This is a genomic window from Rhizobium leucaenae USDA 9039 (genome assembly GCF_000426285.1).
GTDB lineage: Bacteria > Pseudomonadota > Alphaproteobacteria > Rhizobiales > Rhizobiaceae > Rhizobium > Rhizobium leucaenae.
In genome coordinates this window covers 55,537-112,443 of sequence record NZ_AUFB01000012.1, presented here as the reverse complement: position 1 = coordinate 112,443, position 56,907 = coordinate 55,537, and the positions used below count along the sequence as shown (strand labels likewise).

General features: G+C 60.2%; 53 protein-coding genes and 2 pseudogenes (1 of these 55 only partly in view). 19 read left to right on the top strand and 36 right to left on the bottom strand.

What is annotated here, in order from left to right; genetic code table 11:
* The 11 genes from rarD to radA form a co-directional block, all read right to left on the bottom strand.
* A protein-coding gene (rarD, locus tag K290_RS0118925) for an EamA family transporter RarD (protein ID WP_028753399.1) crosses the window boundary here: on the bottom strand, positions 1-505 show its 5' portion. It extends 407 nt beyond the left edge of the window; 505 of the gene's 912 nt are visible here — the first part of the coding sequence; the start codon lies at positions 503-505; the stop codon falls past the left edge of the window.
* Between the two features lie 111 nt (positions 506-616).
* Complete coding sequence (gene cimA, locus K290_RS0118920) at positions 617-2,233, bottom strand: citramalate synthase (protein WP_028753398.1); 1,617 nt, start codon at positions 2,231-2,233, stop codon at positions 617-619.
* 197 nt (positions 2,234-2,430) lie between these two features.
* Complete coding sequence (gene pip / locus K290_RS0118915; RefSeq protein ID WP_028753397.1) at positions 2,431-3,390, bottom strand: prolyl aminopeptidase; 960 nt, start codon at positions 3,388-3,390, stop codon at positions 2,431-2,433.
* On the bottom strand, positions 3,387-3,863 hold the full coding sequence (locus K290_RS0118910; protein ID WP_028753396.1) for a GFA family protein: 477 nt from the start codon (positions 3,861-3,863) through the stop codon (positions 3,387-3,389). Before K290_RS0118910 ends, pip begins: the two co-directional genes overlap by 4 nt.
* A complete protein-coding gene (locus tag K290_RS0118905) occupies positions 3,856-4,341 on the bottom strand; it encodes a GFA family protein (protein ID WP_028753395.1) in 486 nt (161 codons plus the stop codon). Before K290_RS0118905 ends, K290_RS0118910 begins: the two co-directional genes overlap by 8 nt.
* A gap of 60 nt (positions 4,342-4,401) precedes the next feature.
* Positions 4,402-4,776 (bottom strand): endonuclease domain-containing protein, encoded by a 375-nt coding sequence (locus K290_RS34510; protein ID WP_037135748.1) that lies wholly within the window; start codon positions 4,774-4,776, stop codon positions 4,402-4,404.
* 251 nt (positions 4,777-5,027) lie between these two features.
* Positions 5,028-6,419, bottom strand: coding sequence for a cysteine--tRNA ligase (cysS, locus tag K290_RS0118895; protein WP_028753394.1), 1,392 nt, complete (start codon positions 6,417-6,419; stop codon positions 5,028-5,030).
* Positions 6,420-6,733: 314 nt separating this feature from the next.
* Complete coding sequence (locus K290_RS0118890; protein ID WP_028753393.1) at positions 6,734-7,474, bottom strand: SDR family NAD(P)-dependent oxidoreductase; 741 nt, start codon at positions 7,472-7,474, stop codon at positions 6,734-6,736.
* Between the two features lie 51 nt (positions 7,475-7,525).
* A complete protein-coding gene (gene purF, locus K290_RS0118885; RefSeq protein ID WP_028753392.1) occupies positions 7,526-9,010 on the bottom strand; it encodes an amidophosphoribosyltransferase in 1,485 nt (494 codons plus the stop codon).
* 166 nt (positions 9,011-9,176) lie between these two features.
* A complete protein-coding gene (locus K290_RS0118880) occupies positions 9,177-9,791 on the bottom strand; it encodes a CvpA family protein (RefSeq protein WP_028753391.1) in 615 nt (204 codons plus the stop codon).
* A gap of 93 nt (positions 9,792-9,884) precedes the next feature.
* Entirely contained in the window at positions 9,885-11,282 is a 1,398-nt protein-coding gene (gene radA, locus K290_RS0118875) for a DNA repair protein RadA (protein WP_028753390.1), read from the bottom strand.
* Positions 11,283-11,532: 250 nt separating this feature from the next.
* Here radA and K290_RS0118870 point away from each other — a divergent pair, with 250 nt between their 5' ends.
* Positions 11,533-12,168: a LysE family translocator gene (locus K290_RS0118870; RefSeq protein WP_028753389.1), complete on the top strand. Its 636-nt coding sequence runs from the start codon at positions 11,533-11,535 to the stop codon at positions 12,166-12,168.
* A 4-nt stretch (positions 12,169-12,172) separates the two neighbouring features.
* Here K290_RS0118870 and alr read toward each other — a convergent pair whose 3' ends face one another.
* Complete coding sequence (gene alr / locus K290_RS0118865; RefSeq protein WP_028753388.1) at positions 12,173-13,345, bottom strand: alanine racemase; 1,173 nt, start codon at positions 13,343-13,345, stop codon at positions 12,173-12,175.
* Positions 13,346-13,528: 183 nt separating this feature from the next.
* On the opposite strand from alr, the gene K290_RS0118860 reads away from it, so the two are divergent.
* The 3 genes from K290_RS0118860 (at position 13,529) to K290_RS0118850 (ending at position 15,507) form a co-directional block, all read left to right on the top strand.
* Complete coding sequence (locus K290_RS0118860) at positions 13,529-14,350, top strand: AraC family transcriptional regulator (RefSeq protein ID WP_028753387.1); 822 nt, start codon at positions 13,529-13,531, stop codon at positions 14,348-14,350.
* Positions 14,351-14,503: 153 nt separating this feature from the next.
* Entirely contained in the window at positions 14,504-15,208 is a 705-nt protein-coding gene (locus K290_RS34505; protein WP_037135745.1) for an AzlC family ABC transporter permease, read from the top strand.
* Positions 15,205-15,507, top strand: a complete 303-nt coding sequence (locus tag K290_RS0118850) for an AzlD family protein (protein ID WP_028753386.1) — start codon at positions 15,205-15,207, stop codon at positions 15,505-15,507. Before K290_RS34505 ends, K290_RS0118850 begins: the two co-directional genes overlap by 4 nt.
* A 99-nt stretch (positions 15,508-15,606) precedes the next feature.
* On the opposite strand, the gene K290_RS0118845 is transcribed toward K290_RS0118850, so the two are convergent.
* On the bottom strand, positions 15,607-17,103 hold the full coding sequence (locus K290_RS0118845; RefSeq protein WP_028753385.1) for a replicative DNA helicase: 1,497 nt from the start codon (positions 17,101-17,103) through the stop codon (positions 15,607-15,609).
* 346 nt (positions 17,104-17,449) lie between these two features.
* On the opposite strand from K290_RS0118845, the gene K290_RS0118840 reads away from it, so the two are divergent.
* The 3 genes from K290_RS0118840 to K290_RS0118830 are packed head-to-tail and all read left to right on the top strand — an operon-like array spanning position 17,450 to position 20,630.
* Positions 17,450-17,893, top strand: a complete 444-nt coding sequence (locus K290_RS0118840) for a MarR family winged helix-turn-helix transcriptional regulator (protein WP_028753384.1) — start codon at positions 17,450-17,452, stop codon at positions 17,891-17,893.
* Positions 17,894-17,901: 8 nt separating this feature from the next.
* Positions 17,902-19,548 carry an MFS transporter gene (locus K290_RS0118835; protein WP_037135734.1) on the top strand — a complete coding sequence of 549 codons (1,647 nt, stop codon included), beginning with the start codon at positions 17,902-17,904 and terminating at the stop codon, positions 19,546-19,548.
* 17 nt (positions 19,549-19,565) lie between these two features.
* Positions 19,566-20,630 carry an HlyD family secretion protein gene (locus tag K290_RS0118830; protein ID WP_028753382.1) on the top strand — a complete coding sequence of 355 codons (1,065 nt, stop codon included), beginning with the start codon at positions 19,566-19,568 and terminating at the stop codon, positions 20,628-20,630.
* A 102-nt stretch (positions 20,631-20,732) separates the two neighbouring features.
* Here the strand turns inward: K290_RS0118830 and rplI are convergent, their stop codons facing one another.
* The 9 genes and pseudogenes from rplI to K290_RS0118790 all read right to left on the bottom strand — a co-directional run bounded on the left by rplI (position 20,733) and on the right by K290_RS0118790 (position 27,126).
* On the bottom strand, positions 20,733-21,311 hold the full coding sequence (gene rplI, locus K290_RS0118825; RefSeq protein WP_028753381.1) for a 50S ribosomal protein L9: 579 nt from the start codon (positions 21,309-21,311) through the stop codon (positions 20,733-20,735).
* A gap of 20 nt (positions 21,312-21,331) precedes the next feature.
* Complete coding sequence (locus K290_RS0118820; protein WP_028753380.1) at positions 21,332-22,312, bottom strand: DUF2232 domain-containing protein; 981 nt, start codon at positions 22,310-22,312, stop codon at positions 21,332-21,334.
* Positions 22,313-22,475: 163 nt separating this feature from the next.
* Entirely contained in the window at positions 22,476-22,724 is a 249-nt protein-coding gene (gene rpsR / locus K290_RS0118815; protein ID WP_004122103.1) for a 30S ribosomal protein S18, read from the bottom strand.
* A 12-nt stretch (positions 22,725-22,736) separates the two neighbouring features.
* A complete protein-coding gene (gene rpsF / locus K290_RS0118810; RefSeq protein ID WP_028753379.1) occupies positions 22,737-23,183 on the bottom strand; it encodes a 30S ribosomal protein S6 in 447 nt (148 codons plus the stop codon).
* Positions 23,184-23,489: 306 nt separating this feature from the next.
* Positions 23,490-24,548, bottom strand: a complete 1,059-nt coding sequence (locus K290_RS0118805; RefSeq protein WP_028753378.1) for an adenylate/guanylate cyclase domain-containing protein — start codon at positions 24,546-24,548, stop codon at positions 23,490-23,492.
* A gap of 156 nt (positions 24,549-24,704) precedes the next feature.
* Positions 24,705-25,151: an SRPBCC family protein gene (locus K290_RS0118800; RefSeq protein WP_028753377.1), complete on the bottom strand. Its 447-nt coding sequence runs from the start codon at positions 25,149-25,151 to the stop codon at positions 24,705-24,707.
* A gap of 183 nt (positions 25,152-25,334) precedes the next feature.
* Positions 25,335-25,490 (bottom strand): annotated as a pseudogene (locus tag K290_RS38395) (transcriptional regulator); the annotation flags it as partial.
* Positions 25,468-25,833: pseudogene (locus K290_RS34500) on the bottom strand (nuclear transport factor 2 family protein); the annotation flags it as partial. The pseudogenes K290_RS34500 and K290_RS38395, both read right to left, overlap by 23 nt.
* Positions 25,834-26,082: 249 nt before the next feature.
* Positions 26,083-27,126 carry an aldo/keto reductase gene (locus tag K290_RS0118790; RefSeq protein WP_028753376.1) on the bottom strand — a complete coding sequence of 348 codons (1,044 nt, stop codon included), beginning with the start codon at positions 27,124-27,126 and terminating at the stop codon, positions 26,083-26,085.
* Positions 27,127-27,320: 194 nt separating this feature from the next.
* On the opposite strand from K290_RS0118790, the gene fabD reads away from it, so the two are divergent.
* From fabD to gmk, 7 genes are all read left to right on the top strand, one after another.
* Positions 27,321-28,265 (top strand): ACP S-malonyltransferase, encoded by a 945-nt coding sequence (fabD, locus tag K290_RS0118785; protein WP_028753375.1) that lies wholly within the window; start codon positions 27,321-27,323, stop codon positions 28,263-28,265.
* Positions 28,266-28,294: 29 nt separating this feature from the next.
* Positions 28,295-29,032 (top strand): 3-oxoacyl-[acyl-carrier-protein] reductase, encoded by a 738-nt coding sequence (gene fabG / locus K290_RS0118780; protein ID WP_028753374.1) that lies wholly within the window; start codon positions 28,295-28,297, stop codon positions 29,030-29,032.
* A 294-nt stretch (positions 29,033-29,326) separates the two neighbouring features.
* Positions 29,327-29,563, top strand: a complete 237-nt coding sequence (locus K290_RS0118775) for an acyl carrier protein (protein WP_003547058.1) — start codon at positions 29,327-29,329, stop codon at positions 29,561-29,563.
* A gap of 114 nt (positions 29,564-29,677) precedes the next feature.
* Positions 29,678-30,940, top strand: a complete 1,263-nt coding sequence (fabF, locus tag K290_RS0118770) for a beta-ketoacyl-ACP synthase II (protein WP_028753373.1) — start codon at positions 29,678-29,680, stop codon at positions 30,938-30,940.
* Between the two features lie 217 nt (positions 30,941-31,157).
* Complete coding sequence (gene mltG / locus K290_RS0118760; protein ID WP_028753372.1) at positions 31,158-32,372, top strand: endolytic transglycosylase MltG; 1,215 nt, start codon at positions 31,158-31,160, stop codon at positions 32,370-32,372.
* A 103-nt stretch (positions 32,373-32,475) separates the two neighbouring features.
* Entirely contained in the window at positions 32,476-33,363 is an 888-nt protein-coding gene (locus tag K290_RS0118755) for a YicC/YloC family endoribonuclease (protein ID WP_028753371.1), read from the top strand.
* A 3-nt stretch (positions 33,364-33,366) separates the two neighbouring features.
* Positions 33,367-34,029, top strand: a complete 663-nt coding sequence (gene gmk / locus K290_RS0118750; protein ID WP_028753370.1) for a guanylate kinase — start codon at positions 33,367-33,369, stop codon at positions 34,027-34,029.
* 7 nt (positions 34,030-34,036) lie between these two features.
* On the opposite strand, the gene rsmA is transcribed toward gmk, so the two are convergent.
* The 7 genes from rsmA to K290_RS0118715 form a co-directional block, all read right to left on the bottom strand.
* Entirely contained in the window at positions 34,037-34,864 is an 828-nt protein-coding gene (rsmA, locus tag K290_RS0118745; RefSeq protein WP_028753369.1) for a 16S rRNA (adenine(1518)-N(6)/adenine(1519)-N(6))-dimethyltransferase RsmA, read from the bottom strand.
* A complete protein-coding gene (gene pdxA / locus K290_RS0118740) occupies positions 34,864-35,889 on the bottom strand; it encodes a 4-hydroxythreonine-4-phosphate dehydrogenase PdxA (RefSeq protein ID WP_028753368.1) in 1,026 nt (341 codons plus the stop codon). The genes rsmA and pdxA overlap by 1 nt, the downstream gene beginning before the upstream one ends.
* 9 nt (positions 35,890-35,898) lie before the next feature.
* Positions 35,899-36,792, bottom strand: coding sequence for a peptidylprolyl isomerase (locus tag K290_RS0118735; RefSeq protein ID WP_245276585.1), 894 nt, complete (start codon positions 36,790-36,792; stop codon positions 35,899-35,901).
* Between the two features lie 258 nt (positions 36,793-37,050).
* Positions 37,051-39,426: an LPS-assembly protein LptD gene (locus K290_RS0118730; RefSeq protein WP_028753366.1), complete on the bottom strand. Its 2,376-nt coding sequence runs from the start codon at positions 39,424-39,426 to the stop codon at positions 37,051-37,053.
* Positions 39,427-40,512 carry an LPS export ABC transporter permease LptG gene (gene lptG, locus K290_RS0118725; RefSeq protein WP_028753365.1) on the bottom strand — a complete coding sequence of 362 codons (1,086 nt, stop codon included), beginning with the start codon at positions 40,510-40,512 and terminating at the stop codon, positions 39,427-39,429.
* A complete protein-coding gene (locus tag K290_RS0118720) occupies positions 40,509-41,684 on the bottom strand; it encodes an LptF/LptG family permease (RefSeq protein ID WP_028753364.1) in 1,176 nt (391 codons plus the stop codon). Before K290_RS0118720 ends, lptG begins: the two co-directional genes overlap by 4 nt.
* A gap of 103 nt (positions 41,685-41,787) precedes the next feature.
* Positions 41,788-42,570 (bottom strand): phosphatase PAP2 family protein, encoded by a 783-nt coding sequence (locus K290_RS0118715; RefSeq protein ID WP_028753363.1) that lies wholly within the window; start codon positions 42,568-42,570, stop codon positions 41,788-41,790.
* A gap of 207 nt (positions 42,571-42,777) precedes the next feature.
* On the opposite strand from K290_RS0118715, the gene K290_RS0118710 reads away from it, so the two are divergent.
* Positions 42,778-44,274, top strand: coding sequence for a leucyl aminopeptidase (locus K290_RS0118710; protein ID WP_028753362.1), 1,497 nt, complete (start codon positions 42,778-42,780; stop codon positions 44,272-44,274).
* Between the two features lie 32 nt (positions 44,275-44,306).
* Entirely contained in the window at positions 44,307-44,756 is a 450-nt protein-coding gene (locus K290_RS0118705; RefSeq protein WP_028753361.1) for a DNA polymerase III subunit chi, read from the top strand.
* Positions 44,757-45,018: 262 nt separating this feature from the next.
* Here the strand turns inward: K290_RS0118705 and K290_RS0118700 are convergent, their stop codons facing one another.
* Positions 45,019-45,942, bottom strand: a complete 924-nt coding sequence (locus tag K290_RS0118700) for a Gfo/Idh/MocA family protein (protein ID WP_028753360.1) — start codon at positions 45,940-45,942, stop codon at positions 45,019-45,021.
* Positions 45,943-46,174: 232 nt separating this feature from the next.
* On the opposite strand from K290_RS0118700, the gene K290_RS0118695 reads away from it, so the two are divergent.
* Both K290_RS0118695 and K290_RS0118690 read left to right on the top strand, forming a co-directional pair.
* The gene (locus tag K290_RS0118695; protein WP_028753359.1) at positions 46,175-46,750 is read left to right on the top strand and encodes a TRAP transporter small permease subunit; all 576 of its coding nucleotides are present in this window, start codon (positions 46,175-46,177) and stop codon (positions 46,748-46,750) included.
* Entirely contained in the window at positions 46,750-48,519 is a 1,770-nt protein-coding gene (locus tag K290_RS0118690) for a TRAP transporter large permease (RefSeq protein ID WP_028753358.1), read from the top strand. The genes K290_RS0118695 and K290_RS0118690 overlap by 1 nt, the downstream gene beginning before the upstream one ends.
* A gap of 42 nt (positions 48,520-48,561) precedes the next feature.
* On the opposite strand, the gene K290_RS0118685 is transcribed toward K290_RS0118690, so the two are convergent.
* The 6 genes from K290_RS0118685 to K290_RS0118660 form a co-directional block, all read right to left on the bottom strand.
* On the bottom strand, positions 48,562-49,668 hold the full coding sequence (locus tag K290_RS0118685; RefSeq protein WP_028753357.1) for a TRAP transporter substrate-binding protein: 1,107 nt from the start codon (positions 49,666-49,668) through the stop codon (positions 48,562-48,564).
* Between the two features lie 144 nt (positions 49,669-49,812).
* Entirely contained in the window at positions 49,813-51,873 is a 2,061-nt protein-coding gene (locus tag K290_RS0118680; protein WP_028753356.1) for a prolyl oligopeptidase family serine peptidase, read from the bottom strand.
* A 123-nt stretch (positions 51,874-51,996) separates the two neighbouring features.
* Entirely contained in the window at positions 51,997-52,854 is an 858-nt protein-coding gene (locus tag K290_RS0118675) for a polysaccharide deacetylase family protein (protein ID WP_028753355.1), read from the bottom strand.
* Between the two features lie 239 nt (positions 52,855-53,093).
* On the bottom strand, positions 53,094-54,983 hold the full coding sequence (locus K290_RS0118670; protein ID WP_028753354.1) for an ABC-F family ATP-binding cassette domain-containing protein: 1,890 nt from the start codon (positions 54,981-54,983) through the stop codon (positions 53,094-53,096).
* Positions 54,984-55,030: 47 nt separating this feature from the next.
* On the bottom strand, positions 55,031-55,537 hold the full coding sequence (locus tag K290_RS0118665) for a hypothetical protein (RefSeq protein ID WP_028753353.1): 507 nt from the start codon (positions 55,535-55,537) through the stop codon (positions 55,031-55,033).
* A gap of 163 nt (positions 55,538-55,700) precedes the next feature.
* The gene (locus tag K290_RS0118660) at positions 55,701-56,213 is read right to left on the bottom strand and encodes a DinB family protein (RefSeq protein WP_028753352.1); all 513 of its coding nucleotides are present in this window, start codon (positions 56,211-56,213) and stop codon (positions 55,701-55,703) included.
* A gap of 229 nt (positions 56,214-56,442) precedes the next feature.
* On the opposite strand from K290_RS0118660, the gene ndk reads away from it, so the two are divergent.
* Positions 56,443-56,865 carry a nucleoside-diphosphate kinase gene (gene ndk, locus K290_RS0118655; RefSeq protein ID WP_028753351.1) on the top strand — a complete coding sequence of 141 codons (423 nt, stop codon included), beginning with the start codon at positions 56,443-56,445 and terminating at the stop codon, positions 56,863-56,865.
* The last annotated feature ends 42 nt before the right edge of the window (positions 56,866-56,907 follow it).

The following is a 56,907-nucleotide window of genomic DNA, read 5'->3' as shown; positions in this document are numbered from 1 at the left end:
AGAACGTCAGCGACAGCGCCACCCAGGGCAGGGTGCCGGCCTCGACGGTCAGGATGACGACCGCTGCTCCTGCTAGACCGATCGCGACGATCTGCGTGGGCGCCAGCCTTTCCTTCAGCAACAAAGCGCCGAGCGCGATGCTGAACAGCGGATTGATGAAATAGCCGAGGGCTGCATCGAGCGAATGTCCAGCACCGATCGCCCAGACATAGGTGCCCCAATTGATGGTGATCAGCGTCGCCGTCAGCGACGCCATGGCGACCGTGCGCGGGTTGCTGAGCGCTGCCTTCACGTCGCCCATGCGGCCGAGCGCCAGAAGTACGGCGCCGGCGACGGGAACGGACCAGAAGATGCGATGGGCAATGACCTCCATGGCCGGAATATGCGCCATCGCCTTCATGTAGAGCGGCAGGACGCCCCAGAGCAGATAGGCCGTCAGCACGAAACCGAATCCGCGCGGGCTGTCCTCGTTCTTGATCTCAGATGCGACCGTATCGGTGGCCATTGGTATTTCCCGCCGTGTTATATTCTTTTAACGACGGGCTTACTCCAATGCGGTTTGTAGTGCCAATTCATTTCCTTGACGGCATCGTCAAGGTTTTTGATGAACGGCGGATCACTCCGCCGCGATTTTGCCCGCCATGTGCCGGTTCTTCATCAGCTTGTAGATGACGGAATCCATCAGCGCCTGAAAGGAGGCGTCGATAATGTTTTCCGAAACGCCGACCGTCCACCAGCGCACGCCGCTGCTGTCGGTGGATTCGATCAGAACGCGGGTTATGGCCTCCGTGCCGCCGTTGAGAATGCGCACCTTGAAGTCGGCAAGCACCAGATCGTCGATCTCATGCTGGTATTTGCCGAAGTCCTTGCGCAGTGCCAGGTCGAGCGCGTTGACCGGACCATCGCCTTCGGCCACGGACATGACGGTCTGGCCGTCGATGATCATCTTGACCACCGCTTCCGAGACGATCTTTACCCGACCGTGGGAATCGAAGCGGCGCTCGACCATGACACGGAAGCCATCGATCGCGAAGAATTCCGGAATGGTGCCGAGGGTGCGGCGCGCCAGAAGCTCGAAGCTGGCATCGGCGCCTTCATACGCATAGCCCGACGCCTCGCGCTCCTTGACGATTTGGATCAGCCGGTCGAGCTTCGGATCGTCCTTGCCGACCTCGATACCGCGCCGCTTCAGCGCATTGATGAAATTCGACTTGCCGCCCTGGTCCGATACCATGACCTTGCGGAAATTGCCGACGCTTTCCGGCGGCACATGCTCGTAGGTTCGCGGATCCTTCAGCAATGCCGAGGCATGGATGCCAGCCTTGGTCGCAAAGGCTGAGGCGCCGACATAGGGCGCTTGATGATCGGGCGAGCGGTTCAGCAGCTCGTCAAAGGCATGCGACAGGCCTGTGAGGCCCAGCAGCCGTTCGCCATCGATCGCTGTTTCGAAGCGTTCGCTATAGGCCCTTTTCAGCGCCAGCGTCGGGATCAGGGTAATCAGGTTGGCATTGCCGCAGCGCTCGCCGACGCCGTTCAACGTGCCCTGGATCTGTCGCACGCCCGCTTCGACCGCGACGAGCGAATTGGCGACCGCCTGGCCCGTGTCGTTGTGAGCGTGGATGCCAAGACAGTCGCCGGGTACGCCCTCTGCGATCACGGCCTCGACGATAGCGCGCACTTCCGGCGGCTGCGTGCCGCCATTGGTGTCGCAGAGCACGACCCAGCGCGCGCCTGCCTCATAGGCCGTCTTGGCGCAGGCCAGCGCATAGGTCGGATTAGCCTTGTAGCCGTCGAAGAAATGCTCGCAATCAACAAGCGCTTCCTTGCCGGCTTCGACAGCCGCTTTGACGCTTTCGGCAATGCATTCGAGGTTTTCCTCGTTGGTGCAACCGAGAGCGACCTTGACGTGATAGTCCCAGCTCTTCGCGACGAAACAGATCGCGTCGGCCTTTGCCTGCAGAAGGCTGGCAAGCCCCGGATCGTTGGAGGCGGAAACGCCGGCGCGCTTGGTCATGCCGAAGGCGACGAAGGAAGCCGATTGCGTCCGCTTTTCATTGAAGAAAGCGGTATCGGTCGGATTTGCGCCGGGATAGCCGCCCTCGACATAGTCGAGGCCGAAGTCGTCCAGCATGGTGGCGATGGAAATCTTGTCCTCGACCGAAAAGTCGATGCCGGGCGTCTGCTGCCCGTCGCGCAAGGTCGTGTCGAAGAGATAGATTTTTTCGCGTGTCATTCTGTTTCCTCCGGCGAACCGGTTCGATTGTGGGGTGCCCCTCATCCGTCCTCTCTCTGTTTGGCTTTGCCAAACCGTTCGAGTCTACCTTCTCCCCGTTCACATGGGGCGAAGGGGCTTATGAGGTCGTTCCCTCTCCCCGTCCTGAGCCTGTCGAAGGGCGGGGAGAGGGCTAGGGTGAGGGGCTTTACTCGGCATTACACTTTCCCGGCAAACTTATCCGTCGCGCGGATCAACTGGTCCAATATCCCCGGTTCTGAAAAGGCGTGGCCAGCCCCCTCGATCAGGTGGAACTCCGCCTTCGGCCAAGCCTTGTGCACAGCCCAGGCGTATTTCGCCGGGCAGGGCATGTCGTAGCGGCCGTGGACGATGACGCCCGGAATGTCCTTCAGTTTGTGGGCATCCCTGAGGAGCTGGCCTTCCTCCATCCAGCCGGCATTGACGAAGAAGTGGTTCTCGATGCGCGCGAAGGCGTGCGCATATTCCGCGTCTTCGAACGGCCCGCTGGTCGCAGGGTCAGGCAACAGGGTAATCGTCTCCCCCTCCCAGATCGCCCAGGCCTTGGCGGCTTCGAGGCGCACGGCCTTGTCCTCGTGCGTCAGCCGGCGGTGATAAGCCAGCATCATCTCGTGACGCTCGGCCGGTGGGATCGGCGCGATGAAGCGCTCCCACTTGTCCGGGAACATCTCGGAGACGCCGAACTGATAATACCAGTCGAGTTCCGCGTTGGTCAGCGTGTAGATGCCGCGTACGACCAGTTCGGAAACGCTTTCGGGATGCTTCTCCGCATAGGCAAGCGCCAGCGTCGAGCCCCAGGAGCCGCCGAAGACCAGCCACTTGTCCACGCCAGCCATTTCACGCAAACGCTCGATATCAGCGACCAGATGCCAGGTCGTGTTGCTCTCGAGGCCGGCATGCGGCGTCGACTTGCCGCAGCCGCGCTGATCGAACAGGGTTACGTCGTAAAGCGCCGGGTCGAACAAGCGACGATGCGTCGGCGAGATGCCGCCGCCTGGGCCGCCATGCAGGAAAACGGCAGGCTTCGCGCCAGGCGTGCCAACGCGTTCCCAATAGACGAGATGGCCGTCACCGACATCGAGCTGACCGGAGGCATAGGGTTCGATCTCCGGATAAAGCGTACGCAATATTTCCGTCATATTTTCAATCCCTCGGCGGGCCAGACGTCGGTATCGTGATCAGGATGCTGGAAGGAGATGATCTGCTCCTGGCGTGCGTAAAAATCCGGATCCTGATGGACCGGCTTCTCGAATATGGTGTCGACCCAGGGCAGGCGCGAGGCATAGTTGACCTGAATCTGCGGCGCCAAATCGTCGCGCTCGTCGAAGGCGCCGATGGCGATCTCCAGACCGCCGGGATGGCGGTAGGTCAGCGGCGTGCCGCAATTCTTACAGAAACCGCGATCGATGTTGACGGAAGACTGGAAATAGGTCGGCTCCCCCCGCGTCCATTCCAGGCCGTCATCCGGCGCCGTGACCAGGGCTGAGAAGAAGTTGCCGAACTGCTTCTGGCACATGCGGCAATGGCAGATCGACGGGCGGCCGAGCTGACCGCGAATGCGAAACCGCACCGCGCCGCATTGGCACCCTCCGCTTTTGATGGCTTCAGTCATGGCTCTTCTCCTGTGGCCAGGTTTGGGTATCGTGATCGGGGTGCTGGTAGGATACGATCTCCAGCACGAAGGGCGCTTGTTCCGCATCCTCTTCCGTCCGGTGTCCCGGCAGCAGATGCAGCCCGTCGACGAAATCTATCTTGCCTTCCACGCCGAACTGCACCACCGGCGGCAGCAACGACGGATCATCGAAGGCACCCGCCGCAACCGCCACGCCATCCGGCGCCTCGTAGGTCAACGGCGTGCCGCAATCACCGCAAAAACCGCGCTCAACGAAATTCGACGACCGGAACTTCTTGCGTTCCCCCCGCGTCCATGTGAGCGCCGCGCCGCGGGTCGAGACCAGCGGCGCATAGTAAGCACCGAAGGCTTTCTGGCACATACGGCAATGACAGATCGATGCGTCTTTGAGTTCGCCACGGACACGGAAACGAATTGCACCGCATTGGCAGCCGCCGGTGTAGGTGGAGGTCGTCATGCTGGAAGCTCCCTGTTGCAACTGAGCAAGTGGCTTTGGTTGTCAGGAATGCTATCCATCTCAAATATCCTCCAACAAGTGCTCAATATGTCTTTCGATTTCCAGAAACACATGATCTTGCGCCTGCAGCACATCGAGATTGTCGAATCGCAATATGCGGAAGCCCTGCCGTTTCAAGAATGCATCGCGTGCGAGGTCGTGTAGTTTCCCCGCATCGGTCTCATGACTATCGCCGTCCACCTCTATGATGATCCTTGCAGAAAGCCATGCAAAATCCGCGATGTAGGGACCGACCGGCGTTTCCCTGCGGAACCGCGCACCACGAGGGCGAAAATCACGCAACATATCCCACATGGCAGCCTCCGCCTTCGTCATCTCCGAACGAAGCTTTCGCGCGCGTTGTCGGGTTACTGGCTTGATGTTGCTGTGTGGCATGCGGATGATCCTCTTAGATCATCAATTGATGATAGGTGGTGATGAAGGAAGACCCCTCCCCAACCCTCCCCACAAGGGGGAGGGGGTTAACCTGCGGATTGCCTTCGATAAAACAACTGAGGTCCGTGTTTGCTGAAGTTCGGATGTTTCCGCTTCCGATCGGCCAAATGGGTATGCGGAGGTTGCGGCCAGCGAGCCCCTCCCCCTTGTGGGGAGGGGTTGGGGAGGGGTGGTCGACGCAATCGAGAATCTCACCGCTTGACCTCCCAAGTCGTCGTCCGCTCACCGGTCACCGGGTCCTTGCCGTCCTTCAACTGAATGCCCTCAGCCAAAAGCACCTCGCGGATCTTGTCCGCTTCGGCAAAGTTCTTCGCCTTCAGCAGTTCCAGCCGCGCCCGCACCCGCCTGTTGATTTCCGCAACGACGGCATCATCCATCTCCACCTTCTCGGGCAAGAGGCCGAGAAGTGCCGCGCTTGCCGCGAAGATAGGCAGGATGCTCGGATCGGCATTGGCAGCCTGCGCCAAGGCATGCAGTGCCTGGACGGCAGCGACGGTGTTGAGGTCGTCGGCGAGCGCCGTCACGATAGCGGCGTCCGGGGCCGCATCGCCGATGTCAGTCGCCGGCCATTTCGCCAGAAGCCGTTCCGCCTCTTCCAGCCGCTTGACGGAAAAGTCGATCGGCTCGCGATAATGCGTCATCAGCATGGCAAGGCGCAGCACCGCGCCCGGCCAGACGCGGCCGCCGAGTTTTTCGGTGTGCAGCAGTTCGTAGATGGTGACGAAATTGCCTTCCGATTTCGACATCTTTCGGCCTTCGACCTGCAGGAAGCCGTTATGCATCCAGACATTCGCCATCACATCCGTGCCATGGGCGCAACGCGATTGGGCGATCTCGTTTTCATGGTGCGGGAAGATCAGGTCCAGCCCGCCGCCATGAATGTCGAAGACGTTGCCGAGATAGCGCCCGCTCATGGCAGAGCATTCGATATGCCAGCCCGGACGACCGCGGCCCCACGGGCTTCCCCAACCGGGCTCGTTCTCGTCAGACAGCTTCCAGAGCACGAAATCGCCCGGGCTCTTCTTATGCTCTTCGACGGCAACACGGGCGCCGGCCTGCTGCTCATCGAGGTTGCGCTTGGAGAGCTGGCCGTAATCCACCATGGATTTGGTGTCGAACAGCACTTCACCGGCCGCCTGATAGGCATGTCCCCTGGCGATCAGCTTTTCGATGATCTCGATCATCTGCGGTATGTTTTCCGTCGCCCGCGGCTGCACCGTCGGTTCAAGGCAGCCGAGCGCGATCGCGTCCTCACGATACTGCGTCTCGGTCTTCTCCGTGACCAGGCGGATCGCTTCGTTGAGCGGCAGCCCGGGATGGTCGCGCAATGCTCGCGCATTGATCTTGTCGTCGACGTCGGTAATGTTGCGCACATAGGTGACATGGCTTTCACCATAGACCTGCCGCAGCAACCGGAAGAGCACGTCGAAGACGATGGCCGGTCGGGCATTGCCGATATGGGCGAAATCGTAGACCGTCGGGCCGCAGACATACAGGCGGACGTTCTCGCGGTCGATCGGCTTGAAGTCGACCTTTTCGCGCGTCAGCGTGTTGTAGAATTTCAGGTGCGGCTCGGTGCCCATTTCACTCTCCCAAAGGCATAAATCCGAAAAATATCGTCACCGGCAGGCCGGACGTTTGTCATCTTGGATTTTGGGAGACGAAAACGGCCAGGCCAGCGGAACGCTAGCGAATAATCTTCCGGCAGATAATGCAGATTACCGTTTTCATGGGCGGCTTTATCGCCCGACTACGGTGATTGGTCAAGGGGGAAGTGTCGCCTTCTCCCCGGCGGGGAGAAGGTGCCCGAAGGGCGGATGAGGGGCTGTTGAGTATAGCGAAACAGCCTTGAGCACTAAGCAAAAGGCATCATTCCCGTCGCCGGGGAGAAGTGATGTTATTCCGGCATCCGGTAGTCGACGAGCTTGTTCTCGCGAATGACAAAGAGCTTGCCGGTTTCGGTGACATCCGGACCGGCAAGCGGGAGGATGGTTTGCGCCACGTCGCGCGGATGCGGCAGCGTGTCCGGATCTTCGCCGGGCATTGCCTGCGCGCGCATCGCGGTGCGGGTGGCGCCTGGGTCGACGCTGGTGATCCGTAGTGCGGTACTCTGGGTTTCGCCGGCCCAGGTGCGGGCAAGCGCCTCGACAGCCGCTTTGGATGCCGAATAGGGGCCCCAGAATGGCCGGCAGCGATGGGCTGCGGCCGATGACAGGATGATGGCGCGGCCGGCATCTGCGCGCATCAACAGCGGCTCGACCGAGCGGATCAGCCGCCAGGTCGCGGTGACGTTGACGGTCATCACCTTTTCGAAGACTTTCGCCTCGACATGGCCGATCGGCGAGATGACGCCGAGCACGCCGGCGTTGGCGACGAGGATATCAAGCTTACCCCAGCGCTCGAAGATGGACCCGCCAAGCGCATCGATGGCGTTCATGTCGGCCAGATCGAAGGGCACTAGCGTTGCCGAACCGCCGACAGCCTTGATGGCGTCGTCCAGCTCCTCAAGTCCGCCGACCGTGCGGGCGCAGGCGATCACATGCGCGCCGGCCTTGGCCAGCTCCAGCGCGGTGAAATAACCAATACCGCGCGACGCGCCGGTAACCAGGGCGATTTTGTCCTTGAGGTCTATGCTCATACTGTCTTGGTCCGAATGCGCTGGAGGAGGAGAGCGGCGAACAGCCCCGTGTCAGCCGTTGCTGGCGAGCACGGAAAGCTTGCGCACATTGCTGGTGCTTTCCCGATCGAGCAGGCGTGTCGGATAGTCGCCGGTGAAGTAATGGTCGGTGAACTGCGGCTGCGCGTTGTCGCGCGATACACCGCCGACGGCACGGTAGAGGCCGTCGATCGACAGGAACTCCAGCGAATCGGCACCGATGAAATCGCACATTGCCTTCAGGCTGCTATATTGATTGGCCAGCAGCTTGTCGGCGTCCGGCGTGTCGATGCCGTAGAAATCCGGATGGAAGATCATCGGGCTGGCGACGCGGATATGCACCTCGCGGGCGCCGGCATCGCGGATCATCTGCACGATCTTGACCGAGGTCGTGCCGCGCACGATGGAGTCATCCACCAGAACGACCCGCTTACCCTCGATGATGGCGCGGTTGGCGGAGTGCTTCAGCTTGACGCCGAAGGCACGGATCTGCTGCGTCGGCTCGATGAACGTGCGGCCGACATAGTGGTTACGGATGATGCCGAGCTCGAAGGGGATACCGCTTGCCTGGGCATAGCCGATCGCCGCCGGCGTGCCGCCATCCGGCACCGGCACGACGACATCGGCCTCGATCGGTGCTTCCTTGGCGAGATTGATGCCCATATTCTTGCGGGCAACGTAGACGTTGCGGCCTCCGACCACGGAATCCGGGCGGGCGAAATAGACATACTCGAACAGGCAGAGACGTTCAGGCTGGGAAACGTCAGGCTTGCGGGCATCGATGGTGATCGATCCATCCGACTGGATCTCGCAGATGACGACTTCACCGTTTTCCACGTCACGGATGTATTTGGCGCCGATGATGTCGAGCGCGCAGGTTTCGGAGCAGAAGATCGGTTTGCCGTCGAGCTCGCCCATCACCAGCGGCCGGATGCCGATCGGATCGCGCGCTGCGATCAGCTTGGTGCGCGTCATCGCGAGCATCGAATAGCCGCCTTCCATCTGACGGATCGCGTCGATGAACCGGTCGGAGGAGGAGGGGTGCTTCGAGCGGGCGATGAGATGGAGAACGACTTCGGTGTCCGACGTCGACTGACAGATGGCGCCATCGGCGATCAACTGCCGGCGCATGGTCAGGCCGTTGGTGAAATTGCCGTTATGGGCGATGGCGATGCCACCGACTTCCAGCTCGGCAAACAGGGGCTGGACGTTACGCAGGATGGTTTCGCCCGTGGTCGAATAGCGTACATGGCCGATCGAACGGTCGCCGGGCAGCCGCGCCAGCGTTGCAGGATCGGTATAATGATCGCCGACGAGGCCCATCTGCCGTTCCGAATGGAAGCGCTGACCGTCGAAAGAGACGATGCCGGCTGCTTCCTGACCGCGATGCTGCAAAGCATGCAGGCCGAGCGCCGTCAGCGTTGCGGCGTCCGGATGGCCGAGAATGCCGAATACACCGCATTCCTCATGCAGCGTGTCGCCGTCGATTTCATCCTCGATGGAAAGGGAGTGGTTCATGGGCTGCAGGCCTTTGCTCTCAACATGGGACGGACCAGGGCGGCGTTGCGACTGAATGCTAAAATAACTGAAAATCCGGCCGGAAAGAATATCGGGCCGGATCTTCGCATTTCGTGCCGCTCACATGGCGATTATCGCCCCGCGGGTCAAGCCTGTAAACGCACTGTTAATTGTTCGTCTGCGGCGCGGGCGCATCATCGGACGGCGCTGCGTCGTTCGTTGAGCCATCCTGCGGCTGCGATTGTTGCTGCTGCTGGTTCGGAGCGATCTTGTTGATGATCTCAGCCGGAAGCATCGCCTGAATGTTTTCCGGAAGCGCGGATTTGAGCTTCTCGACCATCGAATCGAGGAAAGGTTTCGACTTGGCGTTGTTGACCCAATCCGGGCGAGCGGCCGGCGCGACCAGCCAGTTCCAGAAGGCCACGACGACGACCATTAGGAGCAGACCACGGGCAGCACCGAAAAGAAAGCCGAGCGTACGATCGAGCGCGCCGATGCGGCTGTCGATGATGAAATCCGCGATCCTGATGGTGATGAAGGAAATGATAATCAGCGCGATCAGGAAGATGACGGCGGCCGACGCGATGGTCGCGATGCGGACATCCGCTGTGTAGTGCATCGCATAGGGCACGAGCAGCGGATAAAAATAATAGGCGGCAACGGCCGAGCCGCCCCAACTGACGATCGAGAGAATTTCGCGGGAAAAACCGCGGACCATGGCCAGAACGGCGGAGAACAAAATAACGCCGATAACAATACCGTCAAAAATCGTAATGGGCATGTATAATCCACTCCAGACTTGCCACGCCGAGCATGGCTGCCATCGGCCTCAAATATGTGCCTCTCTCCCCGTCAAGAACGGTTTAAGTAAGGCTCAGTCTTCTGCGCGCTTGAGCGCGCCCCTCGATCCGGCTATGCGCGCCACCAGGTCCGGCAGGCTTTCGATCTCGCTCCAGCGTCCACCATTGCCCTTCGGCAGGTCGGCGGAGGCGGTGGGGAGAAGCGCTGCAGAAAATCCCAGCTTCTCGGCTTCCTTGAGGCGCTGAGCGGTGTGCGCAACCGGCCGGACGGCGCCCGACAGGCTGACTTCGCCGAAATAGACGCAATCTGCCGGAAGGGCAAGACCAGCCAGGGATGAAACCAGTGCAGAGGCGACCGCAAGGTCCGCAGCCGGCTCAGAAATGCGATAACCGCCGGCGATATTGAGATAAACGTCATGCTGACCGAGCCGAACGCCGCAATGCGCTTCCAAAACCGCGAGAATCATCGAGAGCCTCGCCGAATCCCAACCGACGACGGCGCGGCGCGGCGTGCCGAGCGATGTCGGAGCAACCAGAGCCTGTACTTCGACTAACACCGGCCGGGTGCCCTCCATGCCGGCAAAGACGGCCGCACCCGGTGACTTGGAATTGCGCTCGCCGAGGAAAAGTTCGGATGGATTGGCCACCTCACGCAGGCCGCCATCGGACATTTCGAAGACGCCGATCTCGTCCGTCGGGCCGAAGCGATTCTTCACCGTGCGCAGGATGCGGTAGTGATGGCCGCGATCGCCTTCGAAATAGAGAACGGCGTCGACCATATGTTCGACGACGCGCGGGCCGGCGATCTGCCCGTCCTTGGTGACGTGGCCGACCAGCACCATGGCAGCGCCCGTCTGCTTGGCGAAGCGGATCATCGCCTGCACGCCGGTGCGCACCTGCGTCACCGTCCCAGGCGCGGATTCGGCAAGTTCGCTCCACAGCGTCTGGATGGAATCGATAATGACGAGGTCCGGACGCTTGCCTTCGGCGAGCGTCGCCAGGATGTCCTCGACATTGGTCTCGGCGGCAAGCATCACGTCCGTATTGGCAGCATTCAGCCGCTGGGCGCGAAGCCGAACTTGCGCCACCGCCTCTTCGCCGGAGACGTAGACGATCTTGTGGCCACGCCGGGAAAGGGCGGCGGCTGCCTGCATCAATAGCGTCGACTTGCCGATGCCGGGATCGCCGCCGACCAGCACCGCTGAGCCTCGCACGAAGCCGCCGCCGGTCGCCCGGTCGAGTTCGGAAATGCCGGTGTGGATGCGCGGCGCTTCCTCGATCTCGCCCGACAGCGCCGTCAGCGTCACCGGCCGTCCCTTCTTCGGAACCTTGGCGGGACCGCCGCCGATGCCGCCCATCGGGTCTTCCTCAACGATGGTGTTCCACGCGCCGCAGCCATCGCATTTGCCTGCCCAACGGTTATGAACGGTGCCGCAGTTCTGGCAGACGAATTGTGTACGGGCTTTTGCCATCAGATGCTGTTCTCAATTTATAGAGCGGTTTAGCGTTTCAGGCTTTCCCCGCTTTATCTCTTTGGTTTTATGCATTTCGGACGGAAAACCGCTTCGCACTTTTCCTGGAATTGCTCTAGTGCCTCGCTGTTCATGGCGAATCGCGGCTGGCTGTCAGATAATGTCTTTCCCGGCCCATCAAAACTAATGATTTCCGTATCAGCGGCGATTGTGCCAGCCTTTATGCCGGGTTTTCGATCGATGGTGACGAATGTTCGACTACACGCTTGCGCATTGGGTCGCGTTTCTTTCGGCCGCCGTCCTGCTCAATCTGTCGCCGGGGCCGGACATCGCATTCATTCTCGGCCACACGATCAGAAGCGGCAGACGCTCCGGTTTTGCCGCATTGTTCGGCATATGGAGCGGCGCCTGCCTGCATGTGCTGATGGCCGCAGCCGGGCTGTCGGCAATATTGGCGGCCTCGGCCATTGCGTTTTCGACGGTCAAATGGGCCGGCGCCGCCTATCTCATCTGGCTTGGCGTACAGGCTCTGCGCTCAAAAGGCGAAGGCGCCTGGATCAAGGAGGCAGGCAAGGCAATCCCCTGGAGCCGCATCTACCGGCAAGGCATCCTGGTTTCGCTGCTCAACCCGAAGGTGGCGATTTTCTTCCTCGCCTTCCTGCCGCAATTCGTCGTCGAAGGGGCAGGTCCGGTCTGGGCGCAGCTTCTGCTCCACGGCAGCCTGATCATCGTGGTTGCCGCCTTCATCGAGCCGCCGCTCATTCTTCTCGGAGGTCGTCTTGCAGAGGTCCTACGGCGCAATCGAAACGCCGGCCTGTGGCTGGACCGTGGGCTTGGAACATTGTTCGTAGCGCTGGGCGTCCGCTTGGCGATCAGCGTGCGTTGAGCTGCTACTCGTCGGTCTCTTCAAAAATATACCGGCGCTCATGTCTGAGGCCCAGGCCGGTCAGCATCTCGTAGCCGATCGTGCCGGCGGCGCGGGCGGCATCGTCAACCCGGATATTCTTGCCGAAGAGCTCGATATAGTCGCCGGCGCGGACCAGTTTTTCGGGAACGTCGGTCACGTCGAAGATCGTCAGATCCATGGTGATGCGACCCGCCACGGGCACCTTATGACCGGCGATGAAGCCCTGGCCGCCGGCAATTCCGGTCTGGCGCAGCGGCACGCCACCGCTCGACTGGCTGCGCATGTAACCGTCGGCATAGCCAGCCGAGACGATGGCAAGCCGGCTGTCGCGAGTGAGCTGTAGCGCCCCGCCGTAACTGACCGTCTCGCCGGCCTTGACCGTGCGGGTCTGGATAATCCGCGCCTCGGCGGTTGCGACCGGCCGCATCGGATTTGCCGTTCCGTTGACGGCTTGGCCGCCATAGAGAGCGATGCCTGGACGGGTAAGGTCGAAATGATAATCGGAGCCAAGGAAGATGCCGGCGGAATTGGCGAGGCTCGCCTCGATGCCTTCGAAGGCGGCGCTGACCTTGCGAAAGGCTTCGAGCTGCTGCTTGTTCATCGCATTGGCCGGTTCGTCGCCGCAGGCGAGATGGCTCATCACCAGGACGGGCGCAAAACTCGCCGGACGCGAGACGTCATCGGCGAGCGCAAGGGCATCCTCTACTGTTAGCCCCAGCCGATTAAAGCCGGTATCGACCTGCAGCGCGCAGGGATGGTCGCCGTAATCCGCCAGCACCGACATCCAGAAGGTCAATTGCTCTTCCGAAGCGATGACGGGCACAAGATCGTTTTCCAAGAATAGCCGCTCTGTCCCTGGCCAGATGCCGCAGAGCACGAAAATGCGGGCATCAGGTGCGTAGAGCCGAAGCGTTACGCCCTCCTCGGCGGTGGCGACGAAGAAATCGCGGGCGCCGGCGAGATAAAGTGCCTCGCCGACATCTTCGACCCCTAAGCCGTAAGCGTCGGCTTTCACCGCAGCCCCGGTGCGAGCCCTGCCGGAACGACGGGCCATGTCGAGCCAGTTCTCGACCAAGGCGCCCAAATCGACCGTCAGCCGAAGGCCGGCGGAAGTGAAAGCGTCATTGTCTTCGAAGGGGAGGGAAAGATCTGTCATGAATCGCCGCGATGAAGGGGACGTTGTCAGGAGCACTGTAAAGAGCATTGTGGCAAAGAGAAAGCGGGGACAGTCAGATACCAGCCTTTCCCGCATGCGATCACTTTTGTTCAAGACGCGCGGAAGCCGGCGCGCTAGGGTGCCGGCATGCAGAACGTTTCGCAGAAAGAGGCGGCTGACGCCATGCCGCTTGCCAAGGTGGAATCGACTCGCTTCTGGCGGGACGGCCGCTTTCGCGACATGGAGTGCCTGAGCGCGAGCTTCGTGACGCATGAATATGCCCCGCATGCGCATGAAACGTTCAGCATCGGGGCGATCGAAAGCGGCAGCCAGATCGCCACTCTGCGCGGGAGGCGGGAAGAAACCGGACCGGGCGATCTCTATCTGATCGATCCTGGCGTGGTGCATGACGGTGCTCCGGGCGGCGAAGGCTATCGCTACCGCATGATTTACCCGGACACGAGGCTCTTCGTCGACATTCTGGAAGACGTCACGGGCAGGGCGTTCAACGCAACACCATCCTTCGCCGGTTCGTTGTCGCGGGATCCGCAGCTTGCCAGGGCCTTCCACAACGCGCACCGCACACTCGAGAGCGGTGCCGGCGCGCTGGAATCCGATGAAGGCATGTTCTCGGTGCTGGCGGCGCTCTTCGCGCGCTACGGCAGCACGATCGTCCTGCCCGTCGATACCAAGGAGCGTAGCGCCGTCGCCCGCGCCCGAGACTACCTCATTGAGAATTTCGACTGCGATGTCGGATTGGGGGAGTTGGCCAAGGTCGCGGGGCTTAGCCGCGCCCACCTGATTCGGGCTTTCCGCAGGGAGTATCACATTACGCCCCATGCCTTTTTGACCGACCGGCGCGTGATCGTTGCCCGCCGATTGCTTAGGGAAGGGCGCATGCCGGCCAATGTCGCCGTGGAATGTGGCTTCGCCGATCAGGCGCATTTCACCCGCCACTTCAAATCGCGCACCGGCGTCACCCCGGGCCAGTTCCGCGTCGGCTAGCGCATTTTCGCTCTGCGAATAGCGAAAACGCTTTGCGGATTCTGAATGGAAGATTGCTTCGCGCTGTTCCTGGAAATGCTCCAATCACTTTCGTTCAATACAGCGCCGGCTGCGTCGGCTACCTCTCCGCCATTATTGAAGTGGAGGTTGCCAATGTTGCAGCAAAGTCGGCCGGCCGGCGAATTCAAAGCCGGAATGCGTACCATCTTTCCGCTGATCGTCGCCGTCCTGCCGATCGGCCTCGTCTTCGGCGCGGTTTCGGCGACCAAGGGGCTTTCGCCCCTGGAGACCGTTTTGATGAGCGCGCTCGTCTTCGCTGGCGGCTCTCAATTTGTGGCGATGGATATCTGGACACATCCGGCAAGCTGGATTGGCGCCGGCTTCGCGGCCCTGCTGGTCAATATCCGCCACTTGCTGATGAGCGCTTCGCTCGGCACGAAGATGCAGTCTTTCGCCGGCATCAAACGCTATGTCGCCATGCTGTTTCTCGCCGATGAGATTTGGGCCATGGCGGAATTCCGCGCCGGCGCGACGCGGCTCACACCTGCCTGGTATGCGGGCATCGTCATGCCCTTCTATTTGACCTGGGTCGGCTCGTCGCTTGCGGGTGCTTTGCTTGGCGCCTTTCTCGGCGATCCCGCCGTCATCGGTCTCGACTTCGCCTTTCCGGCCGTCTTCATCGTGCTGGTCATGGGCTTCTGGAAAGGACCGGAAACCGGCGCCGTGCTTGCCGCAAGCGGAATTGCGGCGGTTGCGGTCCACCAGTTCGTGCCTGGCGTTTGGTATATTGCAGCCGGCGCACTGGCGGGCCTGGCAATGGCTTTCCGGAAAGGCAGGGCGCGGGAGCAGGCGGCATGACGCTCGATCTCGACACTCTGCTCGCCATCCTCGCCATGGCTGCCGCAACCATCTTCACCCGTGTTGGCGGTCTTGTCTTGATTCGCTACGTGGAGATTGACGAGCGCCGGCGAACCGCAATCGAAGCCATTCCACCGGCCGTGCTGATGGCTGTCATTGCGCCGACGGCCTTTGCTACCGGCTGGGCGGAGACGCTGGCCTGCGCAGCCACCGCAATCGCCTCCCATCGCCTGCCGATGCTGGCAAGCGTTGTTGTCGGCGTTGCGACGGTGGCTTTGCTGCGGACTGCGGGGCTCTGAAGCGTTTCCGGGAAAAGTGCGTAGCGATTCCGCTTCCGAAATGCATAAAACAACGAAGCGGAAGCGCTCCAGAGGAACATTGACGCGGCAAGCTTCGCGTCAATGTTCCTCATACTGCAGGAAGGATGAGTCGGCGAGATCGGCGAAGCGCGTGAATTCCGACTGGAAGGCGAGTTTCACGGTACCGGTCGGTCCGTGACGCTGCTTGGCGATGATGACGTCAGCCGTGCCTTTCACCTTGTCGAACAGGGCTTCCCATTCCGCATATTTCGGATCGGCCGGATCGCGCGGTTCGGAGTTCTTGACGTAATATTCCTCTCGGAACACGAAGAGCACCACGTCGGCGTCCTGCTCGATCGAGCCGGATTCGCGCAGGTCCGAAAGCTGCGGGCGCTTGTCGTCACGGCTTTCGACGGCACGCGAGAGCTGGGAGAGCGCGATGATGGGAACATTCAGCTCCTTGCCGAGTGCCTTCAGGCCGGTGGTGATCTGGGTGATTTCCTGGACGCGGTTCTCGTTCGATTTGCCGGAGCCGGTCATGAGCTGAACGTAGTCCACCACCAGAACGTCGAGGCCGCGCTGGCGCTTCAGGCGTCGCGCACGCGCGGAAAGCTGGGCAATGGAGATGCCGCCGGTCTGGTCGATGTAGAGCGGCACCTTCTGCATCATCATCGAGCAGGCGACGAGCTTTTCGAAATCGGCGTCGTTGATGTCGCCGCGGCGGATCTTCGACGAGGAGACTTCCGTCTGCTCGGAAATGATACGGGTGGCGAGCTGTTCGGACGACATTTCCAGCGAATAAAAGCCGACGACGCCGCCGTTCTTCGCCTTGGTCGAGCCGTCCGACTGCACTTCGCCTTCATAGGCGGCGGCAATGTTGTAGGCGATATTTGTAGCAAGCGAGGTTTTGCCCATGCCGGGACGGCCGGCGAGGATGATCAAGTCCGAACGCTGCAGGCCACCCATCTTGCTGTCGAGCGAGTGAATGCCGGTGGAAATACCGGACAGACCGCCATCGCGCTCCTTGGCGACGGCCGCCATGTCGATCGCCAGCGCCACAGCATCGTTGAAGGCCTGGAAGCCGCCGTCGTAGCGGCCGTTTTCCGCGAGTTCGAACAGCCGGCGCTCGGTATCCTCGATCTGCGTCTGCGGCGGCATGTCGAGCGGCGCGTCAAAGGCGATGTTGACCATATCCTCGCCGATGGTGATCAGCGCGCGGCGCAGCGCCAGATCGTAGATGGCGCGGCCGTAGTCCTCGGCATTGATGATCGAAACGGCTTCGGTCGCGAGACGGGCGAGATATTGCGCCACCGTCATGTCGCCGACCTTCTCTTCGGCCGGCAGGAAAGTCTTGATCGTCACCGGATTGGCTGTCTTGCCCATGCGGATGATGTCGCCCGCCACTTCGAAGATCTTCCGATGCAGCGGCTCATAGAGATGAATGGGTTTCAAAAAATCGGAGACACGGTAATAGGCGTCATTGTTGACGAGGATAGCGCCAAGCAGGGCCTGTTCGGCCTCGATATTATTGGGCGCTTCGCGGTAATGCGCGTCGGCTGGAGCAATGGCGGCGATCTTTCGCGCAGCTTCGTTCATTTTCCGTCTCTTCGTATTTTTGAGTGCCGATCGGTTTGCGACGATCCCGTGTCACGGTCAATTGCAGAAGGGCTGCGGCGTGCCGCGGGGACACTGCTTCACCCGAGCTATTCACACTGTTCCACTCGTCCACAGGGACAAACGCTCTGCACTAAAAAAAGCCCTTGTCGCCACTTTGCAACGCAATGTCCGACACACGAATCACATACAAAAATGTCCATGGATGATTTTAGCCCGATCTGTCCCGGCTGACACCCGGCAAGGCGGCAATCGCGCTTGAAAAGATGTGAGAACCCCGCTATTTCAGTGAAATAGGGTAGGATACTAATAGTATAAAGTAGCAATAATGTCTGGTGCGCCATCACGCCGAGAACTGTTTGACGAGCTTTCCGCTTTCAATCGAAAGCTGAGGGCGGCGTTCGATGGCCTGGTGCGTGAGCATGGTATGACATTGGCCAGAGCCCGGGTTTTCCATAAGCTTTCCAAGCGCGACGGCATCAATCAGCGCGAGCTCGCCGATGAGCTGGAACTTGAGACTCCGACCTTGGTGCGTATCCTAGACGCCATGGAAGCACAGAGCTTTATCGAGCGCCGTGCGGTACAGTCGGACCGACGCGCCAAGCAGATATTCATGACCGAATCCGGAAAAGTGGTGGCGGCCGAAGTCGAGGCTCTTGCCACCGGCGTGCGTGCGGATATCCTGCAGGGGATTTCGGACGAGGATGTCGGCATGGCCCTCAAGGTCATCCGCGCCATGACCGCCAATCTACAGAATGTGGGCAAGTCATGAGGTAGCGTATGAGCGGCGAGCCGGCACCGATCAATGCGGAAGCCAATGCCGCTGCGCCTGCCGCCCCACCGCCGGTGCCGCGCTGGAAGGTGCCGCTTTACATCGGCGCCTCCGTCTTGTTCTTCCTGACGCAGGGCCTCGGCCTTAATCTCGCCTTCGCCAATCTTACGCAGATTCAGGGGACCATCGCTGCCACGACCACCGAATCTGCGTGGTTGTCGGCGGCCTACATGGCGCCGAATGTCAGTCTCGCAATTGCGTTGGTGAAGATCCGCCTGCAATATGGCGTGCGCAATTTCGCCGAGGTCAGCATTATCGGCTTCGTCGTTGCTTCGCTGCTCAATCTCTTCGTCTCCGACCTGCATTCTGCGATCGTCGTCCGCTTTTTGAGCGGCATTGCCGGAGCACCGCTGTCGACGCTCGGTTTCCTCTATATGCTGGAAGCCTTCGAGCCGGCCAAGAAGCTGACGATCGGCGTCAGCCTGGCGATGATGAATACGCTTCTGGCAGCGCCCGTCACCCGTCTCGTCTCGCCCTTGCTCCTCGACTACGGCGAATGGCGCGGGCTCTATACCTTGGAAATGGCGCTGGCGCTGCTGGTGATGCCGATCATTTATCTGCTGCCGCTGACACCGCCGCCCCGGATAAAGGTGATCGTCTTCGGAGACATCATCAGCTATCTGCTGGTCGCTATCGGTTTCGGCTGCCTTGCGATCGTTCTTTCTGTAGGGCGGCTTTATTGGTGGCTGGAGGTGCCGTGGCTCGGCGTGCTGCTCGCCGTCGGCATCGCCACCCTGACGCTTGCGGCCGTCATCGAACTGCGCCGGTCGACGCCGCTGATCGATGTCCGCTGGCTACTGAGCCCCGAGATATTGCATCTGACCGGCATTCTCCTGGTCTTCCGCATGATCGCCGCCGAGCAAACCTCGGTAATCATGACATTCTATCAGAATGCTGTCGGCCTGCTCTACGATCAGCTCGCGATGCTCTACTGGATCATCCTTGCTTTTTCCATCATCGGCGGTCTCGTCTGTACGGTGCTGATGAGCTATGGCCTCAGTTGGCAGATCCAGTTCGTCGCTCTCGTCATGATGGCCGCCGGCTCCTTCATGGATGCCCAGGTGACGACGTTGACCCGGCCCGAACAGATGTATCTCAGCCAGGCGCTGGTGGCCGCGGGCGCAGCGCTTTTCCTGCCGCCATCCATGTCCGTGGGCTTCAAGGCGGCTTTTGCCAGAGGTGCACCTTATCTGGTGACCTTCTTCGTGGTATTCACCTTCACGCAGAGCGTCGGTGGCCTGATCGGCTCCGCTTTCTACGGCACGCTGATCACCATCCGCGAAAAGTTCCATTCCGCCGTCCTGACGGAACATGTGTTGCTGACCGACCCCGATGTCGCTCAGCGCGTCGGCCAACTCTCTTCGTCTTACGGCAAGGTGATCGGCGACAGCGCTCTGCTGAAGGGCGAGGGATTGGCGCTACTTGGCGCGCAGGTCAGCCGCGAGGCCAATACGCTTGCTTACGGCGATGCCTTCTTGGTGGCCGGTATCATCGCGGCCGTGTCGCTTACCGGACTTTCGCTGGATGTATTCTACCGTTTCATCAAAGCGCGGCTCGCCGATGATCGGCCGCCGACCATGGCTTCCAACCCGTAAGGATATAAAATAGCTCCATGTCGAGGCTCGTTCGCTCCCCCATCGAAGTTATCGCCGTCCTCGCCGGTGTGGGCGGCGTCATGCTCGTGCTCTATGCCTGGCACCTGCCGCCTTTCCAAAGTTCCGTCGAGACGACCGATGATGCCTATGTCAAAGGCTATGTCACGACGATCAGTCCGCAGGTCAACGGCTATATCACCGACGTTCCGATCAAGGACTACAAGCTCGTCAAACAGGGCGACGTACTGACGAAGATCGACGATCGCATCTATAAGCAGAAAGTGGCGCAGGCGCGCGCGACGCTGGACGGCCAGAAGGCGGCGCTTGCCAATTCGCAACAACAGGAGCAGGCGGCTCGTGCCGGCATCGCTTCCAGCCAGGCGCAGATCGATAGCGCGAATGCTGCAATGAAGCGTGCCCAGCTTGCCTGGGATCGCGTGGCGACGCTGGTGGCCAAGGGCGTGTCGACGACGAGCGATTCGGAGCAAGCACAGGCGACGCTGGAACAGGCAAAGGCTGCCGTCAATCAGGCGAAGGCCGGCCTCGACGTATCGCAACAGAATTTGACGACGATCATCGTCAATCGCGCATCGCTGGAGGCTGGCGTCAGCGGCGCGGAAGCCGCAGTGCAGCTTGCGGACATCGATCTGCAGAATGCAACGATCGTCGCGCCGCGCGATGGCCGCATCGGCGAAGTCGGCGTACGCCTCGGCCAATATGTGACGCCCGGCACGCAGCTTATGGGTCTCGTTCCGAAAGATGTCTGGGTCATCGCCAATTTCAAGGAAACCCAGCTAAACGGCATGAAGGTCGGCCAACCCGTAACGATCTCGGTCGATGCACTCGGTCATCGCCAGCTCAAGGGCCATATCCAGCGCTTTTCGCCGGCGGCGGGCTCGGAATTCGCAGTTATCAGGCCCGACAATGCCACGGGCAATTTTACCAAAGTGGCGCAGCGCGTCGGCGTGCGCGTCAAGATCGACGAAAATCAGCCCCAGGCGGAAGATCTTGCGCCCGGCATGTCGGTGATTGTCTCCGTGGATAAGAATTCAACGCCAGTGCAGGATACGGCGGAAAATTGAGACGGCAGATGGGCGGGGTCAGCCAGCCGTTTCAGTCAAACAAAAAGCCTGGATCGCGAGACCCAGGCTTTCTCATATTCGCAACTGATGCGAAGGCTTGGATCAAGCTTCGTCTTCGGCGTTGCCATCAGCTTCCGGATCGAAAAAGTCTTCCGGACGCAGGGCATCTTCGTCAACGCCATAGATGGCGTCAGCGGAGGTGAGCATTTCACCTTTGGCCTGACGCTCGGCTTCTTCGGCGGAACGGGCAACGTTGAGCTCGACGTGGATTTCGACTTCGGCGTGAAGCGCGATCGCAACGTTGTGCAGGCCGATAGCCTTGATCGGCGTGTTCAGGTGAACCTGGTTGCGGCCGATGTTGAAGCCTTCTGCAGCGAGGATTTCAACGACGTCGCGGGCAGCGACCGAACCGTACAACTGACCGGTTTCGCCAGCCGAGCGAACGACGATGAAGGACTTGCCGCCGAGAACGTCGGCAACCTTCTGAGCTTCGCTGCGGCGCTCGAGGTTGCGGGCTTCCAGCGTAGCGCGTTCGGCTTCGAAGCGGGCCTTGTTGGCAGGGTTTGCGCGCAGTGCCTTGCCGAGCGGCAGCAGGTAGTTACGGGCAAAGCCGTCGCGAACCTTGACGGTTTCGCCCATCTGGCCGAGCTTGGATATGCGCTCGAGGAGAATGACTTCCATTTTGTTGTTCCTTTCTGATGTCAGATTTTCGTGTCTGGTTGTTTGGAATGATCGGTATTCTTGTTCGGGGTCAGGGCGATCGCTTTGCGCGTGTCGGCAAGACCGAGAATGAGGATGATGAACAGTGGCAGCGTCAGCATAAGCGACGTCAGATAGCAGAGGACGAGCACGGGCGCGCGCCAGTCCTTGCCGCGTGTGCGGTAGTGAAGTGCCGCAAAGCCGGAGACGAGAAAGCCTGCACCGAAAGCGCCAACGGCAGCCGCGCCGATCAATGCGGGGATGCCGCCGAAAAACAAGGCAACGATGGCGGCGAGAAAGACGAAGATTGCATTGCGGTTCATGCGCAGCGCAGACGGAATATCTTCGCGGGGCCGCAGATTACGACTCGATGCTGCAACGATGCGGGTGGCGATGTAATAGGCGGCCAGCAACATCAGGACCCAGACGATACCCCAGACGACCGGAACGGCGTAGAGCATGAGAGATTTCGTCTTGGCGACTGCTACTGGATCGAGCGGCAGCGTGGGCTGCTGATCGTTCATGACCGTGACGTAGAGATCGACGACTTGGCTGATCAGGTCCGAGCCATAGCCCATAACCGCGCCGGCGATGACGATGACGGCGGCCGCGAGGCCGCAGAGATGCAGCATGATGTCCGATAGCGGATACCAGGCTATCAAATGGTCGGGACCGCCGAGTTCGGAGGCTGGGCGTGCCAGATTGGCAAGATGGCTGAGCCAGGCGGGGATCAGCGCCAGCAGCACGGTAAAAAGCCCGAATGGCAGCGAATAGCCGATGGCACCGACAATGCCAGCCGTCACGACGGCGGTGACAACAGCGATATTGCCCCAGCCGAGCCCAACAATAAGGATCGGAAGCGCGGAAAGTGCGCCGAACAGGATGAACATCAACGGCTGCGCCGTCGCGCCATACACAAGTAGGGCGGCGGTCAGACCGGCGAGGGCGCCGATACCAAGCACTTTCGGGTTCATCTTTTTCACGTCGCTGTCCTGCTTCGTATCGAGCAGTTAGAGGATGCTTCCGACACTCGGTCTGAAAGCCGTCCCCAACATGGGTTTTTAAGGTTCCGATCCGCGCCCATCGCGAAAGGGAGAAGGGAAGGCATTGCTGCCTTCCCTCTAATTCATTCTGCGTCGGTCGCTATTAAGCGACGACGTAGGGCAGCAGGCCGAGGAAACGAGCGCGCTTGATCGCCTGAGCGAGTTCGCGCTGCTTCTTCTGGGAAACGGCCGTGATGCGGGACGGAACGATCTTGCCACGCTCGGAAATGTAGCGCTGCAGGAGACGAACGTCCTTGTAGTCGATGCGCGGCGCATTGGCGCCCGAGAACGGGCAGGTCTTGCGGCGGCGATGGAACGGACGGCGGACCGGTGCGGAGGAAACTTCAGACATTCTCAAATCTCCTTAAACGCGGTCTTCGCGCGGACGGCGCGGACGGTCTTCGCGGTCACCACGATCCGGGCGCGGACCACGATCGCCGAAGCTGCGCTCCGGACGATCGCCATCGCGGCGCGGACGGTCGTCGCGGTCGCGCTTCTGCATCATGGCAGACGGACCTTCTTCGTGCTTCTCAACAGCGATCGTCATGTAACGCAGGACGTCTTCGCTGATGCGCATCTGGCGTTCCATTTCCTGGATCGCTGCGGCCGGTGCATCGATGTCCATCAGGGCGTAGTGAGCCTTGCGGTTCTTCTTGATGCGGTAGGTGAGGGACTTGAGGCCCCAGTTTTCGATACGCCCGACTTTACCGCCGTTAGCTTCGATAACACCCTTGTACTGTTCTACGAGGGCGTCGACCTGCTGAGCGGAAATATCCTGCCGGGCAAGAAATACATGTTCGTAAAGAGCCATGGATAGCTTTGCCTTTCTTGCGTTGGTCTGAACCCGATATTCGGCGGCTAAGCCTCAACGACTGCTCCTGAGAGGGTGACCCCAAGCAAGAAAAGCGTTTCCGAGACGGTCGAGAGCGGAGACACGGGAGGCTGGAACGCTTCCGTTCCGAACGATTTTCAATGAAGAAAACCGGCCCTCCGTTCAGCCACCAGCCAGAAGACCGGGTTGCGAACAGGGCGGCTTATACGGATTTTTGCGCGAAAGGCAAGGGGCGAATTGCACTGCCGGGCAGCGGACGCTCCTCCCGAACCGAGGTCGATGGGCTCAATCCTCCGGCAAGGTGAAGACCGCGCAGGGGTCGGCGATGCCGCGCAACGGGTGCTCGCCCAAGGGGATCAAAGTGGTTGTCGTCTCCGCCGCAACCGCACCAGAGACGAGCACACTGCGACCAAGGGGCTTGCATAATCCTTCGAGCCGGCTCACCAAGTTGACCGCAGGGCCGATCGCGGTAAAGTCCAGCCGGTCGGCCGCGCCGATATTGCCCCACAACATCTCGCCGAAATGCAATGCCGCACCAAAAGGCAGCGGCGGCAGCCCCTGCGTTTGCCGAACCGTATCGAGGTGAACCATGCCGGCGCGGGCGGCGGCCACTGCGCGCAGCGCCGCCTCGCAGGCCTCACCCGGCGTGCCGGTGACCGGGAAAATCGCAAGCGCGCCGTCCCCGATGAATTTCAGCACCTCGCCGCCGAAAGCGTGCACCGCGCCGGCAACACGGTCGAACCAGGCGTCGAGGGAGGCAATCATCGCCGCCGGCTCGGTCGCCTCGGACAAAGCGGTGAAATCGCGCAGATCCGCGCAGAGCAGTGCGGCGCGGATGGTTTCCCCGGTGCCGCGTTGCAGCGCGCCAGCTTGCACCCGCGCCGCACTGCGCCGGCCGAGATAGGCCTCGAGCAACGCTGCCAGCGCCGCCCGCGCGGCCAAGGCTCCTAAAGGCGCTGCGGCGAAGCGCGCCGCCTGCCGCAGACGGCCGGCCTCGGCAGTGTCGAACGGCCGGAGGCCCGCCCAGCCCAGCACCGGACTGTCCGCAGCCGAGCCGACTGTGTCTTCATGCACCGGACCAAGCCCGGCGAGCCACTCGCGTCCGGCTTGGCTGGGTGGGCCGCCGACGAAGCCGAATGCCTCGATCACGGTCCCGGTTTCCGCCCGCCACAGCCAGATGCGCCGGGCGATGATCGGATGCGGCACCGCAAGCGACAGCGCGCCGCCGGCAAGCGGCAGGCCGTCAGCTAGCAGCCGGCCGCCGAGTTCCGCCAGGAACTGTTCAGGGCCAGGAGAGGCATCGGCCTCGTCAACCAGCCAGGCAAGGGGGAGGGGCAAATCCATGTCTGATCATGCCACGGCAGCCGCAGGCTGTCATCCGCCGTTGGGCTGGTCCCTTTTGCGTGTGATGTCAGTTTCGAGTTGCGCCGCTGCAACGCCTGCAGGTTCGCCGGGAACTGCAATCAGCCCAGGACCGATGCATACGGGAACAGGAAACGATCATTTTCTGCCGGCCATGATATCCGGACCTGGATCACGCCCGGCTGCAGCCTCGGCCAGCCGTCCGAGATAGTGGTTCCAGCCCTCCGCATGGCCTGCGCATTGTTCGGCATTGGGCAAGCCGGTATGGGTGAGGCGCAGCAGCGTTCCGTCCGGCTGCTCGATCAGGTCGATCTCGACCAGGCTCGATCCCGGCGGAACCACCTCGCTGCCATCCCAGCCGAAGCTGTAGGCCAGGCGGTGTACCGGCACCACCTCGCGGAACGAACCGCGGGCGAAGCGAGCGCCTGTGACGTTGACGAGATAGAGTCCTTCGGGCTGAGGCTCGATCTGTGCCTCCGTACCCATCCAGCGCAAAATCTTTTCCGGATCGGTCAGCAGGGCGAACACAGCGGCTGGTGGTGCCGGGATGCGCCTTTCCTGGCGGACGACGAGCGGCTCTTGCATCGGTCTCTCCTTTGGTTGCATAGCGTGCCTCACCGGAGGCGGAGATTGAGCAGGCGCATCCTATCGCGGAACGTCCTCATGCAACAGCATGTAGGGGGCGGGCTCGCCCTCAACAAGGTGCCGCTCAATTCGCTAGTGATCTGCGGGAAATATCGGCATTGGCGCATTCTTCATCATCTCGACCTAGAGACGTTCGGTCTGCTGATCCGTCGGGAACATGCATTCGAGCCTGAGTTCCTGCGACGCGATGGTCATCGGGGTGCCGACTGTCGTCACCAATGAAAAGAAGTTGAGGCTCTGGTCGTCCTTCACAAAGGCCAATGGAACGACGGGTGTGCTGCTGATCGGCCTCGTCCATGTAGAAGAAGTGCGTCATAACGGGCTTGACGACCGGGCGGTTCGGATCGTCCGGTGTCATCGTAACGAAGCCGCGGAAAACCTTGAGGAGCCCGCCGTCCCAATATTCCGTTACATCATGGAGGGGGGTAAATCCGGTATCGATAAACGCGCGCAGGCTTTCGCGGATCGTCTCACGGCCCCTCCATTCGGCAACGCCTAAATTGGCAGTGGCATCTTCCGCGAAGCAGTCGAAGCCGCTGCCGAAGGTTTTGCCGTCGATTTCCTTCCAGAAGGCCAGCAGCCAGTCTGGGGTTTCACGCTTGCTGAAAATCATCTCATTCATCGTCTGTCTCCGGACGTGTGCTTGGGGCAACAAGAGGCTGCAGCGCCCGGGGTGAAACCGCCGGCGCTTGATGTCTATTTCTCTGCGGCACCGGTTCGGTGCCGATCTCTTGTAGAGATGCCCTGAAGCTACGCGCCGGTCGGACGTGTCTCAATTACATCAGAGGTCATATTTGCGCCCTGTTCGGCCATAGGAGCGGGCGCAGTTGGGATCGCGCCCCGCCATCGAGGCAAGGCGCTTTTTGGAACCTTACATCGGCATCGGATAAAGCCGGTGTACTTTTTCGATCTCGGCAATCGCCTCTTCCGGCAGCGTGACATAGGCCGATGCGATGTCGGTTTCGAGCTGGGCCATCGACGTCGCGCCGATGATGACGGAGGTCATGAAGGGCTTGGTGAGGCAGTAGGCGAGCGCCAGCTTGGCCGGATCGAGATGATACTTGGCTGATATCTCCAGATAGGCTTTGACCGGCGGCTCCTGCAGCGGCTGCAGACGGCCGCCGATGTCGGGATTGATCGAGCCGCGCGAGCCGGCCGGGCGTGCGCCGCCGACATATTTGCCGCTGAGAATACCACCGGCGAGCGGCGAATAGGCGAGCAGGCCAACATCTTCGTGGTGCGACAGCTCGGCGAGATCGAGATCGAAGTGGCGATAGAGCAGATTGTATTCGTTCTGCGTCGAGACGACGCGCGGCAGGCCCTTCTGCTCGGCGATCGTCAGGTATTTCTGGATGCCCCAGGTCGTCTCGTTGGAGAGGCCGATGGCGCGGATCTTGCCGGCCTTCACCAACTCGCCCATGGTCTCCAGGATTTCGGCGATGTTGGCGACCGCTTTTTCGCGGTCCTGCGTGAAGGGGTTGTAGCGCCAGTTCTGACGGAAATGGAAGTGGCCGCGGTTCGGCCAATGCACCTGATAGAGATCGATATAGTCGGTTTTCAGCCGCTTCAGGCTGCTGTCGATGGCCGCGCGAATATTGGCGGCATCCGCACCCTGGCCGCCGCGCAGATAATCGCGGCCGGGGCCTGCAACCTTGGTGGCAAGAACGATATCCCTGCGCTTGCCGGTCTTTTCGAACCAGGTGCCGATATATTCCTCGGTGCGGCCTTGGGTTTCCGCGCCGACCGGCGTCGTCGGATACATCTCAGCCGTGTCGAAGAAATTGACGCCCTTGTAAAGGGCATAGTCCATCTGTTCGTGCGCCTCGGCCTCGCTGTTTTGTGTGCCCCAGGTCATCGTGCCCAGGCAAATCTGCGAAACCGAAATATCGGTGCGGCCTAAATTCTTATAGTTCATGGGAAAACCTTGATGCTTGCGGAAAAGGTCTGGGGAAGGATCGCGTAAATCTAGGTGGGAAATGAGCAAGCGCAAGAAGAAAATAGAAACTCCTCGCAAACGCAAAAGGCAGTGACTGCAGGGGCTGCACTATTGACTCCACCGGAAACAATGTCATTGGGAAGCGAAACGACCCCCGAAGGAAGCTTGATATAATGACTGTTGCTTTCACATTTCCCGGTCAAGGTAGCCAGACCGTCGGCATGGGCAAGGATCTCGCCGACAATTTCGCCGAAGCGCGCGCCGTCTTCGAAGAAGTCGACGAAGCGCTCGGTGAAAAGCTTTCCGACATCATCTTCAACGGCCCGGACGACAGGCTGACGCTGACGGCGAATGCGCAGCCGGCGCTGATGGCCGTGTCGATCGCCGTGATGCGCGTTCTCAAGGCGCGCGGCTTCGATCTGAAAAGCAAAGTTTCCTATGTCGCCGGTCATTCGCTCGGCGAATACTCGGCGCTTTGTGCGGCCGGCACTTTCTCGCTCGCCGATACGGCGCGGCTGTTGCGCATTCGCGGCAATGCCATGCAGGCGGCGGTTCCGGTCGGCGTCGGCGCCATGGCGGCGATCATCGGTTTGGAACATGCAGACGTCATTGACATCTGCACCGAAGCTTTGGCGATCGGCGCATGTCAGATCGCAAATGACAACGGCGGCGGTCAGATCGTCATTTCCGGTGAGAAGGCCCCGGTCGAAAAGGCTGCCGAGCTTGCGACCGCCAAAGGTGCCAAGCGCGCAATTCTGCTGCCCGTATCCGCCCCCTTCCATTCCTCGCTGATGGCGCCCGCAGCCGAGGCGATGCGCGCGGCTCTGGCAGAGGTTGCAAAATCCGATCCAGTCGTGCCTGTCGTCGCCAATGTCCGCGCCGCACCGGTGACGGACGCCGGCGAAATCGCCGATCTGCTGGTCGCGCAGGTTACGGGCCAGGTGCGCTGGCGCGAGACGGTGGAATGGTTTGCCGCCAACAATGTGACAACATTGTATGAAATCGGCGCCGGCAAGGTGCTGACAGGCCTCGCCCGGCGCATCGACAAATCGGTGAACGGCATCGCCGTCAACACGACGACCGATATCGACACCGCTCTCGCCAGCTTGCTTGGCTGATACAGAAATTAAGGAACGAGGGACACCACATGCTCGATTTGACCGGCCGCAAGGCCCTGGTAACCGGCTCTTCCGGTGGTATCGGCGAAGAGATCGCAAGGATGTTGCATAAGCAGGGCGCCATCGTTGGCCTGCACGGCACGCGCGTCGAGAAGCTCGAAGCTCTGGCCGCCGAACTTGGCGACTGCGTCAAGATCTTTCCGGCCAACCTTTCCGATCGCGATGAGGTCAAGGCACTCGGCGCCAAGGCCGAGGAAGAACTCGGCGGCGTCGACATCCTGGTCAACAATGCTGGCATCACCAAGGACGGTCTCTTCGTGCGCATGAGCGACGAGGACTGGGATGCGGTTCTGGAAGTCAATCTCACCGCTGTTTTCCGCCTGACGCGGGAGCTGACCCATCCGATGATGCGCCGCCGCTATGGTCGCATCATCAACATCACCTCCGTCGTCGGCGTCACCGGCAATCCCGGCCAGGCCAATTACTGCGCTTCCAAGGCCGGCATGATCGGCTTCACCAAGTCGCTGGCGCAGGAGATCGCGAGCCGCAACGTTACGGTCAACTGCGTCGCACCCGGCTTCATCGAAAGCGCCATGACTGGCAAGCTGAACGACAAGCAGAAAGAGGCGATCATGGGCGCCATTCCCATGAAGCGCATGGGCAACGGCGCCGAAGTCGCATCCGCCGTCGCCTATCTCGCTTCCTCCGAAGCAAGCTACGTCACCGGTCAGACGATCCACGTCAACGGTGGCATGGCGATGATCTGAAAAAGGAAAAGTCTCTTGGGGGGAACTTTCCCCTCCAATAGCATGTTGAGCAACCTGGAAGCGGCGATTTTCTGGCTTTGCGACAGACTTAAACCGTGTTAAGCGGGCCATGACTGTGATCAGTCGCCCCGAAAATGCAGACGGACCGGGCCGCGTGTACGGCGGCCGGACCAGATGTGAAGGCCGGGTTGAACGGGTTTGCCAGCGGCGCCATGCAGGCGTTGCAGGCTTGAACAGGGTAGGGATGCCACACGGCATTCTGATCAGGACATAAATAAGGTCGAGGAAACCGACATGAGCGATATCGCAGAACGCGTAAAGAAAATTGTTATTGATCATCTTGGCGTCGACGCCGACAAGGTTGTTGAAAGCGCAAGCTTCATCGACGACCTGGGCGCGGACTCGCTCGACACGGTCGAACTGGTCATGGCCTTCGAAGAAGAATTCGGCGTCGAAATTCCTGACGATGCTGCCGACTCGATCCTGACGGTCGGCGATGCGGTAAAGTTCATTGAAAAGGCTCAGGCCTAATCCTTTGCGCTTTGTGACGGGCGGGCTCTCTGAGTCCGCCCTATTTCGTCCGGCCGGGTCGGACGGATCATATTCATACGCATGGCATTATAAAAAGACGGGGGTCTGCGGGCGATGAGACGTGTCGTTATCACGGGTACCGGCATGGTATCACCTTTGGGCTGTGGCACTGAGGTGTCCTGGTCGCGCTTGATCGCCGGCTATAACGGCGCGCGTCTTGTGACGGAATTCGAGGTGGAGGATCTCGCCGCGAAAATCGCGTGCCGTGTTCCGGTCGGTGATGGCAGCGACGGCACGTTCAATGCCGACGACTGGATGGAGCCGAAGGAGCAGCGAAAGGTCGATCCTTTCATTGTCTACGGCATGGCAGCGGCCGATATGGCGCTGAACGACGCCGGTTGGCATCCGACCTCCGATGAAGACCAGATCGCAACCGGCGTCATGATCGGTTCCGGTATCGGCGGCCTGGAAGGCATCGTCGAAGCCGGTTATACCCTGCGCGACAAAGGTCCGCGCCGCATCTCGCCTTTCTTCATTCCGGGACGTCTCATCAATCTCGTTTCCGGCCAGGTCTCGATCCGCCACAAGCTGCGCGGCCCGAACCATGCCGTAGTCACCGCGTGTTCGACCGGTGCGCACGCCATTGGCGATGCTGCTCGTCTGATCATGCTCGGCGATGCGGATGTCATGGTCGCCGGCGGCGCCGAAGCTCCGGTTTGCCGTATCTCGCTCGCCGGCTTTGCCGCCTGCAAGGCGCTGTCGACCGATTATAATGACAATCCGCAAAAGGCTTCGCGCCCTTACGATCGTGACCGTGACGGCTTCGTCATGGGTGAGGGCGCCGGCATCGTCGTTCTCGAAGAGCTGGAACATGCCAAGGCACGCGGCGCGAAGATTTACGCCGAAGTGGTCGGCTATGGCCTTTCCGGCGACGCCCATCACATTACTGCGCCGTCCGAGGATGGCGAGGGCGCATTCCGCTGCATGACGTCGGCCCTGAAGCGCGCCGGCCTGACGCCGGCTGACGTGGATTACATCAATGCGCATGGCACATCGACCATGGCCGACACAATCGAGCTTGGTGCTGTCGAGCGGCTGGTCGGCAATGCGGCCTCCAAAATCTCGATGTCGTCGACCAAGTCGGCGACCGGCCATCTTCTGGGCGCCGCCGGCGCGATCGAGGCGATCTTCGCAACGCTTGCCATTCGCGACAATATCGCCCCGCCGACGCTCAATCTCGACAATCCGGAGCGGGAGACGGCCATCGATCTCGTTCCGCACAAGGCCCGCAAGCGGGACATCAATGTTGCACTGTCGAACTCCTTCGGATTCGGCGGTACGAACGCATCCCTTGTCCTGCGTCGCTATGAGGCATAATAACAGCGCGTAGTTCCGGAAAGCAGCAGTGCTTTTCGGCAAGGCTGCGCGCCATCCTTGAAGGTTACTGCGTTCTTTCGTGTCCCATGGGACACGTCGCGGTAATGTCTGATCGGTCGAAAGCGGATCTTCACAAGGCTCCGCTTTATCTTCTGAACCTGTTTTTTGCCGCATTGCTTGGTCAAAGAGCAGGCAATGACAAATGAAGGGACTGCCGGTGAGCGATACGAACCAGAACAACGGAACTCCGAACGGGCAGAAGGGGCCGATCATCCCGAAATCGGCCAATGAAGCTCTGCGTCCGGAGCGTGTTCCGGATCCGCCGAAGCGCTCGCGCAAAGCCCGCAGCCAGATGGTGATCTTCCTGAACTTTCTGATGACGCTGGTCGTCTTCGTGATCGTTCTCGCGATCGTCGGCACCTACTACGCCATTTCCGCCTATCAGAACCCCGGGCCGCTGACGACCAACACCAATTTCATCGTGCGCAACGGCGCGGGCCTTGCCGAGATTTCGAGCCGACTCGAAGCCAGCAACATCATCTCCGATGCCCGCATCTTCCGCTATCTGACGGCAACCCATCTGCACAATGGCGAGTCGTTGCGGTCCGGCGAATATGAGATCAAAGCCGGCGCCTCGATGAAGGACATCATGGAGTTGCTGAAATCCGGCAAATCGATCCTCTATTCGGTGACCTTGCCGGAAGGCCTGACCGTGCGGCAGATATTCAACAAGCTGCAGGCCGACCCGGTGCTGGAAGGCGATCTGCCATCGGCCCTGCCGCCGGAAGGCAGCCTGGAGCCCAATACCTATAAATTCACGCGCGGCGCGAAGCGTACGGAAATCATCGATCAGATGAAGGCCGCGCAGGAAAAGCTGGTCGACGAGATCTGGGACAAGCGCGACCAATCGCTGCCGCTGACAAATAAGCAGGAGCTGGTCACGCTGGCGTCGATCGTCGAAAAGGAAACGGGGCTTGCCGATGAGCGCGCTCACGTGGCGTCCGTCTTCCTCAACCGCCTCGGCAGGGGCATGCGCCTGCAATCCGACCCGACCGTCATCTATGGGCTCTTCGGTGGCGACGGCAAACCGGCCGATCGCCCGATCTTCCAATCGGACCTCAAAAAAGAAACGGCCTACAATACCTACATGATCAAGGGCCTGCCGCCGACGCCGATCGCCAATCCCGGCAAGGATGCGCTCGATGCCGTTGCCAATCCCTGGAAGACGCAAGATCTCTATTTCGTTGCCGATGGTTCAGGCGGCCACGTCTTCGCCGCGACGTTGGAAGATCACAATGCCAACGTTAAACGCTGGCGCAAGCTCGTTGCGGAAAAGGGCGAGGACCCCAGCGCGATCGCCGTCGATGGTCAGCCGGACGACAGCGGGGTGACAGCCGGTGCGGCCACACAGCAGAAAAAGAAGACGAATTAGTCTCTGCTGCGCCGTGCTTTCGAACGGCCGCACGGCGTGGTCTCACCTTTGCATTGATCCATGATCGTCGAGAGATCGTGGACGAAAATTATCGGAGGCTTGCATGGCACTGCAGTCCATGACCGGTTTTGCCCGGCGTGAGGGAACGAGTGGGCGCTCTCGTTGGGCATGGGAATTGCGATCGGTCAACGGTAAGGGCCTCGATTTCCGTCTGCGCCTGCCGCCAGGGCTAGAGCGCTTGGAAACCGATGTGCGCAAGCTTATCACCGACAGGTTTTCACGCGGCAATCTGCAGGTCGGCCTCTCCCTATCCGTCGATGAAAGCCGCGTCGAAGCGGTCGTCAATCAGGACGCGCTGGCGACGGTGCTGGCGCTCCGCGGTCAGCTCGCCGGCGTAGTCGACCCTGCGCCGCTGCGGCTGGACACGCTGCTTGCCATTCGCGGCATCGTCGAGTTCAAGGAAGCCGAGGAGAGCGAAGAGGCTCTTACCGCACGCGACAGCGAGATCATGGCGGGTCTTGAAGCCGCGCTTGGCGACCTCAGCGATATGCGCTGCGCGGAAGGGCAGGCACTCGGAAAAATCTTGCTCGGCCATGTCGGGGTCATCGAGACGCTGACGGCAACGGTGGAAAACGATCCATCCCGCTCGCCGCAGGAGATCGCCGCGAGGCTGGCGGCGCAGGTTGCCATGCTTCTGGATGGCACTTCCGGTCTCGATCGCGACCGGCTGCATGCCGAGGCCGCTCTCATCGCCACAAGGGCCGATCTGCGCGAGGAGATCGACCGGCTGAAGGCGCATGTGACGGCAGCGCGCGACCTTATCGCCAAAGGCGGACCGATCGGACGCAAGCTTGATTTCCTTGCACAGGAATTTAACCGGGAATCGAATACTATCTGTTCGAAGTCGAATGCCGCAGCGGTCACCGCCGCCGGCATCGAATTAAAGGTGGTCATCGACCAGTTCCGCGAACAGGTCCAGAATTTGGAGTAGGCCATGAAGCCGGCGACATCCACATCCATTTCGATTGCCCGCCGGGGGCTGATGCTCGCCATTTCCTCGCCGTCAGGGGCGGGGAAATCGACAATCGCGCGTACGCTGTTGGAGACCGATAAGCAGATCGGTCTTTCCGTCAGCGTCACGACGCGGCAACGACGACCGAGCGAGATTGCCGGCATACATTATCATTTTGTTTCGCTGCGGGAATTCGAGCGGCTTCGTGATTCCGACTCGCTGCTCGAATGGGCGGAGGTACATGGCAATTTCTACGGCACGCCGCGCGAGCCGGTGGAAACGGCGATGGCCGAAGGCCGCGATATGCTCTTCGATATCGACTGGCAGGGCGCGCAGCAACTGCAGGAGAAAATGCCCGCCGATGTAGTCTCGATCTTCGTGCTGCCGCCGACCATGACGGAGCTGCAATCGCGCCTGCACCGCCGCGCCGAGGATTCCGAAGAGGTGATCGCCACGCGGCTTGCCAATTCCAGAGCCGAGATCGCCCATTGGCGCGAATATGATTATGTCATCATCAATGATGATCTGACCGCCGCCTTCGATGCGGTTCAGTCGATCGTCAAGGCCGAGCGCCTGCGCCGCGATCGCCGTCACGGAATGTTCGACTTCGTTCGCGGCCTGTTGGAAGAAACGCCGAAGCTGTGAACAGCGATTAAAGAGAATTCGCCAGCCGGCAAAACTCCTCGACGGAAAGCGTCTCAGCGCGTCGCTGCGGATCGATATCGGCTTTCCGCAGCAGGGCTTCGCCGCCGAGCGGCTTCAGGCTTTGACGCAGCATCTTGCGCCGCTGGCCGAAGGCAGCCTGCGTCACCTTTTCCAGATTGTCGACGGAGCAGGGGATCGGGTTTTCCTTCGGCGTCAGATGGACGACCGTCGAGGTTACCTTAGGCGGCGGCGTAAATGCCTGCGGCGGCACGTCGAAGGCCATGTGCGCATTCGTGCGCCAGCCGCAGAGAACACCGAGGCGGCCATAGTGGTCGTCTTCCTCGTCGGCGACGATCCGCTGGCCGACCTCTTTCTGGAACATCAGCGTCAGGGATTGCCAAAAGGGTGGCCAATAGCCGGGCAGCAGCCAGTTCACCAATAACTGTGTGCCGACATTATAGGGCAGGTTGGCAATGATCTTGACCGGCCCTTCCGGCGCGAGCACCGCAAAATCCGTTTTCAGCGCATCGCCTTCGATGACGTCCAGCCGGCCGGGATAGTGATCGGCGATCTCGGCGAGTGCCGGCAGGCAGCGCGCATCGCGCTCGACGGCGATAACCTTGGCGGCGCCGAGCGCAAGGATGGCACGCGTCAAACCACCTGGTCCCGGGCCGACTTCGAACACGGTGACGCCGTCCAGCGCTCCGGCAGTGCGGGCAACCTTTTGCGTCAAATTAAGATCGAGCAGGAAGTTTTGGCCAAGTGCTTTGCGCGCGTCGAGACCGTGACGCTGGATGACGTCGCGAAGTGGCGGCAGACCGTCGAGTGCAGCCATCAGCGATTGCTTCCCGCCGCGCGGCTGATCTCGCTCGCCAGCTTGAGCGCCGCCACGAGACTGTCCTCTTTGGCACCACCTTTGCCGGCGATGCCGAAGGCGGTGCCATGGTCCGGCGAGGTGCGGACAAAGGGTAGGCCAAGCGTGACATTGACGGAATCGTCGAAGCCGAGCGCCTTGGCCGGAATCAAAGCCTGATCGTGATACATGCAGACGGCGACATCGTAGCGACGGCGCGCATCGTCATGGAACATCGTGTCGGCGGGGAGGGGCCCAACGGCATCGATGCCTTCATTGCGCAGCACGTCGATTGCCGGACGGATGATTTCCTCATCCTCCTTGCCGATAGCACCGCTTTCGCCGGCATGCGGGTTGAGGCCGGCAATTGCAAGCCGCGGCGCTGCAATGCCGAAACGAGCCCTGAGGTCGTGGTCGGTGATCCGGCAGGTCTCGATGATGAGATCCGAGGTTAGCGCCTGCGGCACATCTTTCAGCGGAATATGGATGGTGACGGGAATTGCCCGCAGCTTCGGCCCGGCGAGCAGCATCACGGGCATCACTGGTTTGCCGGTCGCGCGCGCCGCAAGATCGGCTAGGAACTCGGTATGGCCGGGAAAGCCGAAGCCGGCGTCGTAAAGCACCGACTTGGCGATCGGATTCGTCACGACCGCGGAGGTCTCTCCCTTCATGCTCAGCGAGACCGCCATCTCGATGGCGGCGATCGTCGCCTTGGCCGTCACCACATGAGGTTCGCCGGCAACCACATCCATGCCGGCAGCGATCGGCAACACCGGCAAAGCATCGCGAAAAATGCCGAAAGCAGTCGACGCATCGGCTTCACGAAGCGGCACGGTTAGATTCAATTGACGCGCTCGCGCCGAAAGGACCTTTGGGTCGCCGAGCAACAGGAAGGGAGGTAAGCCAAGCTCGCCGCGGCGAAGCCAGGCGGCGAGCGTGATATCGGGTCCGATACCTGCTGGATCCCCCTGCGTAAGTGCAAGGGGGCGGGAAGGGCGCGAGGGCATCGGGAACGATCAGCGATAGAGGATCTGCGCCTTGGAGCGCAGTTCGTCCATGTACTTCTTGTCGTTGGCGCTGACGCCTTGGGCATTAGCCTTGCCGAGATCTTCAGCGCGGAAGACGGCTGCGGCAGCGACGTCGTCGTTCACCTGACGCTGCGAGCAAATGGCGACATATTCGACGCCGCGGTCGGTCACGATCGCATCGGTCGTATTGCCCTTTGCCTTCTCCAGCAGCGGCTTCCAGGCGTCCGGAAGATCGGGAGCAAGCACGCGGCCAAGGTCCTGCACGGAGACGTCATGCATTGTTGCGGCAAAGACTTTCGCCTGGTCGCAACCGGGGAACTTGGCCCGCGATGCTTCCGCCTCGGCCTTGCGTTTGCCGAGAATTGCGTTGCGCTTAGCAGACGGGACGACGAAGACTATCTGCTTCAGGAAATATTCCGTCGTGACCGGCTTCGTCTTATTTTCCGTCATGCGCGTTACAAGGTCGTCATTCGACATGCGGTTGCCGCCGTTCGAGCCGAAGCGGGCGTTGACGACGCGCGGCCAGCTCATGGAAATGGCTATATAGGATTTGAAGTGATCGGTGGTGACGCCCATCTTGTCCAGGATCTGTCCAAGCTGCTGCGGTGACATTTTATTGCTGGTGGCGAAACGAGCAAATGCTTTATCGACGTCTGTCGTCGATACCGACATGCGCACGCGGGCGATTTCCGCACGCTTCAGCGTCTCATCGACGAGTTGCTGTTGCGCCAGCTTGTTGAGATCACCTTTCGCGTGCTGCAATTTCAGGAAGTTGATGCGCTTGGCGATATCGCCTGATGTGATCACCGTGTTGTTGACGACAACCTTCACTTCACTTGCCGCAAAGGCAACATCGCTGCTTGGCATCGTAAAAGCGGCCATAACCAACGCTACGGCGCCGAATAGCGCAGCGCGCATCGGTGTCTTTCCAGAGAACATCAACTACCCCTTCCCAAAGGTCTTTGTCCGCACTGCGTCACATTGAGACGCCATCGGCGCAATACGGCAATTTCGCGCCAATATCTACAACAAGCACGACGAATTGCAAAATCCTTGCGGCGAAACAATGACAAGGAGGGGAATGGCGGTCCCATACAAAGCAAAGGGCCGGTTTAAGGCCGGCCCTTTGGATTTGACTGATCAGAACGTCGCGTCTTGGACGTTGCCAAGATTGACGTCGCCGAGCGTACGGAACGTTATGCGGGCGCCGATCGACCAGTCGCTTCCCGATTGGTTTGTCGAATCCTTCTTATCCAGAAAGGAAACGCTGAAGATCGTGCACTCATCCTCATAGGAAAGACCGACGCCCTGGCGCGTGATCTCGCTGTCATTGAGATCGTAGCTGACGGTGCCGAAGACAGACCAATAATTCTTGAATTTGATCTGGGCGCGGGTTTGGATTTCGTCCTGGTCCGAGGTGAAGCCATATTGCGGCTGAGCGGCGATATGGGTGTAGGTCACCGAGGTCTGGAAGTCGTCGTTTGCAAAGCCGACCTGAGTATCGCCGCGACGGAACGCGAAGTCCTTTTCGTCGAAGCGATAGGACTGCGAAAGCGAGATGCCCTGCGGCGTCGTGAGGCCAAACATCGTGACATAGTCGGAGCGGGTGGTTTCAAGCCCCGAATCCGACCCGGCACCTACCAGATCGTCGGTTGCGAATGAGTTTCGCCCGGCAAGCTGGTACGATTGGCCGAAGATGTGCTGCAACTTATAGCCACTGTCGAAGCTGCCCGTATAGCGCCAACCTAGGTTGGCGCGCGTGCCGCCTTCTACACGGTCGAAGCCGGAGAACTTGTCGCGATCGAACAGGTTGGTTGCATCGAACACAAAGCTCTGGGCGTCTTCATTCGGCAGCCGTCCTGCAAGTTGCTCATCAGGGCGCACATAGACCTGCGCGATCGGCTCGAACACATGTGTGCTGTTGCTGGTGGTGATGAGGAACGGGTACTTGGCTTCGAGACCGGCTGTCACCATACCGCGCGTCGCGTAATCGCTGGTGTCGTAGTTTCCGGAATAGTCGCCGGTAGGCGCGTCCATGCCGAGGCCATAGACGTCGCCGCGAGCGGCCGCAAGCGGTGTGAGGACCAGACCCTGATCGGTGGTGAAGGTACGCTGCCACTGCAATTCGGTGCTAAGACGCGTATAGCTTCCCGAAAGACCAAGGAAGCGGTCGTTCAGACTGGAATCGCCGAGATTGTTGACGTTGTCGAGCACAGACGTCTTGTCACGCGACAAATGCGTGAAATTCATCGTCGCGGACAACTCGCCGCCATAGACCGAGTTCGGATCGACATAGTGATAGTCGGCGCTTGGATAGACGACCGCTTGCTGCTTTTCAGCAGTGCTTTTGTCATCGGCGTCCTGAATATCATAGTAGAAGGCGCGCATATCGAAATAATTGCGCTTGCCGAGACCCGTCAAATAGATGTCGTTCGTGTGCGTGCTCTGGCTGAGACCTTGCAAGCCATAGGTGCGCGAAAAGTTATTATCGCTTTGCGCCATGACGTCCCAGCCGAATGTCCAGCGAGGATTGATTCTGAAATCAGCCTTCGACGAAACGACGCCGCGAGTTTTATGTTCGGCGTCACTTGTATTGGCAGTGAACTGATCCGGACTCATCTGATTGATACCGGCGACGCGCAGAACATGCGTACCGTTTTCAAAGCGTTGCCGGAATTCACCTTCGAGCAGCAAGCCTTGGCTTGTATAGCCGGTGGCACTGATCGTCGCGTCCATGCTGGGCGAGATGACGTAGTAGTAGGGAACCTTCACGCCAAAGCCGAGGTTCTCCGAGTAGCTCATCGAGGGAAACAGGAAGCCTGACTTGCGCTTCACCGTATTGTCCGGAACTTCGATCCATGGAACGTAAGCGATCGGCTGACCGAACAGTTCGAAGCGGGCATGCTCGAGACGGACGGTATGCGTCACGCCGTTCTGCACCACGCGCTGAGCCTTGACCTGCCACAGCGGCGCGCGGCCCTGCTCGGAGCACGGCAAACAAGCAGTGTAGACACCCTTTGTCAGGATCAACTGGTTACCGCCGACACGTTCGCCCTTTTCGGCGGCCATGCGCGTATTGTCTGGCATTTCGATGCGCAGAGCGTTGACGAAACCGTCGGAGAAGCTGTCGGTGACATCCATTTTGTCACCATACATGCGGTTGCCGTCCGGGCTGATCAGCTCGACATTGCCGATCGCCGTCATCCGTCCGCTTTTCTGATTATATTCAACCTTCTGCGCGACCATCTTGTAGCCGCCATAGTTGATCTGAACCGCGCCGCTGGCGGTGACGATTTGAGTATCCTTATTATAGACCAGTTCGTTCGACGAAAGGATCAGCTTGGAGCCTTCCGGCACTTTGACCTTAACGGGAGAGGTCGCAGCGCCAGCGCCGCCGTTATTATTGTTGTCCTGGGCGTAAGTTACGACCGGGCTCACGACAAATGCATACGCAGCCGCGCCCATGACGAGGGCAGCGACAAATTTCCTAGTACTCTTGCGGTTGCCTGCCGCCACTTAGCCGTCCTCCTGATGAAGCAGGATCGTTGCTCCGAATGCCAAAGCGACGATCACGGGTATCCATGTCGCCACGAAAGGAGGAACCACTCCGCTGCTCCCGAATGCCTTTACCAGCACGGTGACAACATAAAGCACGAAGCCTGAGAGGATTCCACCCAGAATCACGGAGCGCGATTGGTTGAATCTACTGAATTTTAACGAGACGGTGGCTGCGATCAGAGTCATCGCCACCAAAAGGAACGGCTGCGACAGCAGGGAGTGAAATTGGGTCTCAAGCGCTTTGGTTGAGATGCCAAAAGACTTTGCTATCTTAATTCGATTAGAAAGATCATAAAAAGCAATGGTTTCCGGCTGTGCCAAACGCTCGGAGACGAAATCCTGTTTCAGATTCGTACGAACCTGTACCGTACTCTTATGATCGGGAATTTCGCCGGGTCTGCGCTCGACGACGCTGTTAAGAAGCCAGTAACCATCTTCCAACTTTGCCGACTGCGCGTCCTGCCTGAGAACGATATTCCCCTGTGAATCGAAGTGGATAAACACAACGTTCATCAGCGTCGTACCGTTGTCGAGAACAGCCTTGGCGCCAATGATCACGTCGTCTTTGCCGTTCGACTGGCGCAGCCACGGGATCGAAAGTGTGTTGTGATAGGACGGGTCGCCGCGCAGGTCGGCTTCCATCGTTTCCGCCTGCTTTTGTCCCCATGCCGCAATCGGATTGAGAGCAAACATCGTGAGGAGGCCGACGAAGAAGGCGCCGATCACGAAGGGCGTCATAAACTGCCAGACGGAGATGCCGGCTGCACGGGCAATCACGAGTTCGCGACGCCGGTTGAGCGCAATCAGCACCGTCATGCCGACGAACAGGGCGATGAACGGTACCGTCTGCTGCAGGATGAACGGCAGTCTGACCGCCGTCATCAGCAAGCCGAGGCTGACCGTGTATCCGGGAAGCCCGGCAAGCCGGCCGGCGGTCTCGCTGAAGTCGACGAGATAGACGATCGAGATCACGCCGAGGAAAAACCAGAAGGTTGTCACGACGTAACGCATGAAGAAGTAGCGGCCGAGCGTATTGAAGATCATGCTCCGCCCCCATTGGAGCTGCCGGGCGCCGGCATGCGATCCTGGATCTTCTGCCGCCAATTGCTAAGGCGGTTGCGGATCGACGTCGGCACCGACATCTTACGGTTCCTGAACAGCAGGGCGGTCGCAATCAAAGCCGCGCAGATGTTGGCCGCATAGAGAACGCCGATGAAAACGGGAGCATTCTCGATCTGGTTCGCCGCATAAAAATCCGCCCAGCGCAAGGCAAACGCAATTGTGAGCGCCGACACCATCGGATGCAGTCGTGCTTCGCGATGGGATCGCGCATCGCCTGCGATCACCAGGGATATCAGGGCAAAGATTGCCGGCAACGCCCAGTCGGTGAGACGCCGGTGTAACTCCGCGCGGTAGCCGCCTGGTTTCGCTTTATAATCCGGATCATTCGGATCCGGGTTCAGCAGGAAGCCTAGACCGCGGTCGCCGGCGCGCAGGGTTGCCTGACCGCGGCTCTGCGTCATGTCGGAAAGATCGAAGGAATAGGAGTCGAAATTGATGACGGAAACGTTGCCGTCAGGCGTTTTGCGGTGGACCTCGCCGTCCTTCATCAGCAGCGATGTGCCGCTCGGATCGACGGCGCCTTCCTTGGCGTAATAGATGAGATCGAAAGCGGGATCGCGTGAATCCACCACGAACAAGCCCTTCAGGATTCGTCCCGACATGCGCTGGGTGATCTGCACATAAAGCCCGTCTTCGATACGCCGGAAATTCTTCTCTTCGATAACGGTCGAGAGCAGATCGGCATAGGCTTCGGCGACCATTTCGCGGGCGGCGACACGCGCCTTCGGCTCGACCATATTGTCGACCACGAATGAGAAGACGCTGATCGCTATCGCGAGAATCATGATCGGGCGGATGATAATGCTGCGTCGCGCACCTGCCGCCTCCATGACAGTCAGCTCCGAATCGCTGTTCATTGCCGTCAGCGTCTGCGTGATGCCGATCACCAGAGCGAAAGGCAGGACCACTGGAATGATCGTCGGCAGAATGAGCGTCGCGAGCTTGGCAAATGAGCCAATCGACTGGCCGCTATCGGTCACCAGATTGATCCGCTGCAGCACCTGGGTTGTCCAGATGATGGCGAGCACCGGCAGCAGCGCTACCAGGAACATCATGCCGACACGCCGTACGATATATGTTTCGAATAACTTCATGCCGGCCCTTAAACGCAACGCTCCGCGGTTTGAGCCGGCAGAGATTCATCCTCCTCTACGCCGTTTGCGTTTTTTTGGCGACAGCCCACTCGCAAAAAATTCGTTAATTTTCTGAATTTCTTCTGCTGTGTGTCGTTTGGGATAACGCCACGAGAGCGGAGAATATGACAAGCGAGGAAAGCCAGCCCAGAACGGCATCCGAGAGGTAGTGACCGCCGAAAGCCACCCTTAGGGCCGGAATGAGAATCGAAACGGCAGCGATCGGCAAGGCGAGGGCTGTCCGCGCCGGCTGCGGGATGATGAAGATCAGGCAGAACAGCCAGCCGGCAGCGGCCGCTTCGCCGGAAATGAAGGAACAGTTGCTGGCGCATTTTCCGGCAAAGGAACCCGCATGAACGAAATCGAGCATGCCGCCGAAGAGATCGGTTTGCCGCGGCCGGGGACGGCCCGAGAAGGTCTTGAGCCAGAGGTTGACGATCAGCACCGGGCCGAGGAGCAGCGAGCCAAGCGCGATTTTCAGATCGCGGGCTCTCAACGTTTTAAAGGTTGCGCCATGCTGCTGCCAGCACAGGACCAGCATCCAGCAGAGAGCGATCGCGACGACATAGGGTATCTGAAAGAAAATCTCCCTGAGCAGGCGCATGTGCGGATCGTCATTATAAGGGAAAATGCCGCAGATCTGACCGGGTCTGACAGGAAGGACGCATTGCTCGCGCAGGAAAAACATGTTGGCGACGGCAAGATCGACCTGTGGAAGAACTGAAAACAGCCCGAGCAGTACCCACCAGAGACAAAAGAGAATGACGAAAGCATCGCCCGCCGTGCGCGGTCGCAGGATTTCGGGGAAGCGATCCCGGCGATCGAAGCCGGTGGAATCTATGATCAAGGCGGCGTTCCGATGGAAGATCGCGCCGCGCAGGCGGCGATACCCAATACATGGGCCGCAAGCTAGCGGCGGTAGATGACAAGGATTTGAAGGTCCCGGAGGTGTTTCTTCGCGGAATGTTTCGCCAAAAGCTTGTATTTGATAGCAAAACCTTAAATGATCCGGAGTGTATAATTCTATTTTGCACTACGCGTTATCGGAGCAGAAATGTCTGTGAAATTCGAGATTTCCTTTGCCAAATCGGCTCGGCTGAGCGGCGGCCTGGCCATTCTCCTGAAAGACACGGACAGTGAATTGCCGGCAGGGGCCGAGAGTGCCGATCCGGCCAAGGTGTTCGCCAAGGCCGCACGGATCGCCCGGTTCACCGCCAAAGGCCTGAGCAGTCTCGATATCGTCGCACCCGAGGGCTCGCCGGTCGACCGGATCATCGTCATCGGCACGGGCAAGGCGAAGGAGCTGAGTGCGCATGATTGGCTGAAGCTCGGCGGCGGCGCTGCTGCGAAAATCCGCAACGTGGAAAAGGTTGCTATCTTTATCGATGTACTTGGCGGTGAGACCGAGGCCAAGGCGGCTGCCGATTTCGCCCTCGGCATGCTGTTGCGTGCCTATAGTTTCGATGCCTACAAGACCAAGAAGAACGATGACGAGGACAAAAACGGCACGCAGAAGCTCGTCAAGGTGACGATCGTCACCGCGGATGCCATTGCCGCCAAGAAGCTTTTCGCTGCATCGCAGGCGATTGCCGACGGCGTGATTCTGGCGCGCAATCTCGTCAATGAGCCGCCCAATGTTCTCGGCCCGGCCGAGTTTGCCGCCAAAGCCAAGGAGCTGGAAAAGCTCGGTGTCGAAGTGGAGATCCTGACCGAACGGGAAATGCGCCGGCTCGGCATGGGCGCGCTGCTTGGCGTGGCGCAGGGTTCGGTGCGTCCGCCGCGCCTGGTGATCATGCAATGGAAGGGCGGCAAACCGAAGGACAAGCCGGTTGCCTTCATCGGCAAAGGCGTGGTGTTCGACACCGGCGGCATTTCCATCAAGCCGGCTGCCGGCATGGAGGATATGAAAGGCGATATGGGCGGGGCTGCCGCCGTTACGGGCCTGATGCATGCGCTCGCCGCCCGCGGCGCCAAGGTCAACGCCATCGGCGTCATCGGCCTGGTCGAAAACATGCCTGACGGCAATGCCCAGCGTCCCGGCGATATCGTCACCTCCATGTCGGGCCAGACGATCGAAGTGATCAACACGGATGCGGAAGGCCGGCTAGTGCTCTGCGATGCGCTCTGGTACACCAACGACCGCTTCAAGCCGCAGTTCATGATCAACCTCGCGACGCTGACCGGCGCGATTCTCGTCGCGCTCGGCAATCTGCATGCCGGCCTGTTCTGCAACGACGATAAGTTGGCGAATGAACTGACCACCGCCGGCCTTGCCACCAATGAGCGCCTATGGCGCATGCCGCTCGGCAAGGACTACGACAAGATGATCGACAGCAAGTTCGCCGACATGAAAAACACCGGCGGGCGCCATGCCGGTTCGATCACTGCCGCACAGTTCCTCAAGCGTTTCGTTCAGGAAACGCCCTGGGCGCATCTCGACATTGCCGGAACGGCCATGGGCTCGATCCAGGATGAGATCAATCAGTCCTGGGGTTCTGGTTTCGGCGTGCGCCTGCTCGATGAGCTGGTTCGCCGGAACTACGAATCGTGACGTTCGAAAGCGTTTGAGATAGAAGGAACGGCATGACTGACGTTCTTTTCTATCATCTGACCGAATCGAAGCTAGAGGATGCCCTTCCGCCGCTGATCGACAAAAGTTTCGAGCGCGGCTGGCAGGTCGCCATCCAGACGCGCGAACCAGCCCGGCGGGATGCTCTCGACGCGCACCTCTGGACCTATCGCGAGGACAGTTTCCTGCCGCATGGCACGGATAATGGAGAAATGCCGGACAAGCAGCCGGTGTTGCTTACTGTCTCGTTCGGCAACCCGAACAACGCTACGGTCCGCTTCTTCATCGATGGCGCCGAAGCCTCGGATGTCGGGAATTACCAGCGCGTGGTTTTCATGTTCGATGGTTACGATCAAGAGCAGTTGGAAGGTGCCCGCGCGCAGTGGAAGAAGCTGAAGGGCGAGGGGCATAACCTCACCTATTGGCAGCAGACTCAGGACGGACGCTGGGAGAAGAAGGCGTGATTGAGTTTAATTATGGCTCCAATGACGGAATTGCCCGGGGCGAGCCGTCACCCGCCCTCGCCCTTCGAGGCTCCGGCTTATAGCCTCCGCACCTCAGGGTGAGGGCTGATTTTCTGCGTCCAGTCACGAAACTCTCTTCGCCTCACCCTGAGGTGGCTTGACGCGCCTGCGGCAAGGCCTCGAAGGGCGAGGTGGCCACGGAATCGGCTTGATTGCGTCATGCGGGAAGGCGCGCCCACTGTGAGCGCGCCTCAAGCCGATCTCAATCGTGGAAAGCCTCGACGAACTTGCGCTTGCCAAGCATGAAGGCGTCGGCGACGTGGCGAAGCGGGGCGAGGTCCACATCAGACGTGCCGGCTTTGACGATCTCGGCGAAGCGGCGATAGAGCGAAGGATATTCCGCCTCCGGGGCGGTGAACGTCAATTCGCCGTTAACGGAAAGCTTCGAACCGCCCTCGGAAAGCACCATCTGGCCGGCCTCGGTTTCAGCGACGATATCCCAGCTCTGCTTGCCGGTCTGGCGCCAGTCGAATTCCGCATGGACGGCAAGCCCCTGGCCGCTCTTGAACTGCAGGTCGGCAGCGATCGGCGAATCGCGGTTTTCGGGGAATTCCAGCACTGCGCCGGTCAGGAACAGCGGCGGCAAGATGTGGGTGACGATCGACAGAGCATTAATGCCCGGATCAAAGACGCCGAGACCGCCGGCCTGCCAGATCCATTCCTGATTCGGATGCCAGTGGCGCACGTCTTCCTTCCAGATGACATGGACGCTCTTGATCGTCGTTCCGGCGAGAAAAGCCTTCGCGGCCTCGATCGCCGGCGCGTAACGCGAATGCCAGCTTGCGAAAAGGGACACGTGCTTTGTCTTGGCGAGCGCCTCGAGATCGGCGACTTCGCTCAGCGTGGCGCCCGGCGGCTTTTCCAGGAAGACATGCTTGCCGGCCTCGAGAGCCTTGTAGGCAGCCTCGTAGCGATATTGCGGCGGCATGCAAAGTGACACGGCATCGATCCCGGGAACCGCGTCCAGCATCGCCTCGATGCTTGTGAAGGCCGGAATGCCGTCAACCGTGCCGTGGCGGCTTGCAGTGGCAATCAGTTTGAAATCCGAATTGTTCTCGATGGAAGGAAGGTGCTGGTCGCGGACGATCTTGCCGACGCCGACGATGGCGAGGTTGATGGGGGACATGGGTGTCTCTCGATTAGTATGATTATTTGCATGATCTTTTATCAGAATGCAGCGCGTGGGCAAGGCCGGCAAGCGCAATTGCAAGCAATCAAACGGACGCCCTCCATTTCGTGCGGCTATGCCGTCACATTTGGAAAACCCGCTTACGCTCTTGATTCACAGCGTGAAATCGGCACTCTGCCTATGCGCGGCAAGAAGATCTTGGGGAAGACCGCTGCGGGGGAGAAAAATGATGAGAGCATTGCTCGGCTTCAGCCGGCTCGTAGATGCTGTGACGGAAATCATTGGCAAGTCGGTTTCCTGGCTCATTCTGATCGCCGTGCTGGTCAGTGCCGGAAACGCCATCGTCCGCAAGGTATTCAACACCTCGTCCAACGCTTGGCTGGAAGCGCAATGGTATCTGTTCGGCGCCGCCTTCATGCTCGCGGCCGCCTATACGCTTGGGCAGAACGAGCACATCCGCATCGATATCGTCTACGGTGCCTTGCCGCGGCGTGTCCAGCACTGGATCGATCTGCTCGGTCATTGCCTGTTCCTCATGCCCTTCGTGCTTTTAATGGTCTATGATCTCGTGCCCTATGTGCGTATGTCCTTTATGTCCGGCGAGGTTTCGTCCAGTGCTGGCGGCCTGATCATCTGGCCGGGCAAGGCGTTGTTGCTGGCAGGCTTCCTTGTGCTGGCGGTGCAGGGTGTTTCCGAAATCATCAAGAAGATCGCCGTTATGCGCGGGGATATGGAGGATCCGACACCATACGTGCCGACCCATGCGCCCCTTGATGCCGAAACGCCTGCGGGGGAGGCGCGCTGATGATCGAATTCATTGCCGTGAACATGGCTCCGATCATGTTCGCTTCGCTGATCATCTTCCTGCTGATCGGATATCCCGTTGCCTTTGCGCTGGCCGCCAATGGACTGCTGTTCTTCTGGATCGGCGTCGAGCTGGCGCCTTATTCGGGCGGCTCCATCAATCTCTCCTGGCCTTTGCTCAATGCGCTTCCGGACCGGTTCTGGGGCGTAATGTCCAACGACACGCTACTGGCGATCCCGTTCTTCACCTTCATGGGCATCGTATTGGAACGCTCCGGGATGGCGGAGGACTTGCTCGACACCGTCGGCCAGCTCTTCGGCCCGATCCGCGGCGGTCTCGCCTATGCGGTGATCTTCGTCGGCGCGCTGCTCGCCGCCACCACCGGCGTCGTCGCGGCATCGGTCATCGCCATGGGGCTGATCTCGCTGCCGATCATGCTGCGCTATGGCTATGACCGCAGCCTGGCGTCTGGCGTTATCGCCGCGTCCGGCACGCTCGCGCAGATTATTCCGCCTTCGCTGGTGCTGATCGTACTGGCAGACCAGCTCGGCCGCTCGGTCGGCGACATGTATGCCGGCGCGCTGATTCCCGGTCTGGTGCTGACCGGCATCTACATGCTCTATGTGCTGGTCATGTCGATCGTCCGGCCGAACTCAATGCCGGCGCTGCCGAAGGAGGCGCGCTCGCTCGGTTCCGGCGTGACCTCGCTTTTCATCGCGCTCCTGGTCTGCGCCGGCGTTGCCTATGCGGCCCATGTCTACCTGACGCCGAGCTATGGTGAAAATGCCGATATTCTCGGCGCAACCGTCGGTATCGCTTTTATCTATGTCGTCGCCGTCATCGACAAGACGATGAAGTTCAATCTGATGTCGCGGCTCGCCCAACAGGTGATCATCGTGCTGATCCCGCCTCTGGCGCTGATCTTCCTCGTGCTCGGCACCATCTTTCTCGGCATCGCAACACCGACGGAGGGCGGCGCGATGGGCGCGACCGGCGCGCTGGTGATGGCGGCGGCGAAGGGACGATTGAGCATGGATGTCGTGCGCTCAGCACTCGCGTCGACGACACGGCTCTCCTCCTTCGTGCTGTTCATCCTGATCGGCTCGCGCGTGTTTTCGCTGACCTTCTACGGCGTCAACGGCCATGTCTGGGTGGAGCATCTGCTGGTCTCGCTGCCGGGCGGGCAGGTCGGTTTCCTGATCGTCGTCAACCTTCTGGTTTTCGTGCTGGCCTTCTTCCTCGATTTCTTCGAACTCGCCTTCATCATCGTGCCGCTGCTGGCGCCCGCTGCCGACAAGCTTGGTATCGACCTGATCTGGTTCGGCGTGCTGCTTGGCGTCAACATGCAGACGAGTTTCATGCACCCGCCCTTCGGCTTTGCTTTGTTCTATCTGCGCTCGGTGGCTGCAAAAGTGCCTTACCTCGACAAGGTCACCGGCAAAAAAACGGCACCAGTGACGACGGGGCAGATCTATTGGGGGGCGATACCCTTCGTCGGCATTCAGGTCCTGATGGTGGCACTGACGATCATGTTTCCGCAGATGGTCATGCACTACAAGGACGCGGGCGCCGGCGTCGATCCCAACACGATCAAGATCGAGGTGCCGGGCTTTGGTGTGCCCGGCCAGGATAATGGCGGCGGTCTTGGCTTGCCGGGCGGCCTGCAGCTTCCTGGCGCCAATCCGCTGGACAACAAGCCGGCGGATCAGGGCGGAGAAAAGAAAAATCCGCCCGCGATCGATCTCAGTCAGCCGCCCTCATTCAATTGATCTTACCTTCTCCCCGGCGGGGAGAAGGTATTGTTCCTTCGATCAAAGCTTGCCGGCACGCTGCTGCGTCATCATATACACGTCGTAGCTGTATTCTGCGACCTGGGCATAGAGATAGTGCCCGCCGCGGAACGCCTTGATCGACTCCCAAATCTTTTTGAAGGTCGGGTTCGATGCTTCCATCTCGGCATAGACTTCGTTCGACTTGTCGAAGCAGGCGTTCAGGATATCGGTGCTGAACGGACGCAGCTTCGCGCCCTCGGCCACGACACGCTTGATGGCTGCAGGATTGAGATAGTCGTATTTCTGCAGCATGTCGGCATCGGCCGCCTGGGCGGCGGTGCGCAACAGCGATTGATAGGCCTTCGGCAGGCCTTCATAGGCCGCCTTGTTGAACATGACGTGTACGGTCGGACCGCCTTCCCACCAGCCGGGATAATAGTAATAGGGCGCGACCTTGTAGAAACCGAGCTTTTCGTCGTCATATGGGCCTACCCATTCGGCGGCATCGATCGTGCCCTTTTCAAGTGCCGGATAGATGTCCCCGCCCGCGATCTGCTGCGGCACGACGCCGAGGCGCTCCACCACTTTGCCGGCGAAGCCGCCGATGCGCATCTTCAGACCTTTGAGATCGGCTACCGTATTGATTTCCTTGCGAAACCATCCGCCCATCTGTACGCCGGTATTGCCGCTCGGAAAACCGATCAGCCCCTGCGTCGCCAGAAATTCGTTGAACATGTCGATCCCGCCGCCATGGTACTGCCAGGCATTCATGCCGCGGGCATTGAGCGCGAAAGGAACGGCAGCGCCGAGCGCCCACACCGGATCCTTGCCCCAATAATAGTAGGAGACCGTATGGCAGGCTTCGACCGTGCCCGCCGAGGTCGCGTCTGCAGCCTGCAGGCCGGGCACGATTTCGCCAGCGGCGAATACCTGGAGGGTGAAGTTGCCGTCGGTCGCTTCCGAGACGAATTTGGACAGCACCTCGGCGCCGCCATAGATCGTGTCGAGCGATTTCGGGAAGGACGAGGTCAGGCGCCAGTTGATTTTCGGATTGCTCTGAGCAATGGCCGGAGCCGCAAGCGCTGCTGCTGCAACCGAGCCTGCGCCGGCAACGCCGGCTTTCCTCAGAAATGAACGACGATCCATCTATTTACTCCCCCCAGAGGTGAGCGGGCGGGTGGGCCCGCTATTCGAAATCACGACGCAACTAACCATGTCATCAAAGGCGTTTCAAGCGCGTCGAATAATCTTGCAACTGCTGATTTTTGTTTGATGTCTAAAGGGCTGAACTCAACTTTCACGCGGCTTCACGATCGTCTCCCGAAGGAAACTGTAACCTAGCGCGATTCGCGCCGCGAGTTCGGTCGATGCGCCGTCGCCGCCGTGGCCGCCCGTGTGGAATTCGTGGAACAGCGGATGATGGCCGAGTTCTTCCATACGCGCTGCAAACCGCCGCGCATGCGAGGGATGGACCCGGTCGTCATTGCTGGAACTCTCGATATAGATGGGCGGATAGGTGATTTCCGAGGCCGGTTTCAGATTGTGCAGCGGCGAATAGGAAAGCAGATAATCGCGGTCAGCCTGCTCGTCTGGATTGCCATACTCATCGATCCAGGCCTTGCCCGCGGGGAAGACATGGAAGCGGCTCATGTCAAGCACCGGCACCTGACACCAGATCGCGCCGAAGTCGCGCGGATAGCGCGTCAACATCACGCCGGTCAGCAGCCCGCCATTGCTGCCGCCATTGGCGGCTATGCGTGACGGCTTTGTATAGCCGCGCGCGGCGAGATCGCGGGCAACGGCAACAAAATCGGCAAAGGCCCTCTGGCGGCCATGACCCTTGGCCGAGCGATGCCAATTCGGACCGAGCTCGCCGCCGCCGCGGATATAGGCCTGCACATAGGCGCCACCCTGTTCCAGCCAGCGGCCGATGACGGCGGAATATTGCGGACGGACCGAGAAATCGAAGCCGCCATAGCCATACATCAGCACCGGCAGTTCGCCTTGCGTCCATGTCTTCGGCAATACGAGCCGGTAGGGCACCCTCGTGCCGTCTTCGGAAAAAGCCTCGAGCAATTCGGAGGTCATGCCGTCAGTATCGAAATAGGCCGGGGAGCTTGCCGTGTGAATGAGGTCAAGCGGCTTCTTGCGGTTGGCAAGCTCCAGGCGATAGCAGGAGGGCGGCTGTAGGAAACCTTCGCCATAGACCTGCAGCGTGTCGTCACCGAGATGGAGGTCGGAATGGAGCGGCCAGACGGTTACGGTCTGGACATCTGCCGGCAGCGCGATTTCCTGGATCGCCGCATCCGCGTTGGTCAGGTCGAAGACGAAAAGCCGAGGCTGCAGATTGTCCGAAACGACGAAAACGCACCATTCGCGCATCAGCAGGAACTGCGACACCGATTGCCGCTCGCCGGGCGAAAACAACACGCGCATCGCCTCGGCGCCGGCATCGGTGGCCTGCCGCGGCAAGGGTTGCACCGCCAGGCTGCCCGCCGGTATCCGCTCGTCGGTTTTGGCGAGCCAGAGACAATAGGAATAGTTGAGCTGGACGTCGATGTCCTTCGGCAGATCGATCCGCCGCAGCGAAAAATCCTGCTCCTTGATGAAAACACTGGAATTGCCGATTTCGTGGCCGGTGATGAACAGGCGGATCGGCTTGGCCGTACCTTTCTTTGCAATGCCGGCAAGCACGGGGTCGAAAACCAGGCAGGAGCCGTAGACGTCGGTGTCGGCGGTGGCGTAGAGCAGGGGCGCCTTTGCTGGCGGCTGTCCACGCTTCAGTCGGCGGCCGACGCGTGGCCAGCCGGAGCGCGTCGAGGAGAGGCGGTCGATCGAGCCGAAATAGGCGATCTCGTCGCGGCTGAGCCAGGTGGCATGACAACGCGTCGGCGGCGTGTCGAATCCACCTTCGACGATGCTCTTGGTTTCGCAATCGAACTCCAAGAGACGTCCAAGATCGGAGCCGCCGTCGGAGAGGCAAAGCAATACCCGCGTCGGCTCCCAAGGGCAGGTAATTGCGCCGCGCCAGAGCCAAAGCTTGTTCTCTGAAGCGCAGAAAGCGTCGAGATCGAAGATCGGTTCCCAGGGCGCATCGGGTGAAGGAGCGAGATTGGCGGGCAACCGGAACCACATGCCGAGAGGATGATCCGCGCTGCGGTGGAAGTCGAACAGCCACTTGCCGCGGCGCACCACCTGGATCAGCCGGTCCTTACGTTCGATCAGAGCCTTGATTGCCGCCCGATCCACCTCGAACTCAGGCGTCATCAGAGCCTGTTCAGACTGTGCATCCCTTTCAGCGACGAATTGCAGTGTCAGTGGATCGTCGTCATGCTCGAGATGGAGATTCATAAGGGACCTGATATGCGATTGATGCGGTGACTCATATATAATCAAATCAAAATACATTCGGAGACGCAACTGTGCTTCCCCGAATCTATTCCATCATGCGGTTTTCTGACGTTTATTCCGTCCTTAGCGCAGAACCCTGAGGCTGGCCTGAGCGATCAGGTTGGTTGCCGGCGCGAAGGTGCCCTTGTATTTCAGCGTTACGACCTTGTAGCCCTCGCTTTCGAGACGCGCCAAAAGGGTCGGCAGCATGGTGGCAGTGCGCTGGTGGATATCGTGCATCAGGATGATGCCGCGGCCGCGCTTGTGCAACTGGTCCATGGTGCGGGTGACGACGGCGGAGGGCTTCGAGTTGAAATAGTCCTTGCTGTCGATATCCACATCCATGACGACGAGATCACGCATGGCGACGGCAGTGCGCAGGCGCTTGGAATCGGCGAGATAGGGAAAGCGGAAGAAGGAAACATCCGTCCCGATGACCTTGGCTACCGCGTGCTCGCCGCGGGCGATTTCGGCCATCGCCATGTCGAAGCTCATCTTGTCGAGATCGGGGTGGCGGAAGGTGTGGCTGCCGATGGTGTCTCCGTCGGCAAAGACCTTGCGGGCGGTGGCCGGATGCGCCTCCGCCATTTCGCCAACCATCATGAAGGTCGCCTTGACGCCGAATTTGTCGAGCGTGGAGAGGATGCGCTCCGTCTTTCCTGGCGCCGGACCGTCGTCGAAGCTGAGAATAACTTCCTTGTCACTCAGCTTGAGGTCGTGCAGCGAAGACACTTCCAAGGTGCGCCCGACAAGGTGATGCGGGCCGCCGGTATCGCCCGTTTCTCTGGTCTCAAGCTCCGCGCCAGCCCATTTGGTCGGCTCCATGTCGATGGGGTCGCTCGCCTTAAATGGCTTATGATGCGGCTCTTCCTCAGCAAAACTCGTCTTCAGCGAGGCATCGTTGGCCGGTTTGGTTGCGCAGCCGGCAAGGGATAAGGACACGGCAGGCCGGCCAGGAGAAGACGGAAGGTCATTAGAATCGCTCAACAATACATTAATGAATGTTGGGCGCATTTTTTCCGATTATGGTTAATGATCGGTTAGTTCTGACGCACGGATGCCTCAGGCATTAACTATTTTTAGAGCGCTGCGCGTTCATCCGAACGAACAAAGATTGCTCTAAGCCTTTGAAATTGGCGCATGTTGCCGCTTCAGGGCAGTTCCACCTGAAAATGCGATGTTTAACCGGCCATCCCGGTTTCATATTCAGACGAAAGCTCCAGCCATTGCTCTTCGGCGGCGGCAAGCTTTTCCGCCGCGTCGGAGCGCTGTTTGGCCTTCTCGGCGGCCTTCGCGGGTGCCTTCTCGTAGAGGGCAGGATCTGCAAGTTCCGTATCAAGCGCCTGAATCAGTTTCTCCAGCTTGCCGGTCAAGGATTCGATTTCGTTGATCTTTTTCTTGAGCGGCGCAAGCGACGCGCGGCGGTCGGCATTGAGTTTGCGCTGGTCCGCCTTGGAGACGGAATCGTCGGCGCCGTTGACCTTGCCCTTGTCGTCCCTCGGCTTCGGGCTGGCGACGACGAGGCTGCGATAATCTTCCAGGTCGCCGTCGAAGGTGGAAACCGTGCCGTCGCGCACCAGCCACAGTTGGTCGACCGTCGCCTCGATGAGATGGCGATCATGCGAGATCAGAATGACCGCGCCGGAATAGTCGTTCAGCGCCTGGATCAGCGCATTGCGGCTGTCAATGTCGAGATGGTTGGTCGGTTCGTCGAGGATCAGAAGGTTCGGTGCGTCGAAAGCAGCAAGCCCCATCAGCAGCCGTGCCTTTTCGCCGCCGGAGAGATCCTTGACCTGCGTATCCATCTTCTCGGTCGCAAGGCCCATCTGGGCGACGCGGGCGCGCACCTTCGCCTCCGGCGCGTCGGGCATACGGCGGCGAACATGCTCGACGGCGGTCTGGTTGGGTACGAGGTCGTCGAGCTGATGTTGGGCAAAGAAGCCGATCTTCAGGTTCGGCGCCAGCTTCACATCGCCGCTTTCGGCATCGAGGCGGCCGGAGACGAATTTCGCGAAGGTGGATTTGCCGTTGCCGTTGGAGCCGAGCAGGGCGATGCGGTCATCGGCGTCGATGCGCAGATTGAGGCGCTTCAGGATCGGCTTGCCGGGCTCATAGCCCACCGCGCCGCCGCTGACGGCGATGATCGGCGATGCCGCCTGCTTTTCCGGTTCGGGAAAGCTGAAGCCCATCACATGATCTTCGATGACGGCGGCGACCGTGCCCATTCGCTCCAGCGCCTTAACGCGCGATTGTGCTTGCCGGGCCTTCGTCGCCTTGGCCTTGAAGCGGTCGATGAAACTCTGCAGGTGCTTGCGCGCCGCCTCGTTCTTCGCCTTCGCCTTCATCTGCAGCTCGTCGGCCTCCGCCTTCTGCCGCTCGAACTGATCGTAGGAGCCGCGATAGAAGGTGAGCTTCTTCTGGTCGAGATGGACGATGGAATTGACGGCCGTGTTCAAAAGGTCGCGGTCGTGCGAGATGATGATGACCGTATGCGGATAGCGGCGGATGTAATCTTCCAGCCAGAGCGTGCCTTCGAGGTCGAGATAGTTGGTCGGCTCGTCGAGCAGCAGCAGGTCGGGCTCGGAAAACAGCACAGCCGCGAGCGCCACGCGCATGCGCCAGCCGCCGGAAAAGGAAGAGGCGGGGCGATGCTGCGCTTCATGGTCGAAACCGAGACCGGCGAGAATGCTGGCGGCGCGCGCTTCGGCCGAATGGGCGCCGATATCGGCAAGGCGCGTCTGGATGTCGGCGATGCGATGCGGATCGGTCGCCGTTTCGGCTTCCGCAAGCAGGGCGCTGCGTTCCTTGTCGGCCTTCAACACGATCTCGATCAGCGGCTCCTCGGTCCCCGGCGCCTCCTGCGCCACCTGGCCGATGCGGGCATTGCGCGGAATGGAGACCGAGCCGCTTTCAGCGGCGAGATCGCCGGTGATCACGCGGAACAATGTCGACTTGCCGGCGCCGTTCTTGCCGACAAGCCCCGCCTTCGTGCCCGCCGGAAGCGTCACGCTGGCGTGGTCGATGAGGAGGCGGCCGGCAATGCGGGCGGAAAGGTCGGAAATCGAAATCATGGCGCGGTTTTGGCCGAACTCCGCGCCGAAGGCAAGAGCCGGAGAGCTTAGACGCGGCTGCTGCGCGCTCGCGGCGGCGGGCCGGCGCAGTCCCTCAGCCTCTCCGTCAGCTCGGTTTCATAGAGCAGCAGATTGCTCAGCGAGGCATTGAGACTGTCCATGGCGGCAGCGACATGGGGTGCCGTTTCGATCTCGCGGGCGAAGCTCTGCTTCTTCAGCAGCCCCTCGGCCAGTTGCTCGGCCACTTCGCGCAGCATCTCGGCTGCATCGGCCTCGGACTTTCGGGCGACGAGGCTGCAATGGCTGACGAGGCGATGCTTCAAGCCGATCTCGTCGAGGCTGGCTTGCGAGGGGGAAGGGCCGAGTGATGCGATCTCGCTGGCGATCCGGCGATCCGGGGCATAGAGCGCTTCATGAAAGAGCTGGTAGTTGCGCGGCAGGGCCTTGACCTTCAGCTTGGCCATGTAGCGACCAATCATCTCGAGGTCCGTGGCTGCATCGCTCTCGTCATTGCCGGTGGGATACGCCGAAACACCTGCCTGCGAATTCTTCATGCCTGCTCTCTGCTCACCCGCGAACTGATATATTTGCTGAATTTGCAGGGGCGCAGGTTAAGGCAACATGAACGGACCGTTCATACCGACATGATCTTGCAACAAAATTAGACAGTCGAACAACGTCAAACTGTATTGGGGAAGAAGCGGCTCGCGCCACGCTTCACATCCAGCGCTTCCCGTCCGTGCGCAGGAAATAAATCAGATCGAGACCCAGCGACGGTTTGCCCATCCCCGTCAGTATCACATGGCATTGGCCGCGATGGTGGGTCTGGTGGTTGAAGAAGTGCGCGACGGCTGGCCCCAACGGATGGGTAATGGTGGTCCCCGGCTGGATGATTGGCGTGTAGCTGATGTCCGCGGCAAGCGCGTCACTATCGAGCGTGTCTATCCAATCGATGATGCGCCAGTCTTCAACCTCCCGAACGGCGCGAAGATCCCCGAGAGTGTCATGCAGTGTGAGATCCAAGGCCGCCGGCATCTCTCCCGTGCCGGTGAAACGATGCATCCAGGCGCGATCGCCGACCAGGATATGGTTGAGCGTGCCATGCAGCGAGCCGAAAAATGCGCCGCGGTTATGGCGATATTCGGCGTCGCTGAGTTGGGCGGCGGCATCGTAAAGCAGTGCGTTGGCCCAGCGGTTATAGTCGGCGAGCATTCTGTAATGCCTCAGCATCCTCATCTTCCTCCAAGAGCAATGAAGCAAGCGTAGAATAGAAAGGCGTAAATGGGGCTGATGGTGTCTACAAAATTTGCTGATGGGATTGCCCAACTGGCTTTCGGCCTCGCTCCGAATCGGGCATCCGGACTGTGACAGCAGCGTGAAATTGGCGCGTCCCCCTTGTTTTCAGGCTGTGGGGCGGGTAAAGACCGCCCACTTTTCTCTGACGACAAGGAATTGACCCATGGCGATTGAACGCACTTTTTCGATGATCAAGCCGGACGCAACCAAGCGTAACCTGACCGGCGCCATCACCAAGATTTTTGAGGACAATGGCCTGCGCGTCATCGCTTCCAAGCGCGTTTGGATGAGCAAGCGCGAAGCCGAAGGCTTCTACGCCGTTCACAAGGACCGTCCCTTCTTCGGCGAACTCGTTGAAGGCATGACCTCCGGCCCGACCGTCGTTCAGGTTCTGGAAGGCGAAGGCGCCATCCTGAAGAACCGCGAAATCATGGGCGCGACCAACCCGGCCAACGCTGCCGAAGGCACGATCCGCAAGATCCACGCTCTGTCGATCGGCGAAAACTCCGTTCACGGCTCGGACGCTCCGGAAACCGCTGCAGTTGAAATCGCCTACTGGTTCTCCGAAACCGAAATCGTCGGCTGAATCAGTCAATCAGCCTTCGCGCTGAAGAGATTGAATTGAAAG

Bases quoted from the DNA above. Each gene is read 5' to 3' on its own strand.
- pip (WP_028753397.1), bottom strand. From the start codon at position 3,390: ATGACGGAAATATTGCGTACGCTTTATCCGGAGATCGAACCCTATGCC.
- K290_RS0118680 (WP_028753356.1), bottom strand. From the start codon at position 51,873: ATGAATCTCCATCTCGAGCATGACGACGATCCACTGACACTGCAATTC.
- K290_RS0118695 (WP_028753359.1), top strand. From the start codon at position 46,175: ATGAGAGCATTGCTCGGCTTCAGCCGGCTCGTAGATGCTGTGACGGAA.
- fabD (WP_028753375.1), top strand. From the start codon at position 27,321: ATGACTGTTGCTTTCACATTTCCCGGTCAAGGTAGCCAGACCGTCGGC.
- K290_RS0118700 (WP_028753360.1), bottom strand. From the start codon at position 45,942: ATGTCCCCCATCAACCTCGCCATCGTCGGCGTCGGCAAGATCGTCCGC.
- K290_RS0118800 (WP_028753377.1), bottom strand. From the start codon at position 25,151: ATGCAAGAGCCGCTCGTCGTCCGCCAGGAAAGGCGCATCCCGGCACCA.
- K290_RS0118755 (WP_028753371.1), top strand. From the start codon at position 32,476: ATGGCACTGCAGTCCATGACCGGTTTTGCCCGGCGTGAGGGAACGAGT.
- alr (WP_028753388.1), bottom strand. From the start codon at position 13,345: ATGACAGATCTTTCCCTCCCCTTCGAAGACAATGACGCTTTCACTTCC.
- gmk (WP_028753370.1), top strand. From the start codon at position 33,367: ATGAAGCCGGCGACATCCACATCCATTTCGATTGCCCGCCGGGGGCTG.
- rpsF (WP_028753379.1), bottom strand. From the start codon at position 23,183: ATGGCTCTTTACGAACATGTATTTCTTGCCCGGCAGGATATTTCCGCT.
- K290_RS0118710 (WP_028753362.1), top strand. From the start codon at position 42,778: ATGTCTGTGAAATTCGAGATTTCCTTTGCCAAATCGGCTCGGCTGAGC.
- rplI (WP_028753381.1), bottom strand. From the start codon at position 21,311: ATGGAAGTCATTCTCCTCGAGCGCATATCCAAGCTCGGCCAGATGGGC.
- K290_RS0118845 (WP_028753385.1), bottom strand. From the start codon at position 17,103: ATGAACGAAGCTGCGCGAAAGATCGCCGCCATTGCTCCAGCCGACGCG.
- K290_RS0118720 (WP_028753364.1), bottom strand. From the start codon at position 41,684: ATGAAGTTATTCGAAACATATATCGTACGGCGTGTCGGCATGATGTTC.
- cimA (WP_028753398.1), bottom strand. From the start codon at position 2,233: ATGACACGCGAAAAAATCTATCTCTTCGACACGACCTTGCGCGACGGG.
- K290_RS0118890 (WP_028753393.1), bottom strand. From the start codon at position 7,474: ATGAGCATAGACCTCAAGGACAAAATCGCCCTGGTTACCGGCGCGTCG.
- K290_RS0118850 (WP_028753386.1), top strand. From the start codon at position 15,205: ATGACGCTCGATCTCGACACTCTGCTCGCCATCCTCGCCATGGCTGCC.
- ndk (WP_028753351.1), top strand. From the start codon at position 56,443: ATGGCGATTGAACGCACTTTTTCGATGATCAAGCCGGACGCAACCAAG.
- K290_RS34510 (WP_037135748.1), bottom strand. From the start codon at position 4,776: ATGCCACACAGCAACATCAAGCCAGTAACCCGACAACGCGCGCGAAAG.
- K290_RS0118660 (WP_028753352.1), bottom strand. From the start codon at position 56,213: ATGCTGAGGCATTACAGAATGCTCGCCGACTATAACCGCTGGGCCAAC.
- fabG (WP_028753374.1), top strand. From the start codon at position 28,295: ATGCTCGATTTGACCGGCCGCAAGGCCCTGGTAACCGGCTCTTCCGGT.
- cysS (WP_028753394.1), bottom strand. From the start codon at position 6,419: ATGGGCACCGAGCCGCACCTGAAATTCTACAACACGCTGACGCGCGAA.
- K290_RS0118665 (WP_028753353.1), bottom strand. From the start codon at position 55,537: ATGAAGAATTCGCAGGCAGGTGTTTCGGCGTATCCCACCGGCAATGAC.
- K290_RS0118910 (WP_028753396.1), bottom strand. From the start codon at position 3,863: ATGACTGAAGCCATCAAAAGCGGAGGGTGCCAATGCGGCGCGGTGCGG.
- K290_RS34505 (WP_037135745.1), top strand. From the start codon at position 14,504: ATGTTGCAGCAAAGTCGGCCGGCCGGCGAATTCAAAGCCGGAATGCGT.
- K290_RS0118775 (WP_003547058.1), top strand. From the start codon at position 29,327: ATGAGCGATATCGCAGAACGCGTAAAGAAAATTGTTATTGATCATCTT.
- K290_RS0118790 (WP_028753376.1), bottom strand. From the start codon at position 27,126: ATGAACTATAAGAATTTAGGCCGCACCGATATTTCGGTTTCGCAGATT.
- K290_RS0118905 (WP_028753395.1), bottom strand. From the start codon at position 4,341: ATGACGACCTCCACCTACACCGGCGGCTGCCAATGCGGTGCAATTCGT.
- rsmA (WP_028753369.1), bottom strand. From the start codon at position 34,864: ATGGCTGCACTCGACGGTCTGCCGCCACTTCGCGACGTCATCCAGCGT.
- K290_RS0118805 (WP_028753378.1), bottom strand. From the start codon at position 24,548: ATGGATTTGCCCCTCCCCCTTGCCTGGCTGGTTGACGAGGCCGATGCC.
- K290_RS0118670 (WP_028753354.1), bottom strand. From the start codon at position 54,983: ATGATTTCGATTTCCGACCTTTCCGCCCGCATTGCCGGCCGCCTCCTC.
- K290_RS0118685 (WP_028753357.1), bottom strand. From the start codon at position 49,668: ATGGATCGTCGTTCATTTCTGAGGAAAGCCGGCGTTGCCGGCGCAGGC.
- K290_RS0118860 (WP_028753387.1), top strand. From the start codon at position 13,529: ATGCCGCTTGCCAAGGTGGAATCGACTCGCTTCTGGCGGGACGGCCGC.
- K290_RS0118705 (WP_028753361.1), top strand. From the start codon at position 44,307: ATGACTGACGTTCTTTTCTATCATCTGACCGAATCGAAGCTAGAGGAT.
- K290_RS0118840 (WP_028753384.1), top strand. From the start codon at position 17,450: ATGTCTGGTGCGCCATCACGCCGAGAACTGTTTGACGAGCTTTCCGCT.
- K290_RS0118735 (WP_245276585.1), bottom strand. From the start codon at position 36,792: ATGGCCGCTTTTACGATGCCAAGCAGCGATGTTGCCTTTGCGGCAAGT.
- K290_RS0118835 (WP_037135734.1), top strand. From the start codon at position 17,902: ATGAGCGGCGAGCCGGCACCGATCAATGCGGAAGCCAATGCCGCTGCG.
- K290_RS0118880 (WP_028753391.1), bottom strand. From the start codon at position 9,791: ATGCCCATTACGATTTTTGACGGTATTGTTATCGGCGTTATTTTGTTC.
- fabF (WP_028753373.1), top strand. From the start codon at position 29,678: ATGAGACGTGTCGTTATCACGGGTACCGGCATGGTATCACCTTTGGGC.
- pdxA (WP_028753368.1), bottom strand. From the start codon at position 35,889: ATGCCCTCGCGCCCTTCCCGCCCCCTTGCACTTACGCAGGGGGATCCA.
- rpsR (WP_004122103.1), bottom strand. From the start codon at position 22,724: ATGTCTGAAGTTTCCTCCGCACCGGTCCGCCGTCCGTTCCATCGCCGC.
- radA (WP_028753390.1), bottom strand. From the start codon at position 11,282: ATGGCAAAAGCCCGTACACAATTCGTCTGCCAGAACTGCGGCACCGTT.
- K290_RS0118870 (WP_028753389.1), top strand. From the start codon at position 11,533: ATGTTCGACTACACGCTTGCGCATTGGGTCGCGTTTCTTTCGGCCGCC.
- lptG (WP_028753365.1), bottom strand. From the start codon at position 40,512: ATGATCTTCAATACGCTCGGCCGCTACTTCTTCATGCGTTACGTCGTG.
- K290_RS0118690 (WP_028753358.1), top strand. From the start codon at position 46,750: ATGATCGAATTCATTGCCGTGAACATGGCTCCGATCATGTTCGCTTCG.
- K290_RS0118830 (WP_028753382.1), top strand. From the start codon at position 19,566: ATGTCGAGGCTCGTTCGCTCCCCCATCGAAGTTATCGCCGTCCTCGCC.
- purF (WP_028753392.1), bottom strand. From the start codon at position 9,010: ATGAACCACTCCCTTTCCATCGAGGATGAAATCGACGGCGACACGCTG.